Source organism: Parahaliea maris (assembly GCF_008064665.1).
In the GTDB taxonomy this organism is placed as follows: Bacteria; Pseudomonadota; Gammaproteobacteria; order Pseudomonadales; family Halieaceae; genus Parahaliea; species Parahaliea maris.
On the sequence record NZ_VRZA01000002.1, the window covers coordinates 632,730 to 690,400 of the forward strand.

The following is a 57,671-nucleotide window of genomic DNA, read 5'->3' on the forward strand; positions in this document are numbered from 1 at the left end:
AGGTGCCGGTTTCGGTAGAGCCGGTGAACATGACCGCCTTGATGCGGGTGTCAGGCACCAGTTTTTCGCCGACCCGGGGGCCCGGGGCCACCAGCAGTTGCAGGGCATCCTCCGGCAGGCCGCATTCCCGCGCCAGTTCAATGGTGCGACAGGCGATGAGGCTGGTCTGCTCCGCCGGTTTGGCAATGACGGTATTGCCGGTGACCAGCGCGGCGCTGACCTGGCCGAGGAAAATGGCCAGGGGGAAGTTCCAGGGGCTGATGCAGAGCACCACGCCCCGGGCGCTCAGGCCCTCGGCGGCGAAGTCGGCCTGTTCCGCGCGGGCGGCGTAGTAGCGGCAGAAGTCCACCGCTTCGCGCACTTCGGCAATGCCGTCAGGCAGTGATTTACCGGCCTCCTTGCAGCACAGGGCGATGAGTTCGTGACTGTTGGCTTCCAGTGCGTCAGCGAGGCGGCGCAGGATATCGGCCCGGTCACCGACGGGGCGCGCCGACCAGTTGGCGAACGCGGCATGGGTGCTGTCCAGGGCAGTTTCGATCTGTCGGTCATCGGCGAAGCTGACCTTGCCGACCAGTTCGCTGTGATCGGCGGGGTTGCGAATCTCCACCACTTCGCCACCTTCGCGACCTTCGCTATAGTCCAGGGGCAACGTGTCCAGCCACTGATTCATCGCCACCCGGGCGGGCTCCAGCTCCAGCGGGTCGGTGAGGTCCATGCCCTCGGAGTTGGGGCGCTCTTCGCCGTAAAGGGCAAGCGGCAGGGGAATGTGGGGGTTGCGTTTGTCCTGCCACTGCCGCACCTGCTCCACCGGGTCTTCCAGCAGGGATTCCACCGGGATGTCCTCGTCCACGATGTTGTTGACGAAGGAGGAGTTGGCGCCGTTTTCCAGCAGGCGGCGCACCAGGTAAGCCAGCAGGTCGGCGTGTACGCCAACCGGCGCGTAGACCCGGCAGGGGACACCCTCACCCTCCACGACCTGGTCGTAGAGGGCATCGCCCATGCCGTGCAGGCGCTGGAACTCGTAACCACTGCGGTCCTGGCTCATCTCCAGAATGGTGGCCACCGTGTAGGCGTTGTGGGTGGCAAACTGCGGGTAGATGGTATCGCGGTACTCCAGCAGCTTCGCGGCGCAGGCCTGGTAGGAGACGTCGGTAGACGGCTTGCGACTGAACACCGGGAAGTCGTGCTCGCCCTCGACCTGGGCCAGCTTGATCTCGGTGTCCCAGTACGCGCCCTTGACCAGGCGCACCATCATCCGGCGGCCGACTCGCTGGGTCAGGGCCCGCAGCCATTCGATAACAAAAATGCCGCGTTTCTGGTAAGCCTGCACCGCGATGCCGAAGCCGTCCCAGTTGTCCAGTTCCGGGTCGGCGAACACCGCCTCGATGACATCCAGGGAAATGTCCAGCCGGTCCGCCTCCTCGGCGTCGACAGTGAAGCCGATGTCGTGTCGGCGGGCGGCGAGGGCCAGGGTCTTCAGCTTGGGTACCAGTTCGGTCATCACCCGGTCGCGCTGGGCGAATTCGTAGCGGGGGTGAATGGCGGAGAGCTTCACCGAGATGCCGGGGCTGTTGACCGGGCCGCGCCCGTTGGCCGCCTTGCCGATGACCTCAATGGCGTTCATGTAACTGTTGAAGTAGCGCTCGGCGTCAGCCATGGTGCGGGCGCCCTCGCCGAGCATGTCGTAGGAGTAGCGATAGCCCTTGGCTTCCTCCTCTTTGGCGCGCTCCACAGCATTGTCGATGGTGGTGCCCATCACGAACTGGGTGCCCATGATCTGCATGGCGTAGCGCACCGAAGCGCGGATCACCGGTTCGCCCATGCGCCCCATGGTCTTTTTCAGCAGGCCGAACTGTTCGCTCTTGTCCTCGTCGTTGTAGTTGACCATCTTGCCGGTCAGCAGCAGACCCCATGCAGAGGCGTTAACGAACAGGGATTCGGAGTTCCCCAGGTGGGCGCTCCAGTTGCCGTCGGCCAGCTTGTCGCGAATCAGGCGATCGATGGTGTGCCGGTCGGGGACCCGCAGCAGGGCCTCGGCCAGGCACATCAGGACCACCCCTTCCTCAGTGGACAGGGCATACTCCTGGAGCAGGGCGTCCACGCCACCCTTACCGCTCTGCTCGGCGCGAATCTGCAGCACCAGTTTACGGGCGCGCTCCCAGGCGCGGCTGCGGGCGGCGTTGCTGATATCTGCCAGCGGCAGCAGGTGTTCGAGCACCGCGTTTTCGTCCTTGCGGTAAAACTCGCGCATTTCAGCGCGGATGGCGTCGGGAGCGGCCAGGGAGCCTTCCAGCAGCATGGGGAGTCCTCTCGGATATCGGGTTTGAGATGCGGGAAGTGTAGTCAGTCAGCCGCAGAATGAGCTGGCTTTTTTGGGGTTTAAAGCGTACGAAATATGGCTAAAATGGAAAATTGCCGAATAAAGTTCTGGAGTGGTAAGTGGTAAAGGCCAAAGCGCGAGGTATGACGCCCATTGACCGCACAGATACGCGGATCCTGGCTATCCTGCAGGCGGAAGGGCGTATCTCCAATGTGGAACTGGCGCGACGCGTCAACCTGTCTCCCAGCCCCTGCCTCGAGCGGGTGCGGCGGCTGGAGGGCGCGGGCCTGATCCGCAGCTACGGCGCCAAGCTGGACGCCGCTGCATTGGGCTATGGCACGTCGGCCTTTATTCAGGTCACCCTGGACCGCACGACCGCCGATGTCTTCGATCGCTTTCGCGACGCGGTGGTGCTGATCGACGCCGTGGCGGAGTGCCACATGGTGGCCGGTGGTTTCGACTATTTGTTGAAACTGCTTCTCGCCGACATGGAGGCCTATCGGGAAGTACTGGCCACGATTGTCGATTTACCCGGCGTCGCCCAGACCCACACCTACGTCGTGATCGAGGCCATCAAACAGGACAGTGGCGTTCCCCTCTAGGTCTTGAAAACGTTCACGCGGCTGGCAAGCGGCGGAGGCGGGCGCTATCCTTCGCGCTTTGCCCCGGGAGAAACCATGGCCAGTGCCGGCGCCGACCTGACTCAACTGCCTCTTATCCAGAGCGACGCTGTAACCCTCGGTCTGCTGGCCCTGTGCCTGGGCCTGGTGTTCTACACCGAGAACAGCAAGCATCCCGCCTGTGTGCGCTTCTACCGCTACGTGCCCTCGCTGCTGATCTGCTACCTGCTGCCCTCCATTCTCAATACCGCCGGCATCATCAGTGGAGAGCACTCCAGTATCTACTACGTCACCTCGCGCTTCCTGCTCCCGGCAGCGCTGGTATTGCTGACCCTGTCCATCGATCTCAACCGCATCATTGCCCTGGGCCCCAAGGCCATCATCATGTTCCTCACCGGAACCGTGGGGATCGTCATCGGCGGCCCTATCGCCATCCTGCTGGTATCCATGGTCAGCCCGGAGACGGTCGGCGGGGCTGCACCCGACGAGATCTGGCGGGGCCTGTCCACCATCGCCGGCAGCTGGATCGGCGGCGGTGCCAACCAGACCGCCATGTACGAGATGTGGCAGGTCTCGGACGAGATTTTCCCCTCGATGATCGCGGTGGACATTATCGTCGCCAACATCTGGATGGCGATTCTGCTGATCATGGCGAGCCGCGCCGAGGAACTGGATGAGAAGCGCGGGGCCAATACGTCAGCGATATACGAAGTGCGCGAGGCGGTCGAACATTTCCACCGTCACCACGCGCGCATGCCGCACCTGCCGGACTTCATGCTGATGCTGGCGGTGGGCCTTGGCGTGATGGGCTTTTCTCACCTGCTGGCCGACGCCATCGCCCCCTGGATCAGCAGCCACTATCCCGCCCTCGACAAGTTCAGCCTGGGCAGCCAGTTTTTCTGGCTGGTGGTCATCGCTACCACCATCGGCCTGGGCCTGTCCTTCACACCGGTACGCAAGCTGGAGGCGGCCGGGGCATCGCGCATCGGCTCGGTGTTCATCTATTTCCTGGTGGCCTCGATTGGCATGAAGATGGATATCAAGGCGATCGTGAATTACCCGGGTATTTTTGTGGTCGGGCTGATCTGGATTTCGATCCACGCGGGCCTGCTGTTGCTGGTGGCGCGGGTGATCAAGGCGCCGACGTTCTTTATCGCGGTGGGGAGCCAGGCCAATGTGGGCGGTGCGGCCTCGGCACCGGTGGTCGCGGCGGCGTTCCACCCGTCGCTGGCGCCGGTCGGGGTGCTGCTGGCGGTGCTGGGGTATGCGCTGGGGACGTATGCGGCGTGGCTGTGTGCGGTGTTGATGCAGTTGGTGGCGCCGGTTGGGTAGCTCTTTCTCCGGGTTTCGTCACTAGTGGCTGGCGTAGTTCGGTCAATGGTGACACTTCGTTCAGGTCATGAGGCGGCTGCCGTACGCGAGGGCCGCTACGCGACACGCTACAAGCACGTCCATGTGCGCTCGACAGCGGCCATCCATGGCCGCTGACGGTCTCTCCGCGGCCCTCCCGTACGGCAGCCTTGGATTCTGATATCGAACTTCGTTACTGGTTACGTGCCGTTGCCCGGAACGAAGTGGGAAAGGGCAGTTGAAGGGGTGAGCGGTGGGAGTGCATTTCCGGACCGTATGAGCCATGGATGGCGATTACGAGCGTACATGGATGTACTTGCAGCGAGTCCGGAAATGCACTCCCATCGATCACGCCGCCACTGAGCTCGAAAGCTTCCCCCCAAACTAATAGCCGACGACTCAAATAGCCTCAAACCGATTCGCATCGAGGTTCTTCACCACCCGATCCGCATCAAACACCTGCCCGTTCATCGCAATGTAGACTCCCGGCGGCTTGCTCTGCACCGCGCCGATCGCGCAGCCGATATTGAATACCGCGTCGCTTTCCGCGAAAGCGGCCGGTTGCAGGGCGCCAGTGAGGACAATGCGCTTGCCCGGGATGCCGGCGAGGGCCTTGGCCGTGGCCACCATACCGTCGGTGCCGTGGGTGATCAGGACGCATTCCTCCGTGCAGCGCTCCGCCAGCGTACGGATCTTCGCGCGGTCGGCGTCGTCCATGTCCAGGCTGTCCTTGCGCATGGCCGACTCCACCGTGAAGGCAAAACCCACACCCATCCGTTCCAGCAGCTCGCCGATGACCGGATCGCCTACCTGGTAGTCGCTCTTGGCGTCAAAATAGATCTTGTCGATGGTGCCGCCGGTGGTGATGATGTGGAGCTTCATGGGCCTGTGTGCCTTTGCTTACGGGATCGCCGAAGGGGCGAAGAGGGCGCATTATAGCGAGGGCCCTCCGGCCGGGGCCACCCTCTGGTCCGCACTAGTCGAGAGCCGCTTCCAGCCGCTCGCACAAGGTGCTGAGAATCTGGATACGGGCGTAGTACTTGTCGTTACCCGCCACCAGCGTCCAGGGGGCGTCGGCGGTACTGGTGTGGGCGACCATATCCTCCACTGCGAGTTCGTAGTCGCGCCACTTCTCGCGATTGCGCCAGTCCTCTTCGGTGATCTTGTACTGCTTGTGGGGGGTAGCTTCGCGCTCCTTGAAGCGTGCCAGCTGTTCCTCGGGGCTGATGTGAAGCCAGAACTTGCATAGCACGATGTCGTGCTCCACCAGTTGTTCCTCGAACTGGTTGATTTCGTTGTAGGCCCGCTGCCACTGCTCGTGGCTGGCAAAGCCCTCCACCCGCTCCACCAGTACCCGGCCATACCAGGAGCGGTCGAAGAGGGTGGCACGGCCGTTACGCTGCAGGTTGCGCCAGAAGCGCCAGAGGTAGTGGTGGTCGCGTTCTTCGTCGGTGGGGGCGGCGTACTGTACGAGGTGGTAGAGGCGCGGGTCGATGGCGCCGGTTACCCGGCGGATGGCAGAGCCCTTGCCGGCGGCGTCCCAGCCCTCAAACACGGCGACGAAGGAGCGCTGTTGGCGGTGGGCCTTCCAGGCCAGGTCCTGCAGCCGGTTCTGGTAGTCGGCGAGCTGTTCCCGGTACTCTTTCTTGCCGAGGCGGGCTTGCGTGTCCACGGTATCCAGCACCGTTGGCTGGCCGCGGCTGATATTGGTTGGCACGGGAGGGGAAGGGGGGCTGTCCCGCCGCTCCGAGCGGGTTGCCATGGCGTCCAGCAGCAGTTCCCCCACAGCGATATCCCGGTAGCGCCGGTCCTCCGCTTCCACCAGGTGCCAGGGCGCGTTGCCGGTGTCGGTCTCGAGGAGCGCTTTTTGGGCATACTTGAGCACGGCCGGGTAGGCTTTCCACCAGGCCTTGGCGTCCGCCCCGACCCGGGGGTTCTGCTGCTGGATGGGCGCTTCCTCGGAGAGTTGCAGGCGCTGGGTTTCGCGGGTTACGTGGAGCCAGAACTTGACGATGAGGTAGCCGTCCGCGGTGAGCAGGCGCTCGAAGTCATTGATCTGGGTCAGGCGGTGGGCCTGCCGGGCCCGGTCCGGCTTGTCTTCCAGTGCCACCCGCAGCAGGCGGCTGTACCAGGAGCCGAGGAAAATCCCGATTTCCCCCCGGCGCGGCAGTGCGCGCCAGTAGCGCCAGTAGTGGGGACGCGATTCCTCCTCGTCGGAATGCATCCACAGGGCGTTGGTCTCGATACCCCGAGGGTCCATCCAGGTGTTGAGCTGGTGCACCACGCTGCCCTTGCCGGCGCCGTCGACGCCCGCCATGACAACGATGACCGGTACCTGCTGCTGGGCCAGTTCGAACTGGTACTGGAGCAGCTGGTCCCGCAGAACCTGCTCGCGCTCGTCATAGCTGTCCTTGTCGAGGAACTTGCCTGTTTCCAGGGCTTCAAACATAGCGGTACTCCATCACATCGCTCTCATCATAGCGTAGGCCGATAGCTGCCGGCTGGCTATAATCCACTGCCCGTGACAGGATTGTTTCTGTGAGCCCAGCCCGAACACCGCATTGTCCTGCCATTTTCCCCGGCCGCGCCGGGAGCCGCTCCGCTTGTCACGTGCCCACTGTCGTCCTGCGGTGTTTGCTGTGGCTGCTCTTCCTCGCCGGTTTCTTGCTGCTACCCGGCGTGGTGCTGGCGGCGAACCTCGAGTACCGCATCGAGGGCCTGGATAAAACCCAGCGCAACAATGTCAGGGCCTGGCTGGGGGAGGCGCCGAACTCGGTGGCCGAGCGCAGTGCCTTTGTCACCACCGTCCGCGACCGGGTTGAAAAGGGGCTGCAGGCACTCGGTTACTACGATCCCGATATCGACTTTACCCTCGACAAGTCGGTCGAGCCCTGGCAGCTGACGATAACTGCGACCGCGGGAGAGCCGGTCCACCTGGACGATTACGACCTGCAACTGCTCGGCGACGCCGCCGCGGACCCTGCTTTCACAGACTATCTGGCCAAGGCCCCCCTGCAGCCCGGCGATCAGCTGAACCACGATAGTTACGAGGCCATGAAGAAGGCGCTGCTGGATATGGCCCAGCGGCGCGGCTACTTCGATGCGCGCCTCACCCGCAAGCGGGTCGAGGTGGAAGTGGCGGCCAATTCGGCCCGTCTGATCCTGCATTTCGACAGCGGCCCGCGCTATCGATTCGGCCGCCTCCTGCACGATGGCCAGTACCTCACCGATGAGCAGTTGGCTGCGCTGCAAACCTTCAATCGCGGGGACCCTTTCGAGCTCGCCAGGTTGCAGGAGTTCCAGTCGCAGTTGCAACGCACGGGCTACTTCAGCGGCGTACTGGTCCGGCCGCAAATCGACGCCGTCGAGGGGCTGGAAATTCCCCTGGCCCTCGATCTTTCGTCTGCCAAGCGGCACAGCTTCGAAGTGGGCGTGGGTTACAGTACAGATACCCGGGAGCGGGTATCGCTGGTGTGGCGAACGCCCCACGTCAACCGCTGGGGGCACAGCCAGGAGACCCGGCTGGAATACTCCAAGATCAATCCCAGCGGGCGGGTGACCTACAACATCCCCCTGACGCATCCCCTGGATGATGTCCTGCAATTGCGTGCGCGCCTCGAGCAGAACGAGTATGGCGACATCGACAGCCACCAGACAGAGTTCGGTGTGCGCCGGGAGTTACGCCGTGACAACTGGATCTATGGTATTTCCCTGCGACAGCTGAATGAGCGTTGGGATGTGGCCAGCCTCAGTCAGGATGACGACTACCTGCTGCCCGGTATCAGTCTGGCCCACAAGTACCGGGTGGGCCCGCTGGTGAATCCCAGTCGCGGTCTCAGCCAGTTCTATCAACTGGAAGGGGGCAGCGACCAGGCCGGATCGGATATCGATCTGGTGCGGGCCTACAGCAAACTGGTGTATGTGCATGCCCTGGCTGGCACTCCGCACCGGCTGGTCGGTCGCCTGGAGGCGGGGGTGGTGTTTGTCTCCGACAGCCAACGTGATCAGCTGGCGCCATCCTTGAGTTTCTTCGCCGGTGGGTCCCAGAGCCTGCGCGGCTACAGTTACCAGAGCGTTGGCGAGGAAGTAAAGGTGACGCGCAATGACGGCACCACCAATACGCTCACGGTGGGGGGGGACCGCCTGCTGGTGGGTAGCCTGGAATACCAGTATCGCTTCCTGCCGGACTGGCGGGCCGCCGTGTTTGTCGACGCCGGTGATGCCTTTAACGCCGAGGATTTTTCACCCAACTACGGGGTGGGGGCGGGCGTCCACTACCTGACCCCGGTGGGGGCGGTCAAACTGGAAGTGGCCAATAGCGTCAGCGAGGATGACCCCAGCTGGCGGGTGCATATCAACATCGGGGCGGAGTTTTGAAGCGCCTGCTGACCTGGTTGCCGATGATGCTGGTGCTGGTGATCGGCCTGTTCTCGACGCTGCCGTTCACCCAGAGCGGCAGCCGGGCCGTGGTCCAGCTTGTCGACAGTTACACCCCGCTGGACATCGAGTTTACCAGCGGGCGGCTGTTCGGTACGTTCGCCCTGGGCTCGGTGCGGCTGGCTAGCGAAGGGCTCACCCTGGAACTCGAGGGGGTCGAGGCAGCGCTGCGACCGGTCTGCCTGGTGCAGGCCCAGCTCTGCTTTGACGGTCTCTCGGTAGCCGCATTGCGAGTGACAGCGGCGGCCTCTGGCGAGGCCGGCGATGACGCCGACGAGGACGTGGATACCACGCCGCTGGTGTTCCCGCTGCGCGTGCTGGCGCCAGAGCTTCAGGTGGCCAACACCAGGATTGAGTGGGACGGCGGCAGCTGGTCCCAGGGTCGGACCCTGCTGGGAGTTGTGGTGGAAACCACCGGTATCTACATCACCCGGGGTCGTGTACGGGAGGCTCGGCTTGCGCTGGAGTCCGGTTCGGAGGCTGACGCCGGGCGCACCGAACTGCCCGCCCTGTGGTTGCCGTTCGAGCTCGCGGTCGATCAGCTGGAACTGGTCAGGCCCGGTTGGAGCCTGGCGGGACAGGCGGGCAGCCTGGACCGTATCAGCCTGCGCGGCCGCTGGCAGCAGGATCGCCTGGAGGTGGAACAGGCCACGGCCGCGAGGGCAGCATGGGGACAGCTGGAACTTGGCGGTGAACTGCAGTTTGCCGGTAACTGGCCGCTGGAGGCCCGGCTCAGTGCGGTCCCGGATGCCGAACTGCCGGGTATCGCAGCGCTGCAGCCGGGCCCGCTGTCGCTGTCCGCCGGGGGCGACCTGGCGGCGCTGAAATTGAGCCTGAACAGTGCCGGCCCGCGCCGGCTACAGGTCCGCGGGACCCTGGATACCCTCGCGGGCGACCTGCCTTTCGATGCCCAGGCCCGGCTCGAGTGGGATGGCGAACTGACTCTGGGCAGCCTGCTCGAGCTGCCCCCTGAGCTGGGTCCGGTTCAGCTACAGGCGCCGCTGTCTGTCTCGGCCAAAGGCAACCTGGACCGGGTTGATCTGCTGCTGGCGGGCGTAGCGACTGGACTGGGTTACCAGGACCTCGCGCTGATTCTGGAAGGCCAGTGGCAAGAGGACTTGCTACGGGTCGACTCCCTGAGTGCGCGGGAACCCGGTGAGCAGGGCAGTACCTTGCTGGCGACAGGCAGTCTGGGGCTCGGGGCGGAAACGGCCCTGGATCTTCACCTCGCTACCCCGGGCCTCACACTGCCCAACCTGAGTGAATACCTCTTTGGCCGCGTTGACGGCGAGCTGGCGCTCTCCGGGCGTTTTTCAGACCAGGGCTGGGCCGTCGATCTGCAGAATGTCGAACTGAGCGGAGAAGTAAACGGGCTTCCAGCATCGGCAGCTGGCCACGTCCAGCTCGACAGTGAACAGTACCTCGCTGGCGGCCAGCTGGCGTTTGCCATCAATGACGCCCTGGGCACCCTGGAACCTGTGCCCGGTTCCCAGGACAGCCGTTTGCACCTGCGGGTGGGGGACCTGGGGCGCTGGCAGCCGGGGAGTCGCGGTGCCCTGGACCTGGTTGCCCGGCTGCAGTCCAGGGCCCAGCGCGGCAGCTTCGAACTCTCCGCGGAGGAACTCGGGTGGCAGGACCTGAGGCTCGAGCAGGGAACCGCCAGCGGTCGCTTTGACCTGGAGCAGGGGGGCAGTGTTGTCGCCGATATCGCGCTGCAGGAGATCCAGCAGGGAGAACTGACCATCTATCGCAGCGATCTCGCCCTGACTGCCAGCAGCTCCAGGATGACCCTCGACTGGCAAAGCAGCGGCGACCTTGAGGGACTGCTGTCGCTTCAGGTCGCGCGAGAGGGGGATGCATGGCGCGGTAGTCTCGCCGCGACGGAGCTCCAGACTCCCGTTGGAGCCTGGACGCTGGCCGACAGCGCCGGGTTCACCTGGAAAGATGATACCCTGACGGTCGACGCCCACTGCTGGCAGGCGAAGGCGACAGAACTTTGCTTGCGGGCCGGACGGTTCGGCAAGACTGGCGAGTTTTCCCTTGCCCTGGCGGGGGATGCGGGCCTGTTGGCGCGGTTCGCTGCAGAGGGAGTCCAGGTGGAAGGTGACCTGAACGGGGATATTCGTGCCAACTGGACTGAGACAACACCGCTGCAGGTGGAGGCGGTGTTCAATCTCGAACACGGCCTGCTCAGCCAGCGGATCGAAGACACCATGGCCAGCTGGTCCTGGGACCTGTTGCGGGTAGAGGCCCGCAGTGCCCAGGGGAACACGGCAATTGATGCGATTTTGCAGCGCGATCAGCGCGACGTGTTGGCACTGCAGGCGACACTGGACGGGAACCAGGGCAGTACACTCAGCGGCCGTCTGCAGCTGCATCAGCTGGACCTGGCGGCCCTGCGGCCCTTTGTTCCCCAGCTGGTCCGACTGGAAGGCAGCCTGGATGGTGAACTGGAGCTGGCGGGTAGCGCCACCGCCCCCGAGGGCCGCGGCAGCCTGTGGTGGCGGCAGGGGGCCCTGCAGTTACTGGAAAACCCGACCGCTGTGGAAGACCTCAATCTGCGCCTGGATGTGCTCGGCGACCGTGTGCTGGTGGACGGTCGTGGCCTGCTGGGCGGTGGTGAGCTAGCCGTGAATGGTACGCTCCGCGGCCTGCCAGACTGGTCGCTGGAGCTGGCCATCGAGGGCCGCAAGAACCGCCTGGTCTATCCCCCCAGCCTGGAAGTGGTGGTGAGTCCCGAGCTGCAGGTCAGCGCGCGCGCTGACCTGGTCTCCCTCAGCGGGCGGATTGCGGTGGAGGAGGGGTTGCTGGAGCAGGACCAGCTGCCAGAGGGCAGCGTGGAGCTGTCGCCCGATGTGGTCCGGGTGGACTACGCCGGCAACGTACTCGAGGACCAGCAGCCCTTCGACACCAGTATCGACCTACGCTTGGCAATTGCCGACAAATTCCGTGTGCTCGGCAGCGGTCTCGACGCCACCGTCGGGGGCGATCTCGAGGTGCGCCAGCGTCCGGGCAGCCCGCTGCAACTCTACGGCAATCTCAATGTGGTGGGCGGCGAGTTCCGCGCCTACGGCCAGCACCTGAAAATTCGCCAGGGCAGGGTGTCCTTTGCCGGGGTACCGGACAATCCGGAGCTGGACCTGCGCGCCGAACGGGAGATTTCCCTGGAACAGGTCACCGCAGGGGTGCGGGTGTCGGGCACCCTGGATGAACCGGCGCTCCAGGTCTATACCGACCCAGCGATGTCCCAGGCCGAGGCGCTGTCCTACCTGGTCAGGGGGCGCGGCCTGGATTCCGGTGCCGACGCGGACGGCACCGCGCTGGCCTTGTCACTGGGCACCGGCATCGTCAACCGCAGTGCGCTGGTGGAGGGCCTGAACAATCTGCCGGGGCTCAACCAGGTGGAGTTTGGCGCCGAGGGCGGCGCGGAAGACACGGCTGCCACCGTCAGTGGCTACATCGGGGAGAGGATCTACCTGTCCTACGGGGTCGGGCTTTACGAACCGATCAATGTGCTGACCGCACGCCTGTACCTCTACACCCGCTTGTGGCTGGAGGTGGTGAGTCGCCTGGAAAGTTCGGTCGACCTGTATTACAGCTGGGATATTGATTGAGCGGGGGCGCCGGGTGGCGCCCCTCTGGTAGTGAGTAAGAACGGTGCGTCAGATCGCCTTGGGCAGGATGTATAGCTCGACCCGGCGGTTCTGGGAGCGGCCGGCGTCGGTGCCGTTGTCTGCAATGGGTTGGTCGGGGCCCATACCGTCGACCAGCATGCGCGAACGCCCGACGCTCCGGGTGACCAGGTAATCCGCCACGGAACCGGCGCGGCGTTCCGACAGGGTCTGGTTATAGGAGCGAGCGCCGGTGCTGTCGGTGTGGCCGGTGACGCGCAGGGTGGTGTCGGCGTACTTCGCCAGCACCGTCCCCACCGAATTGAGCACCGGGTAAAAATCCGAACGCAGGTTGTAGGAATCGGTCTGGAAAGTGATGTTGCCGGGCATGATCAGGCGCAGGTTGTCGCCTTCGCGCTGGACCTGTACCCCGGTGCCCTGCAATTGCTCTTTCAGCTTGGCTTCCTGCACATCCATGTAGGCGCCGACACCGGCACCCGCCAGGCCGCAACCCAGGGCGGCATTGCGGGCGTGCTTGCTGGATTCGATGGCGCCTACCAGGGCGCAGACGGCGGCGGCACCCGCGCCGTAGGTCGCAGCCTTGCTGGCCTGCTGTTCACCGGTGTAGGGGTTGGTGGTACAGGCGCTGAGCGCCAGCATGCCGGCCGCGGCCAGGGCAGTGTTTCTGAGAGTTCCCATTGGTCTTGACTCCTTGTGACTTGTTGCGCAGCGGGCACAGCCCGCTGCGACCCGTTATCGCCGGGTTGAGGTGTTGGACAAGGGGCGTGACCAAAGGTTCGAACCCCTGATGAATTGCTCACGTAAAGTAGCGCCTTTGCGCCGCGTTTTGTAGTTTAATCCCCTGTTGTGACTAAATCACGGGCGACGCCCGGGACAAGGAGTGGATTAAGGATGAGCGAACAGACCACCATCGACGGTATCGACTACGGCCCCCTGGCCGCCCTGCTGGGTATCTGGGAGGGAGACAAGGGGGTGGACCGCGCCCCGGAGCCGGATGGCGAGGAGCGCAATCCCTACTACGAGACCCTGACCTTTGTGGCCGCCGGTGATGTCACCAATTGCGAGGACCAGGTGCTGGCCGTGGTGCGCTTTCACCAGGTAGTCAGTCGCAAGTCCAACAACAAGGTGTTCCACGACCAGGTCGGGTTCTGGATGTGGGACGCGGCGACCGACACCCTCATGGAGACGTTCACCATTCCCCGCGGAGTGGCGGTGGTGGCCAGCGGAACCCTGGCGTCTCCGGCCAGCCTGGACGATGAACTCGTGTTCACGGTCGCCTGTGATGTCGAGGGCACCGGGATTGCCCAGTCCGATTACATGTTCCAGAACGGCCGCACCACGGCCTTCACCCACACGATTACAGTCAAGGGCGACCAGATGCGCTACACAGAGTCCACCGTGCTGGATATCTACGAAAAGCGCAGTTATGACCACAAGGACGTGAATACCCTGAAACGGGTGAGTTAGTGGACCCGCTGAGCCAGGGTGTACTCGGCGCGGCGCTGCCCCAGGCGAGTGCGCGCCGGCGCGAGGCGGCGACGGCCGGGTTGCTCGGCTTCCTGGCGGGCATGGCGCCGGATCTCGACGTCCTGATCCGTTCCAGCGAGGACCCGCTGCTGTTCCTCGAATACCACCGGCAGTTCACCCATTCCCTGCTGTTCATCCCGCTCGGGGGGCTGCTCTGTGCCCTGGTGTTGCACGGGGTGATCGGTAAACGGCGGGGCTTCGGCTTCGGGCGTACCCTGGCGTTCTGCACCCTCGGTTATGCCACCCATGCCCTGCTGGATGTGTGCACGACCTACGGCACCATGTTGTTCTGGCCCTTCAGCGATATGCGCATCGCCTGGAATACCGTGTCGATCATCGACCCGCTGTTCACGGTGCCGATCCTGTTGCTGGTGGTCATGGGGGGATTGCGCAAACAACCGGTGCTGGCCCGCTACGCCCTGGTGTGGGCGCTGGCCTATCTCGGCATGGGCCTGTGGCAGCGCAACGAGGCGATAGCCATCGGTGAGCAACTGGCGGCCTCCCGGGGGCATGAGCCGGTTCGGCTGGAGGCCAAACCCAGCTTCGGTAATATCCTGGTGTGGAAGGTGGTCTACCAGACCGAAAGTGAGTTCTACGTGGATGCGGTGCGCACCGGTTTCTCGCCCCGTATCTACCCCGGGGATTCGGTACCCGTACTGAATCCCGCTCGGGACCTGCCGTGGCTGGAGCCGGGATCACAGCAGGCTGCGGACGTGGACCGGTTCAGCTGGTTCAGCAATGGTTATGTGGCCCTCGATCCGCGGCATGCGGACCGGGTTATCGATATTCGGTACTCGTTGCTGCCCAATGAGATCGCACCGCTGTGGAGCATCCAACTCGATCCGGCGGCGGGTGATGCATCCCACGTGGGCTATATCACCCACCGGGACGGCGGGGGGCGGCAGGGCAACGCCCTGTGGGCCATGCTGAGTGGCAACCCCGAGCTGGGCGATCCCCTGTCGGCGCTCGCGGACCGGCGTATCTCAGCCGGCCAGGACGGCCTTGGCAGCGGGCAGGGCCGCGCCAGTGCGGATGGCGGCACCCTGGCTCCCCAGGACTGACTCCAGTGCGGTGAGGCAGCTCACCAGGTTGCGCTCGCGGCTGCTGTGACCCATGAGGCCGACCCGCCAGGTCTTGCCGGCGAGGGCGCCCAGGCCGGCACCGATCTCCAGGTCGAACTCGTTGAGCAGGGCGCTGCGCACCGCGGCGTCGTCCACACCTTCCGGAATGTTGACGGCATTCAGCTGGGGCAGGCGATGGGCTTCGGCCACTGCCATCGACAGCCCCATGGCTTCGAGGCCGGCCACCAGGGCAGCGTGGTTGCGGGCATGACGGGCCCAGGCGGCTTCCAGGCCTTCTTCCTGCAGCATCACCAGTGATTCGTGCAGGGCGTACATCGCATTGACCGGGGCCGTGTGGTGGTAGGCCCGTTTGGTGTTGGCGCCCCAGTAACCCATCACCAGTTGCATATCCAGGAACCAGCTCTGGACTTTGTGTTCCCGCCCGTTGATCCGCTCCACTGCCCGCGGGCTGAAGGTGACCGGGGAAATACCCGGCACACAGGACAGGCATTTCTGGGTGCCGGAGTAGACCGCGTCGGCACCCCAGCCGTCCACGTCCAGCTCGATACCGCCCAGGGAGGTGACGGTATCGACGATGCTGAGGGCACCGTGCTCACGGGCCAGGGCACAGAGGGCGGCCGCGTCGGAGCGCACACCGGTGGAGGTTTCCGCGTGGACAAAGGCCAGCAGGCTGGCGTCGGGGTGCTCGGCAAAGGCCTCGGCCACCTTGTCGATACTGACCGGCTGGCCCCAATCGTCCTCGACCATGACCGCCGTGGCGCCACAGCGCTCGACATTTTCCTGCATGCGTCCGCCAAACACACCATTGCGACAGACGATGACCTTGTCGCCGGGGGATACCAGGTTGACGAAGCAGGCCTCCATCCCCGCGGAGCCGGGAGCGGAAACGGGCAGGGTGAGTGCATTATCCGTGCGGAAAGCGTACTGCAGCAGGGCCTTGATATCGTCCATCAGGCCCACGAACAGGGGATCCAGGTGGCCGAGCGTGGGGCGGGCCAGGGCGCCGAGTACGCGGGCGGGAACGTCGGAGGGGCCTGGACCCATCAGGGTGCGCTGGGGGGGATAGAAGCTCTGGCTCATGGTGTGACTCTGTTGAACAAGTTGGGGGACGGCAACCCTAGCAGGTTTTTGATAGCGACTTAAGCGCGCGCCCTTTATAGTCCCTATCCATGACAGTGATTTCAGCAGATAACGACCTTGCGCTCATGGCGGCGCTGTTTGCCATTGCCGGCCTGGCGTTTCGGCTGGAACGTACCCGTGTCGGGAGCCACCTCACCGGTACCGTAATCGCCATTCTGCTGGCCATCGCCGCGGCCAATCTCCGCCTTATCCCGCACAGTGCAAATGCCTACGATTTCGTGTTCCGCTACATGGTGCCGGTGCTGCTGCCGCTGTTCCTGTTCCAGGCGGACTTGCGTCGCATCCTGTTTGAATCCACCCGTACCACCATCGCTTTCCTGCTGGCCAGTGTCGGTACGGTGGCGGGGGTGACCGTGGCGGCGCTGGCGCTGGACCTCTCGGCCCTGGGCGCGGCCGCCGATCTTCCCGCCCACACCCGCGAGCCGGCGATTGCCGGGCTGTTCACCTCCACCTACATCGGCGGCTCTGTCAATTACGCGGCCCTCGGCGAGGTCACCGGGCTGAATGCCGATGCCTCGTTCTTTTCTGCGGCGACGGCCGCAGACAACCTGTTCAGCGCGGTCTATCTCGGGGTGCTTGCGCTGTTGCCGGGCTGGGCCTGGCTGGCGCGGCGTTTCCGGGCGCACGACGAAACCGGGGACTCAAAGGGGAGTGGCCGGCAGGAGGTAGTCACCGCGATGTCCCTGACCCAGTCTCTGGCGGTGGCGCTGGTGATCGTGGCGCTGGGCGACGCCATCGTGGCGGCACTCGGGTGGCAGGATTGGCGGTACGTGATCATCACGGTGCTGTCGCTGGCGTTTGCCACCGGCATGTCCGGCACGGCGAGCCGCCTGGCCGGGAGTTTCGAGCTGGGCGTGGGCTTCTCGTTCGTATTTTTTGCCGCCATTGCCGCCGGTGCCAACCTGGTGGCCATGGTCTCCGTGGCGCCGCTGTTGATCGCCCTGGTGCTGATCCTGCTCTCGGTGCATGCGCTGGTGACCCTGTTGCTCGGGCGCCTGTTCGGCCTCAGCCTGCCGGAACTGATCACCGCATCCAACGCCGCCGTACTGGGTGCCACCACCGCACCCGCCCTCGCTGCCGCCAAGGGCTGGAACAACCTGGTGACCCCCGGGGTACTGGCGGGCGTGCTGGGCTATGCCCTGGGTACCTTCATCGGTACCCTGGTATTCAAATACTGGGGAATACTGCTGAACTAGGGCCGATCACTTGACCGGCGGTGCGCTGGAAAACATCACCAGCAGGGTCATGTCCTCATCGATCTCGAAGAAACTGTGCTCGGTGGTGGCGCCGACATAGAGTACCGAACCCGGGCCCACCGCTTTCTCGCGATCACCGAGGCGCATGCGGGCCTTCCCTTCCAGCACCATATAGACCTCGTCATCGTCGTGGTGGGACTGCATATCCTTGCTCCCGGCGGGCAGGAAATACAGGCCGCAACTCATGGCCGGTACCTTGAGAAATTCAAGGTATTGAACGGCTTCGCCACTGATCTTTTGTTTTACTTCGGCGAGGTCGAATACCTGCCACTGCTCCGACGTCATGCTGGGCTCCTTCTGCGATGGGCGCCCGGAAGGGCGCAGCCGTCAGTATCCCCGAGCCGGACAAGTGACGCAATGCGCGTCACTTGATGCAGGTCAATGCAGTATGCCCTAACGGTCCAGTTCGCGCTTGACCTTGGCCTGCGCCGCCGCGATCCGCGCCACCGGTACCCGGAACGGGCTGCAGGAGACGTAGTCCAGGCCCAGGTCGTGGCAGAACTGGATGGAGCGGGGGTCACCGCCGTGCTCGCCGCAGATGCCGTACTTGATGCCCGGTTTGCGGGCCCGGCTCTCGCTCACGGCCATTTCCATCAGGCGGCCGACGGCACGCTGGTCCAGTGACACAAAGGGGTCGGCCTCGATCAGTTTCTTCTCCAGGTACTGGGGAATGAACTTGCCGGCGTCGTCGCGGGAGAAACCGTAGGTCATCTGGGTGAGGTCGTTGGTGCCAAAGCTCATGAACTCGACTTCGCCCGCCAGGCGATCCGCACCCAGGGTGGCGCGCGGTGTTTCCATCATGGTGCCGATCTTGTAGGGCACGGAGATCTGCTTTTCCTTCAGTACCGCCTGGATGCCGCGGTCGATGATGGCCGAGATCAGGCGGATCTCGCGCACGTTCACCACCAGCGGGATCATGATTTCCGGCAGCGGCTTGTAGCCTTCCTCGATGGCTTGCACCGCGGCGCTGATGATTGCCTTCACCTGCATCTCGGTAATTTCCGGATACACCACCGACAGGCGGCAGCCGCGGAAACCGAGCATCGGGTTGACTTCGGCCAGGTCCTTCACAATGTCGCGAATCTTGTCGGCGCTCTTGCCGATGCGCTGGGACAGTGCTTCGATTTCAGCGTCGTCGTGGGGCAGGAACTCGTGCAGCGGCGGGTCCAGCAGGCGCACGGTGACGGGCAGGCCGTTCATGACCTTGAACAGCGCGAGCATGTCGTCGTGCTGGAAGTTCAGCAACTGGTCGATGTAACCCTGGCGCTCTTCTTTGGTTTCCGAGAGGATCATGGCGCGCATGATGTCGATGCGATCGGCTTCGAAGAACATGTGCTCGGTGCGGCACAGGCCGATGCCCTCGGCCCCGAGTTCCCGGGCCTTGGCCGCATCCTCTGGGGTTTCCGCATTGGCGCGTACCTTCAGGCGACGGTGCTTGTCGGCCCAGGACAGCAGCACCTGGAAGTCATCCGAGGAACTGGCTTCGGTTTTGGGAATATCGCCGAGCATGACATCGCCGGCGGTACCGTCGAGGGTAATGACATCGCCGCGCTTGATCACCACGCCCTGGGCGGTAGTGGCGGTGCCTTCGGCGTAATTGATCTTCAGGCTGCCACAGCCGGTGATGGCGCAGACGCCCATGCCTCGGGCGACCACGGCGGCGTGGGAGGTCATGCCGCCGAGTTCCGTGAGAATGCCCTCGGCCACCTTCATACCGTGAATGTCTTCCGGGGTGGTTTCCCGGCGCACCAGGACCACTTTGTCACCGCCGGCAGCCACCTGGACCGCCTCATCGGCGGAGAACACCACCTTGCCGGTGGCGCCTCCCGGACTGGCGGGCAGGCCGGTGGCTACGATGTCGGTTTTGGCTTGCGGGTCTATCATCGGGTGCAGAAAAGCCTCGACGTGTTCGGGTGAAACCCGCATAAGGGCTTCACTCTCGCTGATCAGGCCTTCCTTCACCATGTCCACGGCGATCTTCACCGAGGCGCGGCCGGTACGCTTGCCGCTGCGGGTCTGCAGCATGTAGAAGCGACCTTCCTGTACGGTGAACTCCAGGTCCTGCATGTCGCGGTAGTGCTTTTCCAGCAGGGCCTGGGTCTTGTACAACTCGTCATAGACGGTGGGCAGCTTGTCTTTCAGCGCCTCCAGCGGTTGCGGGGTACGGGTACCGGCCACCACATCTTCACCGGCGGCGTTGAACAGGAATTCACCGAAGAATTCGTGCTCGCCGTTGGAGGGGTTGCGGGTGAAGGCCACACCGGAGCCGGAGGTGTCGCCAAAGTTGCCGTACACCATCGCCTGCACATTGACCGCGGTGCCGAGGGTCTCGGGAATGTTGTTCATTTCCCGGTAAACGTAGGCCCGGGGCGTGTGCCAGGACAGGAACACGGCTTCCACGGCCATTTTCAGCTGGACGAAGGGATCCTCGGGGAAATCCACCAGGCCCTTGAAGGTGGCGATAATGGCCTGCCAGTCCTCGGCCTCCATGTCGGTGTCGAGGGGCTTGTTGTGCTGTTCCTTGTACTGTTCGATGGCGTGCTCGAACTGCTCGCCATCCGCTTCCAGTACCACGTTGGCGAACATCTGGATGAAACGGCGATAGCAGTCGTAGGCGAAGCGGGGGTTGTCGGTTTTTTTCGCCAGACCCTCGGCGATATCGTCGTTCAGACCGAGGTTGAGAATGGTGTCCATCATACCCGGCATGGACACGGGGGCGCCCGAGCGTACCGAGAACAGCAGGGGGTTTTCCGGGTCGCCAAAACGGGCGCCCATCTTCTTTTCCACCAGGTCCAGGGCAACCCGGTATTCCTGCTCCAGCAGCGACGGCAGTTTGTTGCCGCCCTCAAAGAACTCCCGGCAGGTGGGCGTGGTGATGATGAAGCCATAGGGCACCGGCAGGCCGAGGGTGGTCATCTCGCAAAGGTTGGCGCCCTTGCCACCGAGCAGGTCGCGATCGTCCTTGCTGCCTTCGTTGAACAGGTAGACTCGTTTGGCCATGAAAACTCCGGGTATTAACTGGCGATGGTAAGTGAGGGCGCGAGTATAAAGCCTCCGGGGGCGCTACGGGAGCGAACTGCTATAAAAAATTGTTTCAATATCAACAACTTGTAGTCAAACTACAAGCATGGCCGGTCACTGCCCCCTTAACCGCTCCATCTTGTAGATTTACTACAGTCTAGACGAGTGTCGCTCGCTGTAGCAGGTCGGTTGGAGCGGCTGCCATGCGAGCCGGGTTGCGTGGGCCGCTGGTCAGCGGATGGCCCGGGCCAGCCTTCGAAGGCATAATCAGATCCAATTCCCAGACCACAGGAGAGTGAGGCCGGATGAGCAGCAGGCGGCGCGATCGGGCACTTGGGCTGGACCGGCCCATGACCCGGCGGGACTTTATCAACGGCTCCCTTTCCGGTAGCGCCCTGTTGCTGTCGGGAATGACCGGCAGTCACAGCGCCGCCAGCGAGACCGTGGCAAGCCCGGGCGGTACGGTGGGCGCCAGCGGCAGTGATCCCTGGACCGGCTACGGTGGGGTGGGCGATTACGCCGGCGCCAACGGTAATACCTTCGGAGTGATGTCTGCCGCGCACCGGGTGCGCGACAAGACCTGGTCGCAACTGCCCACCGTCGATAGCCGTGAACACTATGACCTGATCGTCGTGGGCGGCGGTCCCGCAGGCCTGTTAGCGGCCTGGAAGTTTCAGCAACTCACCGGGGGAGATAAGCGCTGCCTGCTACTCGAGAACCACAGTATTTTTGGCGGCGCATCGCGACAGAATGACTTTCTGGTAGACGGCGTACACCTCAGCGGCGCCCAGGCTTCCAATGACTTTGCCGTGCCGGAGCCCGGTAGCGGAAGCCAGATGGACCGCCTGTTCAAGGAACTCGAACTACCGCGCGAATACAGCTTCGTCCAGGCCAGCGGTATCCGTCTGGCCACCGACAATTACACCAACATGGACGGTATCGGCGAGAACCTGGTCGATGTCGCCTACTATTTTTCCGATGACGGCAAGACACCTGTTTTTCATCGCAACATCTGGCAGGAGAACCTGCACGACACACCTTTCGGTCCCCGGGCGCGCCGCGATCTACTCGCCTGGCGCAGTCGTCCCGGTGATCGCCACGGTCTTGATGATCTCGCCCTGGACAACATGAGCTACCGCCACTTCCTGCAGGAGGTGAAAGGTTATGACAGTGCTGTGGTGGATATGGCCAGGCCGCTGGTCGGACTGCTGACAGGGCTCAGTCCCGAGGCGGCGTCCGCCCGGGAGTCGAGCCATTTCGTGATGCAGCGCAGCGAAGGCATTCCTTCTTTTCCCGGCGGCAACAGCGCTTTCTCCCGTGCGGTTGTGCGCCAGCTGCTTCCCGGGGCTATCGGTGGGGCGGGTGAATTCGCCAGCCTGCTGGGCGGACCGGTCCGGTTCGACCAGCTCGACAGGGCAGGCCAGCCTACCCGGATTCGCCTGTCTTCCACCGTGGTCGAGGTGGCTCACCGCGGGGGCGGCTACGAGGGGCCGGTCGACGTGCGTTATGAGCGCGGCGGTCTGTTGCACCGTGCCACCGCCGGGCAGGTGATCATGGCCAGCGGCGGCTGGATCAACCGTCACCTGCTGGTGGACATGCCGCCGGAAATGTCTGCCGCCTACGGCGAGTTCCTGCACGCACCGGCGCTGGTGATCAATGTGGCCCTGCGTAACTGGCGGTTTCTCGAGCGACTGGGGGCCGGTGCCGTGCGCTGGTTTGACGATCACCGCCGGCTGGGCTTCTGCGGCAATATCCGGGCCCCGATGCAGGTTCCGGGTGACACCCCCCCTGTTGACCCGGGTCGGCCGGCGCTGTTCACCCTTTACATGGGGCTGTACCAGTGGGGCGGCTCGGATCCACGAACCCAGACCAGCGCCGGGCGCGCGCAGTTGTTCGCTACCAGCTATGCCGATTACGAGCGACTGGTGCGGGAGCAGATGAACGAGATGTTTGGACCACTCGGCTTTGATGCACGCCGCGATATAGCCGGTATTGTCCTCAACCGCTGGGGGCACGCGCGGCTTGCCCGGCCTCCGGGCTTTATGCTGCGCAGGGACGGTTCCGGGAACCCGCTGGACATCGTGAAGCGGGGCTATGGCCGCGTGCTGATCGCCCACTCGGAGTTGAACGGTGCCCAGAATGTCGCCGGGGCATTTGCCCACGGCGAACGGGCAGCGCGGCAGGCCGCGGAGCGGGCGGCCTTCGATAGCCCGCCGGCATCGGCACGTTAGCGTCGGGCCAGCAAGTCGCTGAGGCGATCGATCTCGCTGAGGTCCGCCGTCGCCGGGACCAGGAACACCTCCTCACAACCCGCAGCCTCGGCATTGTCGAGGGCTTCGCGGACGGCGTCGGCGTTGTGGCGGTGGACCGACTCCGCCATCGCCCTGGCGATCTCCGGCCCGGCAATATCCAGGTAGTCATAGACATAATCGTGCAGGCGTTGCGCGCCGTTGTCCGCCAGCGAGTACCAGAAACCCCCGAGCCGATAGGGCCTGCGTTCGCGCCCGGCCTCGGCCCAGGCCGTCTCGGCGACGGCGAAGGCATTGGCCAGTTCGGCCTGCTCCCCGTTGCCCGACCAGGCGTAGAGCCCGTCGGCCCACCTGGCGCAGCGGGCGATGCTCTTGGGGCCGAGGGCGCCTACCAGCAATTGAGGTCCGCCGGTGCGTGTAGGGGAGGGGCCGATGGGGCCGGCGCCCTCGATGATTTCTTCGCCGGCCCACACCCGGCGCATATCCTCGACTTGGCGATCCATGCGCTGGTAGCGGCCGCGCATGGTCTGGTGCAGGGCGGCGTAGTCCTGGGCCCGGCCGCCGTAACCGAGACACACCTGTTCAAAGCGTCCACCGGAGAGAATATCCATGGTGGCGATTTCCTTGGCGACGGCCACGGCAGGGTGCATGGGCAGGACGTAGAGGGTCGGGGTAATTTTCACCCGTTGGGTGGCCACGGCAGCGGCGGCGAGCAGCACCCGCATGTCATAGGTCGGGCCGTGGACCCGCTCGCCACAGGACAGGCTGTGGAAGGGACCGTCGTCGACGCGTTGAAACCAGGCCAGGTAATCGTCGCGGGAGAGGCCGTCTTTCATGTAGGGCAGGCAGATGCCGATTTTCATGGGTGTTCCCCTTGTTATCTTTGGCGGCATTATCGCGCGGCGGGGTCGTCAGGCGCGTTCAGCATGGTAAACCAGCCGGCTCCCGGTAGCGGGAATACCTCCCCTTTCCGGTCTCCTGCGACGGTCCTGCTGGGCGGCTGGCGGCCGCTGGGGTAACGTCGGTGCAAAAGATCACCGCGCAGGACGCCCGCCATGAAGATCGATGGCCCTCTGTATAGCCAACTGGAGAATGTGGCTGCCGAAGCGGCCCGCATGGCCGATCTCGGCTACGATGGCCTGTATACCCTGGAGGGCAGCAGCGACCCCTTCCTGCCCCTGGTGCTGGCGGCGCAACAGGCTCCCGGGCTGGATATCGCCACCGGCATCGCCGTGGCGTTTCCCCGCAATCCCCTGCACCTGGCCTACCAGGCCTGGGACCTGCAGCGCTACAGCGGTGGCCATTTCCTGCTCGGGCTGGGGTCCCAGGTGCGTGCCCATATCGAGAAGCGCTTCGGCGTGGACTTCGACCCACCGGCGCCGCGCATGCGCGACTACATCCTCGCGCTCAGGGCGATTTTCAGGTGTTGGCAGCACGCTGCGCCGCTCGATTACCAGGGGCGCTTCTTCCGCCACACCCTCATGACGCCCATGTTCAACCCGGGGCCCAATCCCCACGGGATGCCGCCGGTGCTGTTGGGGGCGCTGGGCCCCAGGATGACCGAAGTGGCGGGCGAGGTGGCAGACGGCCTGATTGTGCATCCCTTCAACAACCCGCCCTTCCTGGAACAGCAGGCACTGCCGGCAGTGGCCAGGGGGCTCGAGCGGACTCGGCGCCACAGGGAGGATTTTATCCTCCAGATCAATGCCGTGGTGATTACCGGAGACTCCGACGCGGCAATACGCGCCGCCCGGGACAGCGTGCGGGGCCTGTTAGGATTCTATGCTTCGACGCCGGCCTACCGCCCGCCGATGGATGCCATCGGCAAGGGCCACCTGCAACCCGAGCTCAACCGCCTGAGCAAGGCCGGCGAGTGGGATGCACTGGCGGAATATATCGATGATGAATTCCTGGCCGCCTTTGCGGTGGAGGGCCCTCCCGAGTCCATCGCGGGGCAATTGATCGAACGCTATGGTGGCATGGCGGATCGATTGGCGCTGTATATACCCTATCAGGCGCCGGATAATGTCTGGCGGCGAATCATCACCGACCTCAAGCACGCAGGATCCGGAGGCGATCGAATTTGCCATAAACGGTGACCGTTTCACGGCACTGGATTCCCCGATCCGGGAGCTACACTGTCCAACGACAATAAAAATTGGTGGGACAGCGATGAAAATCCAGTTCACCCCTGAACAAATCGCCCTGCGAGATGAGTTGCGTGCCTACTTCAGGGAACTGATGACCCCGGAGTTGCAGGCGGAGTGCGAACGCGACATGGGGGAGGGCGGCGGCCCCTTGTGGCGTGAGGCGTTGCGGCGGATGGGGCGCGACGGCTGGATCGGGCTTGGCTGGCCGGAGTCCCTTGGTGGCCGGGGCCTGACGCCGCTGGAGCAGTTTATCTTTGTCGAGGAAGTCATGCGGGCAGGGTATCCCTTCCCCTTCCTGACGACCGAATCGGTGGGGCCGATTCTCGCCGAGCACGGCAACTCCTGGATCCAGCGCGAGATCGTGCCAAAGATCCTGGCCGGCGAACTGCTCATCGCCATTGGCTACTCGGAACCGGGGGCGGGTACCGACCTCGCCAGTCTCAGGACCCGGGCCGAGCGTGACGGCGACGAGTGGGTGATCGACGGCCAGAAGATGTGGACCTCCCTCGCCCATTTCTGCGACTACACCTGGCTGGCGGTACGAACCGACCCGCAAGCGCCGAAAAAGCACAAGGGCATTTCCATGTTCCTGGTGCCGAACTCGGATCCCGGCTGGAGCGCGTCGCCCGTGCACACCCTGGGCGGCGTGCGCACCAACGCCACGTATTACGACAATATCCGGGTTTCCGACGACCACCGGGTGGGTGAGTTGCACGGAGGCTGGAAGTTGATCACCAGCCAACTCAACCGGGAGCGCCTCAGCCTGATCAATTTCGGCCCTTCCGCCGAGCTCTTCAATGCCACGGTGCGCTGGGCCCGGGAGGCCGAGCGGCCCGGGGGCGGGAAGGTCATCGATACGTCCTGGGTGCAGCTGAACCTGGCCCGCTGTCGCGCCGCCATCGAGTGCATGAAGCTGATCGTCTACAAGCAGTCCTGGGCCATGACGGAGGGCAACCTCGACATGGCCGATGCCTCCGCCGCCAAGGTGTTCGGCTCGGAGGCCTTTATCGAACTCTATCGCGCACTGGGCGAGGTTGTGGGCCATGCGGGGCTGCTGCGGGATGGCGACGGCTGTGACAGCGCCCGCCGCCTGGAGCGGCTCTACCGGACCGCATCGATCATTACCTTCGGGGGTGGCACCAACGAAATCCAGCGCGACATCATATCGGCCGCGGGGCTGTGGATGCCCCGCGCCAGTCGCTAGCGGAGGAGGCCGGCATGGACTTTGGTTTCAGCGACGAACAGCGCGACATTCGCGAGCTGGCGCGGCAGATTTTCAGTGAACAGGTGACTGCGGACCGGCTGCGCGCCTACGACGAGTACGCCGAGCCACGCTTTGATCGTGATCTGTGGCAGATTCTGGTGGACGCGGGGCTGCCCGCCCTGGCGGTGGAGGAGCGTTACGGTGGCGGCGGCTTCGGCCTGATGGAACTGGGCTTGCTGCTCGAGGAGGCGGGGCGCAGCATCGCTCCGCTGCCCCTGGTGAGTCACTGCGTTGGCGGATTGCTGCCACTGCAACGCTTCGGCAGCGACGCGCAAAAAGAGCGCTGGCTCGCGCCGGCGGCACGCGGGGATGTCCTGTTGACTGCCGCGCTGGTGGAAGGTGGCAGTGGCGCTCATTGCCTGCCCGAGTTGACTACCGCCACCCGGGAAGGTGAAGAGCTGGTCCTGACAGGGCGCAAGTTGGCTGTGCCTTATGCATCCCAGGCGGATCGTATCCTCCTGGCGGCCCGGTGTGACAATGAGGTGGCATTGTGCTGGCTCGACCCGTCGAGCAGTGGGGTGCGACTGGAGCCCTGCCAGGCGACCAGCTTCGAACCCCAGGCCCGCCTGGAACTGGAATCGGTGCGCATACCAGCGGCCGACGTACTCGCCTGGCAGGGAGGGGCGTCGCTGCTGGAATGGCTGGTCCAGCGGATGACCGTTGCACTGTGCTGTCACCAACTCGGCGTGGCAGACGCGGCGATGCGGATGGCGGCCAGCTACACCGCAGAACGGCAACAGTTCGGCGTGCCGGTCGCTACCTTCCAGGCCGTGGGGCACCGCATGGCCAACTGCTATATCGATGTCGAATGCCTGCGACTGGCAGGCTACCAGGCCTGTTCCCTGCTGGCCGAAGAGCAGCCCGCCACGCTGGAGACCCGGATCGCCAAAGTGTGGGCCGGGGACGTTGGTCACCGGGTCAGCTACGCCACCCAGCACGTGCACGGGGGCATGGGCATCGATCGGGACTACCCCCTGTGGCGCTACTGCCTGTGGTTGCGTCACAACGAGATGACCCTCGGTGGCAGCAGCGCCCAGCTGGCGGCCATCGGTGCGGGGCTTGCCGCCGGAGAAGGACTGTTTGCCTGAGGCGAGGCAGGCACAACGCCGGCTATTCAAATAGTGTGAACAGGCCCTGGCACTGCTTACCGTGGACGGAGGGCTGGGGTACACTAGCCGTCCATGATGTCGCCCCCCACAGAATCCTATATCACAGCGCTGTTGCTGGCGCTGACGCTGGCGCTCGCCGGCTGCACCAGCACCGAGCCGAGCCTGAGCGGCAGCAGTCGCCAGCCGGTGGATTTTTCCGGCCACTGGGAGATGAATTACGCCCAGAGTGACAATATCCAGGCGCGTCTGAATTCCCTGGTACGGGAGCTGCGCAAGCAGAGCGAGCGGCGCGGCGCTGCCCACGGCGAGGTCGGCGGGCCGGCGATCTCCATTGGCGGCACCAACAACGGGGCATCGGTCATCGGCCTGGCCCAGATGGCGGACATGATTACCCAGTCTGCGGTGGTTATCATCGACCAGGACGACGAGGGCATCCAGGTCAAGCGCGAGGGCAACTTCGCCCTGGACTGCCAGTTTGCCGGCCCCGACGCCTACCGGGTCGATTCACCCCTGGGCCGGGAGCTGTGCGGCTGGGACGGCCACCAGCTGGTGTTTACCCTGCTGTTGCCCGACGGCCTGAGTATCCGCCATCGCCTGACCCGCAGTGAGGACGGTCAGCAGTTGAACATCGCCACCACCGTGGTGTCCGACCAGGTGTCCTATCCCTTTACCCTGAACCGGGTGTTTACCCGTTTCGAGCCCGGCTCAGCCGGGTACCGCTGCGAGATGACGGTGACCCGTGGTCGGGTCTGTACCACGGAGGCTGAATGAAACCCCTGCTGTACCTGTGGCTGGCGATGCTGGCGGCCTGCGCCAGCCCGACCCCGGAAGTGAAGGGGCCGGATCCGCTTCCGGCACAGAGCGAATCCTGGCCGCCGCCCGTTGGCGCGGTGGTGTTGGACAGGGTCCCGGTGTCCGATGAAGAAGCGCTGGATGTCGGCCTGTCCGTGTTCGATCCCGGGCTGGCCGAGGATGTGACCTCCCATGGGACGCGCGGTATTTTTCCCGATATCCGGCGCGCCGAGGTGCGTTACCTGCCGGTCCTATTGCGACAGGCTCTGGTGGAGTCGGGCGCCTGGGGCGTGGTTCGTGTGCTGCCGGAGGCGGATCCAACTGCGGAGGTACAGGTGGGAGCCACCATCCTCCATTCAGACGGCGAACGGCTGGTGCTGAGGGTGACGGCCAGGGATGCCGCCGGACGGGTGTGGCTGGACGGTATCTATACCGATGTGGCTACGGCCGCCGATTACCCGGTCGCCGCCGGGGGCGATCCTTTCGCCGACCTCTACCGCCAGGTGGCCAACGACCTGCTGGCTGCACGCGGGGCACTTCCCGCCAGCGAGTTGCGCCAGCTCGGCACCGTCAGTGAGCTGCGCTACGCCGCCAGTCTGGCACCGGAGGCTTTCAGCGCTTATGTCGCCACTGACAGCGACGGGATTTACCAGGTACAACGCCTGCCGGCGGACAACGACCCCATGTTGCTCCGCATAGGCCGCCTGCGGGAGCAGGAGTACCGTTTCATCGATACGGTCGACGAGCAGTACCTCGACCTGCTGGAGAACATGCGCCCCACCTACGACCTGTGGCGCCAGTACGGCCGCGAGCAGGCTGAATACATCGCCGACTATCACCGGCGCCTGCAGGACCGGGACAGCGCGGGCCGGCGCGGTTCCTACGCGGCGCTGGAGCAGACCTACAACACCTTCCGCTGGAGCAAGATCCAGCAACAGGACCTGCAGGAACTGGCAGAGGGTTTCGATAACGAGGTGACGCCCACGGTGATGGACGTCAGTGGACGGGTGTTCCGCCTCAGCGGCAACCTGGGTGCCCAGTATCAGGAGTGGCGCGATATTCTGCGCCAGATATTTGCCCTCGAAACGGGCCTTCCGGTCGGGGACGGCGGCGGGTGAGGCTGGCTATACTGGGAGTTCCGTTCACAGCCCCGAGACCCTGTCCATGAGTGACGACAAGCCAGCCGGCCAGGAAAGCGCTTCCCTTATCGAGTCCCTGTTACGCCTCAGCGGCCAGGTGGCTGGTGGTACCCTGGAGCTGGCTCGCAGCACCGCCACCCTGACCGCCATGTTCGGTGAGTCCTGGCTGCGACAGGCGCTCAATGCCAGCCTTGAGCCCGAGCGCCTGGAGGCCATGGCCGAAGCCGGCCACTTCCTGCGCGACGCGCGGGAAACGGCCGGTATGACCCTCAAGGACCTGGCCGACAGCCTGGGCGTGTCGGACAAGCGTATTCTCGAGGATGTGGAAAGCGGTGAGCGCATCATGCCCCTGGAACTGGTATTGCGTTCCGCGTCGCTGCTGGCGCGGCACGACCCCATTCCCTTCCTCCTGAAGTTCATGCGCACCTACAATCCGGAACTGGAAAAGACCCTCGAGAGCTGGGGAGTCATGGCCCTGCCGCGCCAGTACGAGCGGGAGCGTCGCTTCATCAATCTCTACCGCAAGCACGATATCCTGCGTTCGTTTACCGACGCCGAGTTCCAGCGCTATCTCGAGTACATGGAAAGCTCGTCCAACCTGGTGCTGGAATTGATGGCGCGAGAGAAAGAGGCGAATACCCCTCGCTCGCGCAAGTCCGCAGGCCGCAAGGCCACGACTGCAAAGGCCGGTGGTGGCAAGACGAAGTCTGCAAAGGGCTCTCCGAGCGGGGCCAAATCACGAAAAAGCACTCCGCGGGAGGCCGCTCCGAAAAAGGCTGCCCCGCGGGCCAGCCGGTCCGGCACCGGGCGTAGCGAGGAGAATTGAATTTGAGTACCAACGGCCGTTCTGAGCAAGGCCGCTCCAGCAGCCATTTCGCCTGGTTTGCCACCTGCCCGAAGGGTATCGAGGCGTTACTGGCCCATGAACTCGACACCCTGGGTGCAACGGCCGTCCGCGAAACCGTGGCGGGTGTTCACTTCGAGGGGCCGCTGGCGGCGGGCTACCGGGCCTGCCTCTGGTCGCGCCTGGCCAATCGGGTACTGCTGCCCCTGGCCACGGTGGACGCAGGGGATGCGGACCAGCTCTATGCCGGCCTGAAGTCACTGGACTGGCGGGAGTGGCTGGAAGTTCGCCAGACCTTCGCCATCGACTTCAGCGGACAGAACCGCGCCATCCGCAACACCCAGTTTGGCGCCCAGCGCAGCAAGGATGCCGTGGTTGACTGGTTTCAGGAACGTCTCGGCCGGCGGCCGTCGGTGGAGAAGCGCGACCCGGACCTGCGCTTCAACATTCGCCTGGCGAAGGATCGCGCCATGGTGGCCCTGGATATGGTGGGTGGCAGCCTGCACCGGCGCGGCTACCGCAGCGAGGCGGGCGCGGCGCCGCTCAAGGAAAACCTGGCCGCGGCCATCCTGTTACGTGCCGACTGGCCCGGTATGGCGGCACGGGGCGGGGCATTGATCGACCCCATGTGCGGGTCCGGGACCCTGCTGCTCGAAGGGGCAATGATGGCGGCAGATATCGCACCGGCGCTGGAGCGGCGGCGCTTCGGTTTTGAAGCCTGGCGGGGCCACAACGCGCCCCAGTGGCAGGCGATTCTCAGCGACGCCCGGGGCCGGGCGGAGCGGGGCAGGGCCCGCCAGTTGCCGGAGATTCGCGGCTATGATGCCGACGGCCGGGTTGTACGCCGGGCCCAGGAAAACATCGCCCGGCTGGGGCTGGAACGCAGTGTGCGGGTGGTGCGCAAGTCCCTCGCCGAGTTGCGCCGGCCGACGCACCTGCCCATTCCCGAGGGGCTGATTGTCTGCAACCCGCCCTACGGTGAGCGGCTCGGCGAAAAGGAGAGCCTGCGCTACCTGTACCGGGAACTCGGGGAGGCCATGAAGCGCGAGTTCGGCGAGTGGCAGGCCGCGATATTCACCTCTGACATCGAGCTGGGCCGGGCCATCGGTTTGCGCAGTCACCGCCAGTACAAACTGTTCAACGGCGCCTTGCCCTCGAGCCTGCTGCTCTTCGAGCTCAGGGACAATCGCCTGACTGACCAGGCGCCCGCCTCCGCTGGTGCTGCGCAACCGGAAAACGCTTCGGGCAGTGAGCCGGCGGCCCCAGTCGCGCTGACAGAGGGGGCAACCATGTTTGCCAACCGCCTGCGCAAGAACCGGCGTCGCCTGAATGCCTGGGTCAAGCGCGAGGGCATCGAGTGCTATCGCCTCTACGACGCCGACATGCCAGAGTACGCGGTTGCGGTTGATCTCTACGGCTCCCGGGTGCACGTGGCTGAATACCGTGCGCCCGCCGGTGTCGACCCGGACGCTGCCAGCCGCAGGCTGGATGAGGTGTTATCGGCTCTGCCGGAGGCGCTCGGCGTTGCTTCTGCCGATATTGCCTGCAAGGTTCGACAGCGTCAGCGGGGCAGTGAGCAGTACACCCGCCAGGGTAGCCGGGGCGAGTATCTCAGTGTGCGGGAAGGGCAGGTGAAGTTGCTGGTGAACCTGCACGATTATCTCGACACCGGCCTGTTCCTCGATCACCGGCCGCTGCGCCAGCGCATAGCCGCTGAAGCCCGCGGCCGCGATTTCCTGAACCTGTTCTGCTATACCGGTGCAGCAACGGTGCACGCCGCCGTGGGTGGCGCGCGTTCCACCACCAGTGTGGACCTGTCCAACACCTACCTTGGCTGGTTGCGCAAAAACCTCGCGCACAATGGTCTGGCGGAGAACCGCAACCATATCGTGCGCAGCGACTGCCTCGCCTGGCTGCAGCAGGGCGGGGATGATTTCGACCTGATCATGCTGGACCCCCCTTCGTTCTCCAATTCGCGCGCCGTGAAGGACAGCTTCGACGTGCAGCGCGATCACGACACGCTGGTCCGGGCGGCAATGTCCCGCTTGCGACCGGGGGGGCAATTGTACTTTTCCAATAACCGCCGGGGCTTCCGCCTCACCCCGGAACTGGCGGAGGAATTTGACTGCCAGGACATCACCCGGGAGACCCTCGATCCGGACTTTGTCCGCAACCCGAAAATTCATGTCTGCTTCAGCCTGCGGCACCGTGGCGGCGGCCCGCAATGACCGCCACGCTTGTTTGACACAAAACTGACATCCGCGACAGGTAAGGGCTTTCGGGTAAGTGTCTACAAACCCAGGTGCGTCGACTATCCACATCGTGGCAACGCACTGCCACGAAAAAGGCTAATGACTAGTAGCTTGTGAAGTTCCGAATTTAACTTACTGAAAATTAACAGGAAAAAACTCGGCTCAGGCACTGGGGCCGGGAAGGTGCCGCTGTCAGGGTTCCAGTTTGGTTTCCGCCAGAATCCCGCTGTCCCCAAAGTTATCCACAGGCAGTCCTGTGGATAACCCGGGTTATTGCGGGCGGGTGGATCGCTTCAGGTGGGGGCGGCGAGTTTTAGCAACTGCTTGCCCTGGTTGCGCCCATCAAACAGCCTCAGCAGGGTGTCGGGAATCCGTTCAAAGCCCTCCTGGATGTCTTCCCGCCAGGCAATTTCACCGGCCGCAACCCACGCTCCGAGGTCGGCGTAGGCGGCTTCGGCTTCCGCCAGGAAATCAATCACAATGAAACCCTGCATGCGGATCCGGCGGGTCACCAGTTTCATCAGATTGTGAGGCCCGGGTGCAGGGTGCTCGTCGTTGTAGCCGGCAATAGCACCACAGAGCACGATGCGGCCGAAGTCGGCCATTTGCTCGATGCCGGCTTCGAGCGTCTCGCCACCCACGTTGTCGAAGAATACGTCGATCCCCATCGGACAGCGGCTGGCCAGCTCCGCCGCCACGTCCTGGTGGCGGTAGTCGATGACCTCCTCGATCCGGCATTGCTCTCGCAACCACCGGCATTTGTCCTCGCCACCGGCAATGCCGATGACCCGGCAGCCCTTGATGCGCGCGATCTGGGCGACCACCGAGCCAGTGGCCCCGGCGGCACCTGACACCAGCACCGTTTCACCGGCCTTTGGCTGGCCGACCTTCAGCAGGCCGAAATAGGCCGTCAAACTGGTGGCACCGAAGACGCTCAGGGCCATCGCGGGGGGAGTGCCGTCGGGCAGGACCCGGGGCGGCATGGGCGAGGCGGGGTCACCGATACTGTACTCCTGCCAGTTGAGAATGCCCTGTACCAGGGCGCCCACCGGAATATCCGGATTTTCTGACGCGATAACCTGGCCGACGCCACTGGCGCGCATGGGCTCCCCCAGCGGGACCGGAGGGAGATAGGAGGGTTCGTCTTCCACCCACCCGCGCATGGCGGGGTCGAAACTGAGCATGAGCGTCCTGATCAGTACCTGGCCGGCGGCCAGGTCGGGGCTTGGGAGAGGGGAGCTGACCAGTTCGAAATGCTCCGGACCGATCATCCCCTCCGGCCGCGCTTTCAGCAGCCACTGTCGGTTGCTCTGACTCATCAAGGCCCTTCCTTTTTTTACTTGTTGGCAGCGGGGGCAGGGCGCCCCGGGAGAGGGTGGCATTACAGCACTGGACTGGTGGCACCGCCAGCGCGGGAATGACAGATTGCCTCCGGCTGTGTTGAAATCGGGGCTTTGGTCACAAAAATCGAACCGGTTCCGCTGCGTTGAAAACACTGTTGATCGTGTACCACAGCCAGAGCGGCGCCAGTGCCCGACTGGCCCGGGCACTGTGGCGCGGCGCCTGCGCCGAGGCTGTCGGCGACAGCAATCTGGTCGTTGTGCTGCGCCGGGCCTGCGACAGTGGCAGCGCCGAATTGCTGGAGGCCAGTGCCCTGGTGCTGGTGGGCGCGGAGAATTCCGGGGCCCTGAGTGGCGGCATCAAGGACTATCTCGACCGGGTGTTCTACCCCCTGATAGCCCACTCGCGGGTGCTGCCCTACGGTCTGGTGTTGTCGGCGGGAAACGATGGCCGCAATGCCCTGCGGCAGGCGCGGCGGATACTGTCGGGTATCCCGTTTACGGAGGCGACCGAACCCCTCATCTGTCGCGGGCCGGTGACCGGGGAACATCTTGGGGAATGCGAAGCGCTGGGTGAGGCACTGGTGGCCGGCCTGGCAATGGGGATATTTTGATGGAGGAACGTGAAGGTGAGCAGCGAACAGCACGAAGCAGGGCCGGTACCCGAGGGCTTTGAACGGATGCCGACGGGCTTTGGTTACACTGACACCCTGCAGCCGTTCTATCGCCACGTCACTGCTGAAGAAGTGGCCTTTGGCCTCCACGTCTGTTCGCAACACGCCAACTCGATGGGTATCTGCCATGGCGGTGTTCTGATGACCATGGCGGATATTGCCGCGGCCTCAGGCGTCAATCACGCTCGAGGTGAACTGGGCGGCAGCCCGACCATCAATCTGTCGCTGGATTTCATCTCCGCCGGCAAGCTGGGGGACTGGCTGGAAGCCCGGATCAGTGAGGTGACCGTCAAGCGCCGGTTCGGCTTCTGTAACGGTCTTATCTCGAACGAGCGCGGCATCGTGGCGCGCTTCAACGGCACTTTTTACCTCCCGGATCACGAGGGCATGTGGAAGGGTGAAAAGCGTCTGGGTGCACTCAGCCCCGCCGCGGACTAGGCGGCTTCGTTCGCCAGTTCCTCGATAAAGGCGCGCGCCGCCCGCGACAGGCTGCGCCCCCGGTGATAGACCACGCCCAGGGTACGTTGGATACGAATTCCCTCCACTTCCAGAGGTACCAGGGTGTGGTCGCACATGCTGCGCGGCAGCACGGTCCAGCCGAGACCGACCGTGGCCATCATGCGGATGGTTTCCAGGTAATTAGTGGCCATGGAAACCTGCAGCTTCAGCCCGTGGGTATCAAACAGCTTCTTCACAATCTGGCCGGTGTAGGTATTCAGCCCGGGGAGCACCGCGGGGTGTCGGGCCAGCTCTTCCAGCGGGCAGGATGTCAGCCGGGCCAGGGGGTGATCCCGGGCGACCATGACGTCGAGTGGGTCGGGCCACACCGGTTGGGTGATGACGCTGGCATCGGTGTCCGGGGCGAGCGTCACTACCGCGAGTTCCGACTTGCCGTGGAGGATGAGGTCGTAGGCCTGCTCTGAGTCCATGAAGTCGATGTCGATCTGGACCTGGGGGAAGCCCTTGCTGAAACGACTGAGAATGGGGGGCAGGCGGTGCAGGCCGATGTGGTGACTGGTGGCCAGTCGCAGTTCCCCCCCGACCTGCCCGGACAGGTCCCGCACCGCCTGCCGCGCCAGGTCCAGCTGTTGGATCACGGACTTGGCGTAGGGCATCAGGGCGTGGCCGGCCTCGGTCAGCCCCACCTGCCGGCCGATCCGGTCAAACAGCTGGCAGTCGAGTTGCTGTTCCAGTTGCGCCACGCGTTTACTGACCGCGGGCTGGGTGAGATGGAGTTTCTCGGCGGCATGGGAAAAGGACTGGTCCTCAGCGACCTGGAGAAAGGCCTGCAGATTCTGGGTTTCCATATGTATTCCAATCAGGAATCGAATAGATAAAAATAATAAATTTGTTTTATTAAAGTCTCAAGCGTAACATCGCCGCCAGTTATCGTAGCTGCCCGAGGCATCTGCGCTATTGTGAACCACATCACCCGAGGGAGAACGCCCCGATGGCCGGACAAACCCTGTACGACAAACTCTGGCAACAGCATTTGGTAGAAAGCCGCGACGACGGTACTGGCCTGCTGTACATCGATCGCCACCTGCTGCACGAAGTGACTTCGCCCCAGGCCTTCGAGGGCCTGCGCCTGGCGGGGCGTCAGCCCTGGCGCCTCGATGCCAACCTGGCGGTGCCCGACCACAACGTCCCCACCGAAGCCGCCGAGCGCAGTGGCGGCGTGGCCGGGATCGTGGACCCGATCTCCCGCCTGCAGGTGCAGACCCTCGACGACAACTGTGGCGATTTCAAGATTGTGGAGATCCCGATCAACGATCGCCGCCAGGGCATCGTCCACGTGGTTGGCCCGGAGCAGGGTGCCACCCTGCCGGGAATGACCGTGGTCTGTGGCGATTCCCACACCTCCACCCACGGCGCCCTGGGTGCCCTGGCCCATGGCATCGGTACCTCGGAAGTGGAGCACGTGTTGGCGACCCAGTGCCTGATTACCCGCAAGATGAAAAACATGCGGGTGCAGGTGGACGGAGCGTTGCAGCCAGGTGTCACGGCCAAGGATGTCGCCCTCGCCGTTATTGGCCGCATTGGCACTGCCGGTGGCACCGGCTATGCCATCGAGTTCGCCGGCGAAGTGGTGCGCAACCTCACCATGGAGGGGCGCATGACCCTGTGCAACATGTCGATCGAGGCGGGAGCCCGCGCCGGTATGGTGGCGGTCGACGACGCCACCATCGAGTATGTGCGCGGTCGAACCTACAGCCCCAAAGGCGAGCAGTGGGACCAGGCGGTCGCCGCCTGGCGCGAATTGCATTCTGATCCCGACGCGGTATTCGACGCCGAACTGACCCTGCGCGGCGAGGACATCCAGCCCCAGGTCACCTGGGGTACGTCTCCGGAAATGGTGCTTCCGGTAGACGGTGTGGTGCCGGACCCGGACGCCCAGGAAACCGCGACGGCGAAAGAGGCGGTGCGCCGTGCATTGCAATACATGGGCCTGAAGGCGGGCCAGCCGATCACTGACATCCGCCCGGACCGGGTGTTTATCGGCTCCTGCACCAATTCCCGCATCGAGGACCTGCGCGAGGCTGCTGCGGTGGTACGCGGCAGGAAAATTGCCGCCAGCATCAAGCAGGCACTGGTGGTGCCGGGCTCGGGTGAGGTGAAGGCCCAGGCCGAAGCCGAGGGGCTCGATCTCATCTTTATCGACGCTGGCATGGAGTGGCGCGAGCCCGGTTGTTCCATGTGCCTGGCCATGAACGCCGACAAGCTCGGTGCCGGCGAGCACTGCGCGTCCACCTCCAACCGCAACTTCGAAGGCCGCCAGGGCTTTGGCGGGCGCACTCACCTGGTGAGCCCGGCGATGGCCGCGGCCGCCGCGGTGGCCGGTCACTTTGTCGATGTTCGCAGCTTAACGGAGAACCAGTCATGAACAGCTTTACCGTACACAGCGGGCTTGCCGCGCCGATGGATCGGGCCAATGTGGACACCGACCTGATCATCCCCAAGCAGTTCCTCAAGTCCATCAAGCGCTCGGGCTTTGGCCCCAACCTGTTCGATGAACTGCGCTATCTGGATGAAGGGCAGCCGGGCCAGGATTGCAGCACCCGTCCCCTGAACCCGGACTTTGCGCTGAACCTGCCTCGCTACGCGGGCGCCTCGGTACTGCTGGCGCGGGAGAATTTCGGCTGTGGTTCCAGCCGCGAGCACGCGCCCTGGGCACTGGAGGATTTCGGTATTCGCTGCATTATCGCGCCGAGTTTTGCCGACATCTTCTTTAACAACTGCTTCAAGAACGGCCTGCTGCCGATTGCGCTGCCGGCGGATACCGTGAATCGCCTGTTCGAAGCGATGTACGCCAGCGAAGGCTACACCCTGGAGGTCGACCTCCCGGCGCAGGAGATTCGCACGCCAGACGGCGAGCGTATTCCCTTCAAGGTGGAAGCCTTCCGCAAGCACTGCCTGCTCAATGGTCTCGACGATATCGGCCTGACCCTGGAGAGCGCCGCTGCGATTCGCACCTTTGAGGTGGGCCACCGGGAGCGTTCCCCCTGGCTGTTTGACACCATTGCCTGAAGAGCCCACTGAGACCCAACTGACCTGCGAGACTGTATTGTGAGCAAGAAAATCCTGATTCTCCCCGGCGATCACATCGGCCCGGAAATCATGGCGGAAGCCGTCAAGGTGCTGGAGCGGGTAGACAGCCTCTACTCACTCGACCTGCAACTGGACCACGCGTTGCTGGGCGGCGCTGCCCTGGATGCTACCGGCGTGCCCCTGCCGCCGGAGACCCTGGCCAAGGCCCGTGAGGCCGACGCGATTCTGCTCGGCGCCGTCGGTGGCCCCGAGTGGGACAAGGTCGAGGCCGCGCGGCGCCCGGAGAAAGGCCTGCTGGGGCTGCGCTCGGAGCTGGAACTGTTCGGCAACCTGCGCCCGGCGTTGCTCTATCCGCAGCTGGCGGCCGCTTCCAGTCTCAAACCGGAGCTGGTGGCCGGGCTGGATATCCTGATCGTGCGCGAACTCACCGGTGGTATCTATTTCGGTGAGCCCCGCGGTATCCGCACCCTGGAGAACGGTGAGCGCCAGGGTTACAACACCTACGTGTACAGCGAATCGGAAATCCGCCGTATCGGTCACCTGGCCTTTTCCCTGGCCCGGCAGCGTGACAAGCGCGTGTGCTCGGTGGACAAGTCCAACGTACTGGAAGTGACGGTGCTGTGGCGGGAGATCATGGAAGAGGTCGCCAAAGACTATCCGGACGTCACCCTGTCGCACATGTATGTGGACAACGCCGCCATGCAGCTGGTGCGCGCACCCAAGCAGTTCGACGTGCTGGTGACCGGCAATATGTTTGGCGACATTCTCTCCGATGCCGCCGCCATGCTCACGGGTTCGATCGGCATGCTTCCCTCAGCCTCCCTGGACAAGGACGGGCGGGGAATGTACGAGCCCTGTCACGGCTCGGCGCCGGATATCGCGGGGCAGGGCATCGCCAACCCGCTGGCGACCATCCTCTCTGTTGCCATGATGCTGCGCTACACCCTGGACAAGCCAGAGGCTGCGGCGGCGATCGAGGCCGCTGTGAGCGACGTGCTGGACCAGGGCCTGCGCACCGCCGACATCTGCGCGGAGGGTGATACCAGGGTATCCACCTCGGAGATGGGCGACGCAGTGCTGCGCGCACTGCAGTCCTGATTCATTGCAGATGTATTCACTTTTTCATTCAAGCTAACGGAACAAGACAATGGCAGATTCATACGATGTAGCAGTCGTCGGCGCCACCGGTGCCGTCGGCGAAACCATGATCGAGATCCTCGAGCAGCGGGACTTCCCGGTGCGCAATCTCTATCCCCTGGCTTCCAGCCGCTCGGCGGGTAAGACGATCAAATTCAAGGGCAAGTCGGTGACCGTCACCGACCTGGCGGAATTCGATTTCAGCCAGGTACAGATCGGGCTGTTCTCTGCAGGCGGCAGTATCTCGGCGGAATTTGCCCCCAAGGCCGCCGCCGCGGGCTGTGTGGTGATCGACAACACCTCCCACTTTCGTCGCGACGAGGACATCCCGCTGGTGGTGCCCGAGGTCAACCCCGAGGCGCTGGCCGGCTATACCACGCGCAACATCATCGCCAACCCCAATTGTTCCACCATCCAGATGCTGGTGGCGCTGAAGCCGATCTACGATGCGGTGGGAATCGAGCGCATTAACGTCGCGACCTACCAGGCGGTGTCGGGCACCGGCAAGGAAGCGATCGAGGAGCTGGCGGGGCAGACCGCGCGCCTGCTGAACGGTCAGGAAGCCGAGTGCGAGGTGTACCCGAAGCAGATCGCCTTCAACGCGCTGCCCCACATCGACACTTTCCAGGACAATGGCTACACCCGGGAGGAAATGAAGATGGTCTGGGAAACCCAGAAAATCTTCGGTGACGCCAGCATCCAGGTCAATCCGACCTGTGTGAGGATCCCGGTATTCTTCGGCCATTCCGAGGCAGTGCACATTGAAACGGTCGACAAGATCACCGCCGAGCAGGCGCGTGAGCTGCTGGCCAGCGCCCCCGGGGTGACCCTGGTGGACGAGCGTGCGGACGGCGGTTATCCCACGGCGGTCACGGAGGCCGCGGGCAAGGATCCGGTCTTTGTCGGTCGCATCCGTGAGGACATTTCCCACCCGCGTGGCCTGAACCTGTGGGTAGTGGCCGACAACGTGCGCAAAGGTGCGGCGCTCAATAGTGTGCAAATTGCCGAGAGCTTGATAGAGACCTATCTTGATTAATACAGGGCTTCTCGACATACTTGGTTGAAATCGGGACTCCCGCAGGCGCCGGGAAGCGCCTCACATGGGGGTCCCTTTTGTCTGCTGCAGCGCTCCACGGGGCCTTATTCAGGAGCCGGGGGCATTGCTCCCAAGTTGTAGCAGTTCGCGCCGCAATCGCGGCTTGCATAGGGGAACCGGCTTGGTTAAGCAGGTGCAGAATAATAAGGCTAGGGTATGGCTAGGAAGCGGAAGTTAGCAGCAGTTTTATTCTCCCTGGGTTGTTTACAGGCAGGGTCTGTCTGGGCGCTCGGTCTGGGTGACATCACCCTTCAATCATTTCTCAACGAGCCTCTCAAGGCGAAAGTCGATCTTCTCAACACTGGCGGTCTGCACGAAGACCAGATCAAGGTGAGATTGGCGACCTCGGACGATTTCGATCGAATGGGTGTCGATCGCGCCTATTTTCTGACCGGTATCAAGTTTGAGGTCAAGGTCGGCGCCAACGGTCGCGGCCAGATTATCCTGAGTTCCGAAGATCCGGTGCTCGAGCCTTACCTGGACTTCATCGTCGAGACGCGCTGGCCCTCCGGGCGACTGCTGCGCGAATACACCGTACTGGTCGACCCGCCGGCCTTCGACAACACCACCGATGTGATCTCTGCCAGCGAGCGGGTAGAGGAAGTCGAGGGTATACCCGCTCCGGCAAAAAAAAAGACTGAGCCCGAAGTTACGACCGGTACCCGGGTCGGAGTAGGGCAGAAGTCCGATCTCGCCCCCGGCGAGATGCCGCAGCGCGATTTCAGCTCAGGCACCGCCGCTGCACCGGCGCCCGGTGCGCGCTACATGATTCGCCGTGATGAGAACCTGTGGGCCATCGCCAAGGCGGCGCGGCCTGAGGGCGCCTCGGTGCACCAGACCATGCTGGACATCCAGCGGCTCAATCCCGATGCCTTCATTGATGGCAATATCAACCGGATCAAGGCGGGTTACATTATCTACCTGCCCTCTGCCGAGGACATCAGTTCCGCCGACCTGGAAAAGGCTCTCGCCGAGGTAAAGCAACAGAATGAGGACTGGCGCGCAGGGCGCGCCTCTACCCCGGCTGCATCGTCCTCAGGGCCTTCACTGAAAATCTCCGCCAGCGAACCGGAACCCGGTGACGCTGGTTCTGCGGCGCGCAGTGGCACCGCATCACCCGGAACATCCCCCGGCGCCGATGCCGCAATGGAAAGCCTGGAGCGCTCGGAGCTGGAAAATGCCGAGTTACAGGGCCGTCTCGACGCCATGAGCGATCAGGTCGAGACCCTGGAAAATATTGTATCCGTCAAGGACGAACAGATAGCCGCCCTGCAGAAAGCCCTGCGGGAGGCCAATGTCGACGTCGATGGTGCGGACGGCGGGGTCGCCGGTGATGCTTCCGGCCTCGAAGCCGAGGGTGGCAGTGCTGCCCCTGTGCCGGTAGAAGAAGCGCCCGTGGAGGCCGCGGCCGAGCCGGAACCTGCCCCGGCTGCCAAGCCGGCTCCCAAGCCTGCGCCGCAGCCACCTGCGGATTCCGGCAGCTGGACTGACAACCTCCTGTATCCCGGTATTGCGGTACTGGCCCTGATCGGTGGCCTGCTGCTGTGGCGGCGGCGCAAGTCAGCAGAAGAGGAAGCCGAGGCGGATCGGGATGTGTTCGCCGGGGTGGAGCTCAAGGAGCAGGAGCTCGACGTTGACGATACGCCGGAACCGGCCACCGAAGTGGCGCCGGAACCGGCTCCCGCTGCTCCCGCGACCAACGAGGAGCGAGGGTACGGCCAACGCAAACACGACGAGTACGCATCGGATGTGGATACCGGTGACGCCCTGGCGGAAGCGGATATCTACATCGCCTACGGACGTTACCCCCAGGCGATCGAATTGCTGCGCAACGCGATTGGTGCCGAACCCGGCAACCCGGTGTTCCGCCTGAAGTTGCTGGAGCTCTTTGTGCGTACGGGACGCGAAGGTGACGCCCGTGAACAGCTGGCGGCCCTGCGCGAAATCGGAGACGACGAAGCCATCGCGAGCGCGGAGGCCGCCCTGGCCGCCGCCGATGACCAGACCGAGTTCGGTTCTGCCGCCACAGCTGCGGAGTCCAGCACCCCTACCGTGGGCAATCCCACTGGCGCCGCGCCATCCAGCTTTGAGGCTGCGCCGGAATTCGAGGAGAACGCCGCTACTGACGACGGTTTCAGCGACCTGGAAATCGAGGATGATTTTTCCGACCTCGACGACGATCTCGACCTCAGCAAGGACTTCGAGTCCAGCGACCCGGATGCAGAAGACGACGACGATGACGACGAACTGGTCTTCGCATCCGAGGGCAATCCTGTCGCCACCAAACTCGATCTGGCGCGCGCCTACATCGATATGGGCGACGAGGCCGGTGCGCGGCAGATTCTGGAAGAAGTCCTGCAGGAAGGCTCGACTGATCAACAGCAGGAAGCGCAGGGGCTGATCGACCGGCTTGACTGAGTTTCTTTCCCCCGACCCGCTGCCACCCGGCGCCCGGGTGGCCTGCCGGGTCGAGTACGACGGCAGCCAATACAACGGCTGGCAATCGCAACCCCACCTCGACGTCACCACGGTACAGCAGACCCTGGAAGCGGCCCTGAGCCAGGTCGCCAGCGCCCCGGTGCGCGTGCATTGCGCGGGTCGAACCGACACCGGCGTGCACGGTTACGGCCAGGTGGTCCACTTTGAGAGCCCGGCAGCGCGCAGCCCGAAGTCCTGGGTGCTGGGCGGTAATGCCAACCTGCCATTCGATGTGCGACTGCACTGGGCGGTGCCAGTGGTAGAAGACTTTCACGCCCGCTTTTCCGCGATCTCACGCCGCTATCGTTACATTATCGCCAATACACCGGTGCGCCCCGCACACCTCAACGGCCAGGTGACGTGGCAGCGTCGCCCGCTGGATGAAGGGCTCATGCAGCGGGAGGCCCAGTACCTGCTGGGCGAGCAGGATTTCAGCGCCTTTCGTGCCGCGGCCTGCCAGTCCACCAGCCCCAATCGCAATGTGCACGCGGTGAGTGTGCTGCGGAGGGGGTCGCTGGTGGTGATTGATATCGAGGCCAACGCCTTTTTGCACCACATGGTGCGCAATATTGCCGGCAGCCTGATGGCGGTGGGCAGCGGCCGCGCCGGGGCTGGCTGGATTGCCAGCCTGCTTGCCGGGCGCGACCGCACCCGGGCGGCGGATACCGCCCCGCCCGATGGTCTCTACCTTGTCGATGTCGGTTACTCCGCTCATTTCGGCTTGCCCGTGACCCCGGAGGGGCCCCTGCTGGTGCAGGGGATGGGACTGGCTCTGTAAAGACAGTCCGGCGCCGGGTCTGCTATCATTCTGCCCCCTGATCGAAGGTGCTTTCCGTGTCCCGAACACGAATCAAGATATGCGGTATTACCTCTGCGGAGGACGCGGTACAGGCCTGTGAAGCTGGCGCCGATGCCCTGGGGTTGGTGTTCTACCCACCCAGCCCGCGTGCAGTGAGTATCGCCAGGGCACGCGAAGTCGCGGCCGCGGTACCGCCTTTTGTACAACTTGTGGGCCTGTTCGTGAATGAGCGCGTAGAAACCATCGAGGAGGTCCTGTCGGAAGTGCCCCTGCATACCCTGCAGTTTCACGGCGACGAAGAGCCGGCGTTCTGCCGCCGCTTCCGTCGCCCCTGGCTCAAGGCGCTGAGGATGCGCGAGGGGGCAGACCCGGTTCAGGCTTGCCTCGCGTACAGCGAAGCCTCGGCCATCCTGCTCGACAGCTGGCAGGAGGGTGTGCCGGGAGGAACGGGCAAGACTTTCGACTGGAGCACGGCGCGTGGGGTTTTTTCCAGGCCAGTTGTACTGGCTGGCGGCCTCAATGCAGATAATGTGGGCAAGGGAATAGCCTTGCTCAAACCCGCGGCAGTGGATGTCAGCGGAGGTGTGGAAAGTGCGCCCGGCCGCAAGGACCCGGCCAGGGTTAAAGCCTTTATTGCGGCGGTACACGCCGCGGATGAGCAACAGGTGTAGTAGCGATGACAACAGAGATCGACAAAACCCTTTTTGACACGGTTCCCGATGCCGAGGGCCGATTCGGTGTGTACGGTGGCAAGTTTGTCGCCGAAACCCTGATGTCGGCCCTGGCCGAACTCGAGAGCCTGTACCGCAAGCTCTCGAACGATCCGGAGTTCCAGCGCGAGCTCGACGAGGATCTGGCCCACTATGTCGGCCGGCCGTCACCGCTGTATTTCGCCCGTCGCTGGTCCGAGCAGATTGGCGGGGCGCGTATCTACCTCAAGCGCGAAGACCTCAACCATACCGGTGCCCACAAGGTGAACAACACCATCGGCCAGGCCCTGCTGGCCAAGCACATGGGCAAGCGCCGGGTGATCGCCGAGACCGGCGCCGGACAACACGGGGTGGCCACTGCCACCATCGCTGCGCGCCTGGGACTCGAGTGCCAGGTGTTCATGGGTGAGGAGGACGTACGCCGCCAGGCGCTCAACGTCTATCGCATGAAATTGCTGGGCGCCGAAGTCATACCCGTCACTTCGGGTTCGAAGACCCTCAAGGACGCGATGAACGAAGCCATGCGCGACTGGGTGACCAACGTCGACGACACCTTCTACATCATCGGTACCGTGGCCGGCCCGCATCCCTACCCGGAAATCGTGCGGGACTTCCAGTGCGTGATCGGCCGCGAGGCGCGGGCCCAGTCGCTGGAGCAGACCGGGCGCCTGCCGGATGCGCTGGTGGCCTGCGTCGGCGGTGGTTCCAACGCCATCGGCCTGTTCCACCCCTTCCTCAAGGATGACGGCGTGGCCATGTACGGGGTCGAGGCGGGAGGTCACGGTGTCGCTACCGGGGAGCATGCGGCGCCGCTGACGGCAGGTACCCCCGGCGTGCTGCACGGCAACCGGACCTACCTGATGCAGGACGAGGACGGCCAGATTCTGCACACCCACTCGGTGTCTGCGGGGCTGGACTACCCCGGTGTCGGTCCCGAGCACAGCTGGTTGAAGGATATCGGCCGCGTCCAGTACGTGGTGGCGGACGACAAGGAGGCACTGGATGCCTTCCACACCCTGACCCGGGTTGAAGGCATCATGCCGGCGCTGGAAAGCAGCCACGCACTCGCCTATGCGGGCAAACTGGCGGCGGGCATGAGCCCCGACCAGCACATCGTGGTCAACCTGTCCGGCCGCGGGGACAAGGACATTCATACCGTTGCCGAAATCGACGGCATTCAGTTTTAAGGGGATAGTGGTGAGTCGTATTGCTGGACGTTTTCAGGAACTGGCCGCCCAGGGCCGCAAGGCGCTGATCCCCTACGTGGTGGCCGGTGACCCGGGGGTCGCCGTGACCGTACCGCTGATGCATGCGCTGGTGGAGGCGGGGGCCGACATTATCGAACTGGGGGTGCCGTTTTCGGATCCCATGTCGGAAGGTCCCACCATCCAGCTCGCTCACGAGCGGGCGTTGGCCAACAAGGTGCGCCTGCGGGATGCCCTGGACATGGTGCGGGCATTTCGCGAGCAGGACAGCACCACCCCCGTGCTGTTGATGGGCTATGCCAACCCTGTCGAGCGGATGGGGTACGCCGCCTTCGCCGACGCCGCCACGGCCGCTGGCGTAGACGCTCTGCTGACCGTTGATATCCCCCCGGAGGAGGTGGCGGGTGTCAACGCCGAGCTGCACCGGGTGGGGATGGACAACATCTTCCTTATTGCACCCACCACTCCGGATGCGCGCATTGCAACGATCACCGGGCAGGCCAGCGGTTTTATCTATTACGTGGCGCTGAAGGGCGTTACCGGCGCTGGACACCTCGATACCGCTGATGTGGCGGCCCATCTGGCCCGTATCCGGGAAACCACGGATCTGCCCCTGGCGGTGGGTTTCGGCATCAAGGACGCGGCTTCGGCGCGCGCGGTGGCGGAGGTGGCCGAAGGCGTTGTCGTGGGCAGTGCTCTGGTCCAGCGTCTGGCTGAATCAGCCGCGGCGGGTGCCAGCAATGAGCAGACGATTGCCCACGCAGTGGAATTACTGAGTGAAATACGTCGCGGAATTGACGGCGCTTCTTTCTAGTTACCAGCCCTGACGTTTATAATTGCCGGCAATAAAGCGGGAGAAGCCATGAGCTGGATAGACAAGATTCTGCCTTCCGGGGTGCGTAAGGAAGAGGGGAGCCGTCGCGCCAATGTGCCGGAGGGGTTGTGGACCAAGTGCGTGAAATGCGAGGCGGTCCTGTACCGGCCGGACCTGGAGCGCAACGGCGACGTCTGCCCCAAGTGCGACCATCACATGCGGATCGGCGCCCGCCGTCGCCTCGACATCTTCCTCGACCAGGAAGGGCGAGAGGAAATCCTCAGTAATGTGGAGCCCGTGGACCGGCTCAAGTTCAAGGACAAGAAACGCTATCGCGATCGCCTCACCGCGGCGCAGAAGTCCACCGGCGAGAAGGATGCCCTGATCGCCATGCGGGGCACGCTGCAGGGTATGCCGCTGGTGACGGTGGCTTTCGAATTCGCCTTCCACGGTGGCTCCATGGGTTACGCGGTGGGCGAGAAGTTCACCCGGGCGGCCCAGATCGCACTGGAGGAGGGCATACCGCTGGTCTGTTTCTCCGCATCCGGTGGTGCCCGCATGCAGGAAGCGCTTATCTCGCTGATGCAGATGGCCAAGACTTCCGCGGTGATCGAGCGCATGAAACTGGCTGGCGTGCCCTATGTCTCGGTCATGACCGACCCGATCTACGGCGGCGTCTCCGCTTCGCTGGCCCTGCTGGGTGACATTAACGTCGCCGAGCCTGATGCCCGCGCCGGGTTTGCCGGTCCCAACATCATCGAGCAGACCATCCGCCAGAAACTGCCGAAAGGGTTCCAGCGCAGTGAATTCCTGCTGGAACACGGCGCCATCGACATGATCGTGCATCGCAATGACATGCGCGACACGCTCGGTCGCCTGCTGGCCAAGTTCACTGCCCGCGAATTGGCGGACAGCGCACCCGTCGAACCGGAAGAGGTGGTCGAAGCGGTACTCGAAGAAGACCTGGAGTCCGCCCCGGACAATGACTGACACCAGCCTCTCAGCCTGGCTGGGCCGGCTGGAGGCACTGCATCCCCGGGAAATCGACCTGGGCCTGGAGCGGGTCGGTGCCGTCGCCAAACGGCTCGGCCTGCTGCCGGTGGAAGTGCCGGTGGTGACCATTGCCGGTACCAATGGCAAGGGCTCGACGGCTGCGGCGCTCGAGGCCCTGTTGCTTGCGGCGGGGCGCAGTCCGGGCGTGTATACCTCCCCGCACCTCCTGCGTTACAACGAACGCATTCGCGTGGCTGGCAACGAGGCTGAAGACGCGGTGATCGTGCGCGCCTTCGAGGCAATCGACCAGGCGCGCGAGTCCATCTCCCTGAGCTATTTCGAATTTGCCACCCTCGCGGCGCTGTGGGTGTTTCGCGACGCCGGGGCAGACGTCCTGGTGCTGGAAGTCGGTCTCGGCGGCCGCCTCGATGCGGTGAACATTGTCGATGCCGATGTGGCGGTCATCACCGCTATCGGACTCGACCACCAGGACTGGCTGGGTGACGACCTCGATACCATCGCGCGCGAGAAAGCCGGCATCCTGAGAGCCGGACGTCCGGCGGTGATCAGTGACAGCGCGCCGCCGGCCGGTCTTGCTGCCGCCGTGGCAGAGAGCGGGGCGACAGGCCTGTTCCTGGGTCGGGACTTTTTTTGTGACCGCTCTGGCAGTTTCTGCGACCTTTCAGACAGTGTCTCCGACCTTCCGGCGGGCTCCTGGCAGGCGCGTTTGCTGGGCGCGGACGGTCAGCACTACCGGCTGCCACCCCTGGAGGAAGGGGCCCTGCTCCCGGCCAATCTCTGCGGGGCTTTGCAGGCCTTGCAGCTACTGGGCCTGGATCCAGCGGCATTGGACGTTCCGGCCGTGTTGTCCGGGGTGCACCCCGTCGGGCGTCGCCAGCAGCGTAAGATAGCCGGACGGGACTACCTGCTGGATGTGGCTCACAACCCCCAGTCGATTCATAAATTAATTGAATATATCGATGCAAGTGATTGTAATGGAAAGACTATTGCAATTTTTTCTGCCATGAAAGACAAGGACTTGCCGGGGATGTTGCGCCCCCTGCACGGTTGTTTCGACGCCTGGTTCCTGGCGGACCAACCCGATAACCCTCGCGCTGCCACAGCCTCCGGGGTGGCAGACTTGCTGCGGGCGCAAGGCGAGTTCATGATCAGTGTCAGCAAGAATCTGCGTCAGGCGCTGCGCCGGGCCCAGAGCGTAACGGAAGCCGGCGACCGGCTGGTGATTTTCGGGTCGTTTTTTACCGTGGCAGCTGTGCTGCCGCTTTTGGACAGGGATGAGGACAGGGGCAGGGCGTGAATAACGTGCTCAAGCAGCGCCTGGTGGGCGCGTTGATCCTGGTGGCACTGGGCGTTGTGTTCTGGCCCATCATCTTCGTCGAACCGGAGTCGGCCCGGCAGGCGCCTGTGGTGCGGATGCCGCCGCCGCCCGCCATCGATACCACGCCCCTGGCCTCGCCCGACAAGGTCGGCCTGAGAGGTTCACCGCCGCTGGATGCCGATGACGGCCTGGCGGAGCCCAATCTGCCCGCCGCCCCCGACGCCAATGCCGTGTCGGTGCTGGTAGCCGACGCGGAACCCGAGGCCCCCGAGGCGGAGCCCGCCCCGGCGATTACTCCCCCCGACGACAAGGCGATTGCAGCGCGCGCCCGGGAGGAGCGTCCGGCCCAGCCGGAGATCGATGACCAGGGCATCCCTGTGGCGTGGACACTGCAAGTGATCAGCGTCAGCCGCAAGGAGGGGGCCGACCAGACCCTGCAGCGGCTCCAGGCGATGGGCCACAAAGCCTATGTCAAAGTCGCCGAGGTCGAGGGGCGCAAGGTGTTCCGGGTCTATGTGGGCCCGAAATTCGAACGCGCCCGCCTCGACGACATCAAGGCCGATGTCGATCGCCAGTTCGGCGTCAAATCCATGGTCAGGCGCTACTACCCTTGAGCCGGCGATCGCGCCATTGTTACCTTCACCGGGTCCCGGAAGCGGAATTGTCCCGGTGTTTTGGCGGCGGGTGCTCTGGTAGAATGCGCCCGCAACGGGACGGGTGGAACCCTTGGAATTGACGCAACTGACCTGGGTCGACTGGGCCATTCTGAGTATCGTCGGGTTGTCCACGCTGGTCAGCCTGTGGCGCGGCTTCACGCGCGAGGCCCTGTCGCTGCTGGGCTGGGTGGTGGCCTTTGTCGTCGCCAACCTGTTTGCCAGTGAGCTGGCTACCAGCCTCACCGGCTACATCAGCAATATCACCGCTCGCTACATTGCCGCCTGGCTGTTGCTGTTCATTGCCGTGCTGGTGGTGTTCGGCATTGTCAGCATGGTCATGTCGCAGCTGGTCAAGGCGACCGGACTCGGCGCCACCGACCGCCTGCTGGGTACGATATTCGGTTTTACCCGTGGGGTGGTGATTGTCATGGTGCTGGTGTTCCTGATCCGCGAGCTGCTGCCGCCCAGGGATCAGGTCTGGCTCCACCAGGCCCATTTGATGCCCCAGGTGGACGCCCTGATGGACTGGGCCCGGGGCACCCTGTCACGCTTTGATACCGACAGTCTCTCGGCGCTCACGCCGGGTCAGTCGGTGTAGGTTGGAACCCGCGGCGTACGCGCCGCAATGAGGAAGTGAAACATGTGTGGTCTGGTTGGACTGGTCGGGCACGGCAACGTCGCCCCGGATATCTACGACGCCCTGACGGTTCTGCAGCACCGCGGGCAGGACGCAGCGGGTATCATGACCTGCAGCGCCGGGCGCTTTCACCAGCGCAAGCGTGAAGGCCTGGTGCGGGACGTGTTCCAGCAGCACCACATGCAGCGCCTGCAGGGCCCGATCGGTATCGGTCATGTCCGCTACCCCACCGCCGGTAGCTCCGGCACTGCGCTGGCGCAGCCGTTTTATGTGAATTCCCCCTACGGTATTGCCCTGGCCCACAACGGCAATCTGACCAACGCCGAGCAACTGGCAAAGGAACTGTTCCAGGACGACCTGCGACACCTCAATACCGATTCGGACTCCGAGGTCCTGCTGAACGTGTTCGCCCACGAGATGCAGACCCTGGGCAAACTGAGCCCCAGCCCCGATGACATTTTCAAGGCCGTGGAGGCCGTCCACCGGCGTTGCCGCGGCGGCTATGCCGCAGTGGCCATGCTGGTCGATTACGGTGTGGTCGGTTTCCGCGACCCCAACGGCATCCGCCCCCTGGTGGTGGGTAAACGCGAGAGCGCCAATGGCGAGGAGTACATGGTGGCCTCCGAGAGTGTCGCCCTCGACGTGCTCGGCTACCAGTTGATCGACGACGTCGCCCCGGGTGAGGCCGTCTTTATCGATAGCGAGGGCCGTCTGCACCGGCGCCAGTGCGCCGCGGAGCACGAACTCAAACCCTGCATTTTCGAACATGTCTACTTCGCCCGTCCCGACTCCCTGATGGACGGTATCTCGGTGTACAAGACCCGGATGCGCCAGGGCGAGGCACTGGCGCGCAAGATCCTGCGCGAGCGTCCCGACCACGATATCGACGTGGTGATCCCGATCCCGGATACCAGTCGCATTGCCGCCCAGTCCATGGCCCACGAACTGGGGCTCAAGTTCCGCGAAGGCTTCATGAAGAACCGGTATATCGGCCGCACCTTCATCATGCCCGGGCAGAGCCAGCGCAAGAAATCGGTGCGTCAGAAACTCAACCCGGTACCGCTGGAATTCGAGGGCAAGAACGTGATGCTGGTGGATGATTCCATCGTGCGCGGCACCACCTGTCGGCAGATTATCCAGATGGCCCGGGACGCCGGTGCGAAAAATGTGTATTTCGCTTCCGCCGCACCACCGGTGCGCTATCCCAACGTCTATGGCATCGATATGCCATCCGCCACCGAACTGATTGCCCACGACCGCAGTGTCGAGGAAGTCGGGGAGCTGATTGGCGCCGACTGGCTGGTATTCCAGGACCTCGAGGACCTGGTGGAATGCTCCCGTGAGGGCAACGAGGCCGTGGACGGTTTCGACTGTTCCGTGTTTAACGGGCAGTATATAACCGGTGATGTCGACCAGAACTACCTGAACCGGATCGAATCGCTGCGTAACGACGAGGCCCAGAGTGCCAGCCGTGCCCGCCTGCAGGAAGAGGGGGCGGTCGTCGGCCTGCACAACGACGCCAGCTGAGAACAGAGATGACAGACCAGCACGACAACGACCCCCTCGCGGGGGCCCATATTGAGACCCTGGCGGTACGCTCGGGTATCTCCCGCTCCCCGGAGGGCGAACACAGCGAGCCGATCTACACCACCTCGAGCTACGTGTTTGACTCCGCCGCCGAGGCCGCTGCGCGGTTTGCCGGCGAGCAACCGGGCAATGTCTATTCCCGCTACACCAATCCCAGTGTGCGCGGCTTTGAAGAGCGCATGGCCGCCCTCGAAGGTGGTGAGGCCGCGGTAGGTTGCGCCTCCGGCATGGCGGCGATCCTGGCCACCGCCATGTCTCTGCTGAGCGCGGGCGATCACGTGATCTGCTCGCGTGATGTGTTTGGCACTACCACCAACCTGTTCAGCAAGTACCTGGGGCGGTTCGGCGTGGAGGTGGACTTTGTGCCGCTGCTGGATAACGCCGCCTGGCAGGCGGCGGTGAAACCCAATACCGCGATGCTGTTCCTGGAGACCCCCTCGAACCCGCTCAACGAGGTGGCCGACATCGCCTGGTTTGCCCAGCTGGCCAAAGACAGCGGCGCGCTGCTGGTGGTGGACAACACCTTCTGTACCCCGGCACTGCAGCAGCCGCTGGCCCTGGGTGCGGATATCGTGCTGCATTCGGGTACCAAGTTTCTCGATGGCCAGGGCCGCACCATGGGTGGGGTCGTGGTCGGCAACAAGGCGCACATGACCGAGGTCATGACCTTCCTCCGCACCTGTGGCCCCAGCCTCAGCCCGTTCAATGCCTGGGTGCTGTTCAAGGGCCTGGAAACCCTGGGCCTGCGCATGGCCGCCCACTGCCGTTCGGCGCTGGAGCTGGCGCGCTGGCTGCAACAGCAACCCGCGGTGGAAAAGGTGTACTACGCGGGGCTGGAAGACCATCCCGGCCACGCCCTGGCAGCGAGACAGCAGAGTGCCTTTGGCGGCGTGCTGGCCTTCGAGGTTGGCGGTGGCCGCGAGGGCGCCTGGCGCTGTATTGACGCTACCCGTGTGCTGTCGCTCACGGCAAACCTGGGGGATGCCAAATCCACCATCGTGCACCCGGCCACCACCACCCACGGGCGCCTGACGCCGGAACAGCGGGCGGACGCGGGCATCCGCGACGGCCTGATCCGTGTCGCAGTAGGCCTCGAACACGTCGACGACCTCAAGGCCGACCTGCAGCGGGGACTCGATGCCCTTGCCTGAAGATCGGGCCTGAACATCGGGCCTGAACGCCACTGACCGCCCCACAACAGGAGACAGGATGCAGATCCAGGGATTGATCGACACGGCCGTGGCGGAAGTAGGGCAGGTCCTGTTGGGCAAGGAGGCGCAGATTCGCCTTGCCCTGTGCTGCCTGTTTGCCCGTGGCCACCTGTTGATCGAAGACCTGCCCGGCATGGGCAAGACCACCCTGTCCCATGCGCTGGCCGACGTGCTGGGCCTGTCCTACAAGCGGGTCCAGTTCACCTCGGACCTGTTGCCGGCGGATATCCTGGGCGTATCCATCTACAACCGCAGCGACGCCACGTTTACCTTCCACCCGGGCCCCATCTTCACCCAGCTGCTGCTGGCGGACGAGATCAATCGCACCACGCCGCGCACCCAGAGCGCGCTGCTGGAGGCGATGGCGGAGGGCCAGGTGACGGTGGAGGGGGAAACCCGGACACTGCCCGATCCTTTCTTTGTCATCGCCACCCAGAACCCGATTCACCAGTCCGGCACCTACCCCTTGCCCGAATCGCAGCTCGATCGCTTCCTCATGCGCCTCGACCTCGGGTATCCGCACCCCAAGGCCGAGCGCGAGATGTTCGAGCGCCAGGGCCTGCCCGGCACGGAAACCCGCCGCCTCGAGCAACGCATCCGTGAGGATCAACTGGCCCAGATCCGCGAGGCGGTCGCCGGCGTGCACGCCTCCGACAGCCTGCTCGACTACCTGCAGCGGCTGGTGGCCTATACCCGTGAGGCGCCGGAGTTTGCGGTGGGGCTGTCGCCTCGCGGCGCGTTGGCCCTGCTGGACTGTGCCCGCACCTGGGCGGTCATGCACAACCGGGGGCACGTGGTCCCGGAGGACCTGCAGATGGTACTGCCCGCAGTGGTGGCTCACCGCCTGGTGCCCAGTGGTGACTTCGCCGGGGATGGCATGGCCCTGGTGATGCAGATGCAGCGCAGGGTGGATGTCATACGCTCCTGAGCAGGCGGCACCGGCCGCGGCAATTTCCTGGCGCGCGCGCCTGCAGCGGCGGTTCCGGGAGTGGGTGAATCGGCGTATTCCGCCGGCCCGCAGCGTCACCCTCGACCAGAAGCGTATCTTTATCTTTCCCTCGCGGGTCGGTTTCTTTTTCCTGCTCTGCCTGACCGTGATGCTGCTCACGGCCATCAACTACGAGAACAACATGAGCTATGGCCTCACCTTCCTGCTCACCACGTTGTTTATCATTGCCATCCTCCACACCTACGCCAACCTGTCCGGGCTGTCGATTCACGCGGTTCAGGCCCGGCCGGCCTTTCCGGGGCAGCAGACGGAGTTTGACCTGCGCCTGGAACGGGGCGGTTCGCGGCCGCGGTTCGACCTGCGCCTGGGGTGGCCCGATAGCACAGAGCAGCGGGTCAGCCTGGTGGAGTCCGGCAGCGATACCCTGCGGTTCTACTGCCCGGTGGGCGAGCGCGGCTGGTACCACCCCGGCCGCCTGCTGATTGAATCCACCTATCCTCTGGGGCTGCTGCGCTGCTGGACCTGGGTGGACCTGGACCTGCGCGCCGTGGTCTACCCCCGGCCGCTGGCCTCGCCGGACCTGCCGGGTCATGCGGCGGCAGATGCCGGCGGCAGTGCAATCCCGGTTGCCGGTTCCGATGATTTCGACGGATTTCGCGATTACCGTACCGGCGACTCCCTGCGCCACGTGCACTGGAAGGGGCTGGCCCGGGGCCACAGCCTGCAGAGTAAACTCTACGCAGCCTACGCCGAGAGCGACTGCTGGCTGGACTGGGACGCCTTCGCCGGCCTGCCGGTGGAACAGCGTCTGTCGCACCTGTGCTACTGGGCGCTGGAGTTCGAGCGCCGCCAGGAGGACTACGGATTGCGGTTGCCAGGGGTGCGTATCGAGCCCGGGCGGGGTGATGCCCACCGCGAGCAGGTGCTCAGTGCGCTGGCCCTGTACGGCCTGGGGGGCGGGGCGTGAAGGAAATCGAGCAGGTCCCCCGCAGTGCACTGATCTGGATCCTGCTGGGGATGGCCGCGCTGCTGGCGCCCCACGCCGGGCGCCTGCCGGTGTGGGTGCTGGCGGTCTACGGCGCCTGCGCATTCTGGCGCCTGCAGATTTTTCGCGGGCGCTGGCGCTATCCCGGCCGGCTGGTGAAGTTCGGCCTGATCGGGCTGGCCTGTACCGGGATCTGGTTCAGCTACGGCAGTCTGCTGGGCCTGGAGCCGACTGTCGCCCTGCTGCTGACCGCCTACGCCATGAAACTGCTGGAGCTGGCCCGGCGACAGGATGCCTACGTGCTGTTGTTCCTCGGGTATTTCATTTGTATCACCGAGTTCCTGTTCACCCAGGATCTGCTGATCGTGCTGTATTCGCTGATCACTGTGTGGCTGGTGACGACCGCCCTGGTCGCGCTGCACCAGGGCCAGCAACGTTTCGGCACCACCAGCCTGCGCCAGGCCGGGGTGATGCTGGCCCAGGCCTTTCCCCTGATGCTGGTGCTGTTTTTCCTGTTTCCCCGCATCGGCCCCCTGTGGACGGTACCGGTCAAAAGTCACGCGGCGCGTACCGGGGTGTCGGATTTCATGCGTCCCGGGGATATCTCCAACCTCAGCAAATCCGACGAGGTGGCCTTCCGGGTGAGCTTCGAGGGCGATATCCCGGCCCGGTCCAGCCTCTACTGGCGCGGCCTGGTGATGAGTCGGCTGCAGGAGGGTGCCTGGTCCTCCCTCGGCTACTACGAAGTGCCGCCCGCCGAGCGCCGTGCCCCCGAGGTCGCCACTGCGGGAGACGCCATCGACTACAGTGTCCTGATGATGCCCACCCAGCAGCGCTGGTTGTACAGCCTGCGCTATGCCGAGTCTTCCCAGGGCGGCGTCATGGAGGCGCCGGATTTCCGCCTGTTCCGGCCGGTGGAGATCGAGGAGCAGTACCGTTACGAAGTCCGCTCCTGGCCGGCGACCACCCTGCAGCCAGCGCTGAGTGAGTGGCGCCGCGAAACCGAACTGCGCCTCCCCGAAGGGGACAATCCCCGTACTGTAGCGCTGGCCAGGTCGTTGCGCGAAGCGGCGGCCAGCGACGAGGCCTTCGTGGACACGGTACTCGCCCGCTTTACCAACGAGCCCTATGTGTACACCCTGCAGCCACCGCTGTTGGGAGAGAACCCCACCGACGGCTTCCTGTTCGATACCCGGCGTGGATTTTGCGAGCACTACGCCGCCGCTTTCGTCACCCTGATGCGCGCCGGCGGCGTGCCCGCCAGGGTCGTCGCGGGTTACCAGGGAGGGGAGGTGAATCCGGTCAATCGCACGGTGATCGTGCACCAGTTCGATGCCCACGCCTGGGCCGAGGTGTGGCTGGAGGGAGAGGGCTGGCGGCGGGTGGACCCGACCGCGGCGGTGTCTCCCCTGCGGGTCGAGCAGGGGCTGGAACAGGCGCTGGCCGGAGAGGGCAGCTTCCTCGCCGACTCCCCGCTGTCACCGCTGCGCTACCGGGGGATCAACTGGATCAACAGCATGCGCCTGCAGTACGACGCCCTGACCTATCGCTGGCAGTCCTGGGTGGTCGGTTTCAACAGTGAAAACCAGTTCAGTATCCTGCAGGAGTACCTGGGCGAGCTGAACGGACGCAAGTTCGTCACCATTCTGCTGGGCAGCTGGGTGTTGGTGTTAGTCCCGGTTGGCTTCTGGTTGCTGCGGCGACGCAGTCCGGCGGCGCTGGATGCCATCAGCCGTGAGTACCTGGCTTTCTGCCAGCGGCTGGCGCGTCTGGGGGTCGAGCGGGCGCCGGGAGAACCCCCCGGCGCCTTCGCCGAGCGCGCTGTGGTGGCGCTACCCCAGTCTGCCAGCGCAGTGCGAGAAGTAACCGCCCTGTACGAGCGCGCCCGCTACGCCGGGGGCGACAGCACACCGGCGGATACCCTGCGTTCCATGCGCAGGGCGGCCCGCGGGGTGGGCCGCCAGAACCGCCTCGGGTGAGTTGAGCGATTCAACCGCGAGCGAAGCAGGCGGGTGACAAGGTCGCGCGATTTGAATCTATACTGCAGCACTATGACCCTTTCCGCGCGTGCATTACCAGCCCGGCTCGATGCCCTGCAGAGCGTCAGCGGCCTGCTGCTGGCCCTGTTCATGTGGGCCCATATGCTGCTGGTGTCGTCGATCCTGATCAGCGAGGAGGCCATGTACCGGGTGGCCCGGATGTTCGAGGGCTATTACCTGTTCGGCCGCGCCCATCCCTGGCTGGTGTCGGTGGTAGTGGCCCTGGTGCTGCTGCTGATGATGCTGCACGCGGCCCTGGCCCTGCGCAAGTTTCCCCACAGTGCGGGGCAGTACGGGGCCTTCCGGGTGCACCAGCGGCGCATGCGCCACGGTGACACCACCCTCTGGTGGTGGCAGGTCGCCACGGGGTTTCTGCTGTTCTTCCTGGCGCCGATGCACCTGTTCGGCATGTTCTCCCAGCCGGACCAGATCGGCCCCTATGCCTCGGCTGCCCGCGTTTACCACACCCACTGGCCGCTGTACCTGGTGCTGTTGTTCGCGGTCGAGCTGCACGGTGCCATCGGCCTGTACCGTCTCGCCCTGAAGTGGGTTGTGCTGCCCGGCCGGCCACCGCAGCAGCTGCGCCACCGACTGAACCTGCTGAAATGGGGCCTGAGTGTGTTTTTTATTACCCTCGGCCTGTGCACCCTGCTGGCTTACTTCCGCCTTGGGGAGCAAATCAGTGATCGGCCGGGCCTGCGCTACCCACCCGCCATCGAGGTGAATCCGTGAAAGTACTGCACTCGGATGTACTGGTCATCGGGGGCGGTCTGGCGGGCCTGCGCACCGCGATCGGCGCACGGCGGCGGGGCATGGAAGTGTCCATCCTGTCACTGGTACCGCCCAAGCGTTCCCACTCGGCTGCCGCCCAGGGTGGCATGCAGGCCAGTCTGGCCAACAGTATCAAGGGCTTTGGCGACAGCGAGGATGTGCATTTCGCCGACACGGTACGCGGCAGCGACTGGGGCGCCGACCAGGCGGTGGTGCGTATGTTCGTGCACATGGCCCCCAAGGCAGTGCGGGAACTGGCCCACTGGGGGGTTCCCTGGAACCGGGTGAAGGCAGGGCCGCACCCGGTGGTCATCAACGGTGAACCGGTCACGCTGCAGGAACCGCCATCGGCCCACGGTCTGATTACCGCCCGCAACTTCGGCGGTACCGCCAAATGGCGCACCTGCTATGTCTCCGACGGCACCGGACACTCCATGCTCTACAACGTGAGTGACCAGGCCATTGCCGCGAATATTCCCGTACACGAACGCATGGAGGCCGTGGCACTGATTCACGAC

General features: G+C 64.4%; 47 protein-coding genes (2 of these 47 cut by a window edge). 37 read left to right on the forward strand and 10 right to left on the reverse strand.

Translation table 11 applies throughout. The features are described 5' to 3' along the window. Positions 1–2,299 carry the 5' portion of a bifunctional proline dehydrogenase/L-glutamate gamma-semialdehyde dehydrogenase PutA gene (gene putA, locus FV139_RS07230; protein ID WP_148067567.1) on the reverse strand. 1,469 nt of this gene lie to the left of the window's left edge, so only the first 2,299 of its 3,768 coding nucleotides appear in the window; it begins with the start codon at positions 2,297–2,299; the stop codon falls past the left edge of the window. Positions 2,300–2,439: 140 nt separating this feature from the next. Here putA and FV139_RS07235 point away from each other — a divergent pair, with 140 nt between their 5' ends. Further along, positions 2,440–2,922 (forward strand): winged helix-turn-helix transcriptional regulator, encoded by a 483-nt coding sequence (locus FV139_RS07235; protein WP_456238454.1) that lies wholly within the window; start codon positions 2,440–2,442, stop codon positions 2,920–2,922. Between the two features lie 75 nt (positions 2,923–2,997). Next, positions 2,998–4,272 (forward strand): DUF819 family protein, encoded by a 1,275-nt coding sequence (locus tag FV139_RS07240; protein WP_213004046.1) that lies wholly within the window; start codon positions 2,998–3,000, stop codon positions 4,270–4,272. A 417-nt stretch (positions 4,273–4,689) separates the two neighbouring features. Here the strand turns inward: FV139_RS07240 and FV139_RS07245 are convergent, their stop codons facing one another. Both FV139_RS07245 and pap read right to left on the reverse strand, forming a co-directional pair. Then, positions 4,690–5,172: an asparaginase domain-containing protein gene (locus FV139_RS07245; RefSeq protein WP_148067568.1), complete on the reverse strand. Its 483-nt coding sequence runs from the start codon at positions 5,170–5,172 to the stop codon at positions 4,690–4,692. Between the two features lie 94 nt (positions 5,173–5,266). Continuing rightward, positions 5,267–6,739, reverse strand: coding sequence for a polyphosphate:AMP phosphotransferase (gene pap / locus FV139_RS07250; protein WP_148067569.1), 1,473 nt, complete (start codon positions 6,737–6,739; stop codon positions 5,267–5,269). 161 nt (positions 6,740–6,900) lie between these two features. On the opposite strand from pap, the gene FV139_RS07255 reads away from it, so the two are divergent. Together FV139_RS07255 and FV139_RS07260 are read left to right on the forward strand one after the other, a co-directional pair. After that, a complete protein-coding gene (locus FV139_RS07255) occupies positions 6,901–8,667 on the forward strand; it encodes an autotransporter assembly complex protein TamA (RefSeq protein WP_148067570.1) in 1,767 nt (588 codons plus the stop codon). Beyond that, positions 8,664–12,341 carry a translocation/assembly module TamB domain-containing protein gene (locus FV139_RS07260; RefSeq protein WP_148067572.1) on the forward strand — a complete coding sequence of 1,226 codons (3,678 nt, stop codon included), beginning with the start codon at positions 8,664–8,666 and terminating at the stop codon, positions 12,339–12,341. Before FV139_RS07255 ends, FV139_RS07260 begins: the two co-directional genes overlap by 4 nt. A 48-nt stretch (positions 12,342–12,389) precedes the next feature. On the opposite strand, the gene FV139_RS07265 is transcribed toward FV139_RS07260, so the two are convergent. Next, positions 12,390–13,037, reverse strand: a complete 648-nt coding sequence (locus tag FV139_RS07265; protein WP_148067574.1) for an OmpA family protein — start codon at positions 13,035–13,037, stop codon at positions 12,390–12,392. Positions 13,038–13,250: 213 nt separating this feature from the next. Here FV139_RS07265 and FV139_RS07270 point away from each other — a divergent pair, with 213 nt between their 5' ends. Further along, positions 13,251–13,826, forward strand: a complete 576-nt coding sequence (locus tag FV139_RS07270) for a heme-binding beta-barrel domain-containing protein (RefSeq protein ID WP_148067576.1) — start codon at positions 13,251–13,253, stop codon at positions 13,824–13,826. Next, complete coding sequence (locus FV139_RS07275; RefSeq protein WP_148067578.1) at positions 13,826–14,947, forward strand: metal-dependent hydrolase; 1,122 nt, start codon at positions 13,826–13,828, stop codon at positions 14,945–14,947. The genes FV139_RS07270 and FV139_RS07275 overlap by 1 nt, the downstream gene beginning before the upstream one ends. Here FV139_RS07275 and FV139_RS07280 read toward each other — a convergent pair. Beyond that, positions 14,870–16,048 (reverse strand): pyridoxal-phosphate-dependent aminotransferase family protein, encoded by a 1,179-nt coding sequence (locus tag FV139_RS07280; RefSeq protein WP_148067580.1) that lies wholly within the window; start codon positions 16,046–16,048, stop codon positions 14,870–14,872. The two genes, FV139_RS07275 and FV139_RS07280, sit on opposite strands and share 78 nt — an antisense overlap. Positions 16,049–16,137: 89 nt before the next feature. On the opposite strand from FV139_RS07280, the gene FV139_RS07285 reads away from it, so the two are divergent. Beyond that, complete coding sequence (locus FV139_RS07285; RefSeq protein ID WP_148067581.1) at positions 16,138–17,304, forward strand: DUF819 family protein; 1,167 nt, start codon at positions 16,138–16,140, stop codon at positions 17,302–17,304. A gap of 6 nt (positions 17,305–17,310) precedes the next feature. Here the strand turns inward: FV139_RS07285 and FV139_RS07290 are convergent, their stop codons facing one another. Further along, complete coding sequence (locus tag FV139_RS07290) at positions 17,311–17,649, reverse strand: cupin domain-containing protein (RefSeq protein ID WP_148067583.1); 339 nt, start codon at positions 17,647–17,649, stop codon at positions 17,311–17,313. Positions 17,650–17,757: 108 nt separating this feature from the next. Further along, entirely contained in the window at positions 17,758–20,364 is a 2,607-nt protein-coding gene (gene ppdK / locus FV139_RS07295) for a pyruvate, phosphate dikinase (RefSeq protein ID WP_148067585.1), read from the reverse strand. A gap of 326 nt (positions 20,365–20,690) precedes the next feature. On the opposite strand from ppdK, the gene FV139_RS07300 reads away from it, so the two are divergent. Continuing rightward, entirely contained in the window at positions 20,691–22,616 is a 1,926-nt protein-coding gene (locus FV139_RS07300) for an NAD(P)/FAD-dependent oxidoreductase (protein ID WP_148067587.1), read from the forward strand. On the opposite strand, the gene FV139_RS07305 is transcribed toward FV139_RS07300, so the two are convergent. Then, entirely contained in the window at positions 22,613–23,497 is an 885-nt protein-coding gene (locus tag FV139_RS07305) for an LLM class flavin-dependent oxidoreductase (RefSeq protein ID WP_148067589.1), read from the reverse strand. The genes FV139_RS07300 and FV139_RS07305 overlap by 4 nt on opposite strands. A 192-nt stretch (positions 23,498–23,689) precedes the next feature. Between FV139_RS07305 and FV139_RS07310 the strand changes: the two genes are divergently transcribed. The 7 genes from FV139_RS07310 to rlmKL all read left to right on the forward strand — a co-directional run bounded on the left by FV139_RS07310 (position 23,690) and on the right by rlmKL (position 32,160). Further along, a complete protein-coding gene (locus FV139_RS07310; RefSeq protein ID WP_148067591.1) occupies positions 23,690–24,733 on the forward strand; it encodes a TIGR03617 family F420-dependent LLM class oxidoreductase in 1,044 nt (347 codons plus the stop codon). A 73-nt stretch (positions 24,734–24,806) separates the two neighbouring features. Beyond that, positions 24,807–25,988, forward strand: coding sequence for an acyl-CoA dehydrogenase family protein (locus FV139_RS07315; protein WP_148067593.1), 1,182 nt, complete (start codon positions 24,807–24,809; stop codon positions 25,986–25,988). Positions 25,989–26,002: 14 nt separating this feature from the next. Then, positions 26,003–27,136, forward strand: coding sequence for an acyl-CoA dehydrogenase family protein (locus tag FV139_RS07320; RefSeq protein ID WP_148067595.1), 1,134 nt, complete (start codon positions 26,003–26,005; stop codon positions 27,134–27,136). Between the two features lie 93 nt (positions 27,137–27,229). Then, positions 27,230–27,928 (forward strand): hypothetical protein, encoded by a 699-nt coding sequence (locus FV139_RS07325; protein WP_148067597.1) that lies wholly within the window; start codon positions 27,230–27,232, stop codon positions 27,926–27,928. After that, complete coding sequence (locus FV139_RS07330; protein WP_148067599.1) at positions 27,925–29,067, forward strand: hypothetical protein; 1,143 nt, start codon at positions 27,925–27,927, stop codon at positions 29,065–29,067. Before FV139_RS07325 ends, FV139_RS07330 begins: the two co-directional genes overlap by 4 nt. Positions 29,068–29,113: 46 nt before the next feature. Continuing rightward, positions 29,114–29,914 (forward strand): helix-turn-helix domain-containing protein, encoded by an 801-nt coding sequence (locus tag FV139_RS07335; protein WP_148067601.1) that lies wholly within the window; start codon positions 29,114–29,116, stop codon positions 29,912–29,914. Positions 29,915–29,916: 2 nt separating this feature from the next. Further along, positions 29,917–32,160, forward strand: a complete 2,244-nt coding sequence (gene rlmKL, locus FV139_RS07340; RefSeq protein WP_148067603.1) for a bifunctional 23S rRNA (guanine(2069)-N(7))-methyltransferase RlmK/23S rRNA (guanine(2445)-N(2))-methyltransferase RlmL — start codon at positions 29,917–29,919, stop codon at positions 32,158–32,160. Between the two features lie 317 nt (positions 32,161–32,477). Here the strand turns inward: rlmKL and FV139_RS07345 are convergent, their stop codons facing one another. Then, on the reverse strand, positions 32,478–33,503 hold the full coding sequence (locus FV139_RS07345) for an NADP-dependent oxidoreductase (protein WP_148067605.1): 1,026 nt from the start codon (positions 33,501–33,503) through the stop codon (positions 32,478–32,480). A gap of 167 nt (positions 33,504–33,670) precedes the next feature. Here FV139_RS07345 and FV139_RS07350 point away from each other — a divergent pair, with 167 nt between their 5' ends. Beyond that, entirely contained in the window at positions 33,671–34,138 is a 468-nt protein-coding gene (locus FV139_RS07350) for a flavodoxin (protein ID WP_148067606.1), read from the forward strand. Positions 34,139–34,153: 15 nt separating this feature from the next. After that, positions 34,154–34,636: a PaaI family thioesterase gene (locus FV139_RS07355; RefSeq protein WP_235898575.1), complete on the forward strand. Its 483-nt coding sequence runs from the start codon at positions 34,154–34,156 to the stop codon at positions 34,634–34,636. Here the strand turns inward: FV139_RS07355 and FV139_RS07360 are convergent. Next, positions 34,633–35,505 (reverse strand): LysR family transcriptional regulator, encoded by an 873-nt coding sequence (locus tag FV139_RS07360; RefSeq protein ID WP_148067608.1) that lies wholly within the window; start codon positions 35,503–35,505, stop codon positions 34,633–34,635. The two genes, FV139_RS07355 and FV139_RS07360, sit on opposite strands and share 4 nt — an antisense overlap. A gap of 143 nt (positions 35,506–35,648) precedes the next feature. On the opposite strand from FV139_RS07360, the gene leuC reads away from it, so the two are divergent. From leuC to FV139_RS07460, 20 genes are all read left to right on the forward strand, one after another. Beyond that, on the forward strand, positions 35,649–37,082 hold the full coding sequence (gene leuC, locus FV139_RS07365; protein ID WP_148067610.1) for a 3-isopropylmalate dehydratase large subunit: 1,434 nt from the start codon (positions 35,649–35,651) through the stop codon (positions 37,080–37,082). After that, a complete protein-coding gene (gene leuD, locus FV139_RS07370; RefSeq protein ID WP_148067612.1) occupies positions 37,079–37,726 on the forward strand; it encodes a 3-isopropylmalate dehydratase small subunit in 648 nt (215 codons plus the stop codon). Before leuC ends, leuD begins: the two co-directional genes overlap by 4 nt. 39 nt (positions 37,727–37,765) lie before the next feature. Then, positions 37,766–38,845, forward strand: a complete 1,080-nt coding sequence (leuB, locus tag FV139_RS07375) for a 3-isopropylmalate dehydrogenase (protein ID WP_148067613.1) — start codon at positions 37,766–37,768, stop codon at positions 38,843–38,845. Positions 38,846–38,894: 49 nt separating this feature from the next. Then, positions 38,895–39,920, forward strand: coding sequence for an aspartate-semialdehyde dehydrogenase (locus FV139_RS07380; protein WP_148067614.1), 1,026 nt, complete (start codon positions 38,895–38,897; stop codon positions 39,918–39,920). Between the two features lie 216 nt (positions 39,921–40,136). Further along, on the forward strand, positions 40,137–42,398 hold the full coding sequence (locus FV139_RS07385; protein ID WP_148067616.1) for a FimV/HubP family polar landmark protein: 2,262 nt from the start codon (positions 40,137–40,139) through the stop codon (positions 42,396–42,398). Beyond that, the gene (truA, locus tag FV139_RS07390) at positions 42,391–43,236 is read left to right on the forward strand and encodes a tRNA pseudouridine(38-40) synthase TruA (protein WP_148067618.1); all 846 of its coding nucleotides are present in this window, start codon (positions 42,391–42,393) and stop codon (positions 43,234–43,236) included. The genes FV139_RS07385 and truA overlap by 8 nt, the downstream gene beginning before the upstream one ends. Positions 43,237–43,292: 56 nt before the next feature. Continuing rightward, positions 43,293–43,928 carry a phosphoribosylanthranilate isomerase gene (locus FV139_RS07395; RefSeq protein ID WP_148067620.1) on the forward strand — a complete coding sequence of 212 codons (636 nt, stop codon included), beginning with the start codon at positions 43,293–43,295 and terminating at the stop codon, positions 43,926–43,928. A gap of 5 nt (positions 43,929–43,933) precedes the next feature. Continuing rightward, positions 43,934–45,154 (forward strand): tryptophan synthase subunit beta, encoded by a 1,221-nt coding sequence (trpB, locus tag FV139_RS07400; protein WP_148067622.1) that lies wholly within the window; start codon positions 43,934–43,936, stop codon positions 45,152–45,154. Positions 45,155–45,164: 10 nt separating this feature from the next. Further along, positions 45,165–45,986: a tryptophan synthase subunit alpha gene (gene trpA, locus FV139_RS07405; protein ID WP_148067624.1), complete on the forward strand. Its 822-nt coding sequence runs from the start codon at positions 45,165–45,167 to the stop codon at positions 45,984–45,986. A 48-nt stretch (positions 45,987–46,034) separates the two neighbouring features. Beyond that, positions 46,035–46,976 (forward strand): acetyl-CoA carboxylase, carboxyltransferase subunit beta, encoded by a 942-nt coding sequence (accD, locus tag FV139_RS07410; RefSeq protein WP_148067626.1) that lies wholly within the window; start codon positions 46,035–46,037, stop codon positions 46,974–46,976. Continuing rightward, positions 46,969–48,297, forward strand: a complete 1,329-nt coding sequence (locus FV139_RS07415) for a bifunctional folylpolyglutamate synthase/dihydrofolate synthase (protein WP_148067628.1) — start codon at positions 46,969–46,971, stop codon at positions 48,295–48,297. Before accD ends, FV139_RS07415 begins: the two co-directional genes overlap by 8 nt. Then, positions 48,294–48,932 carry an SPOR domain-containing protein gene (locus FV139_RS07420; protein WP_148067630.1) on the forward strand — a complete coding sequence of 213 codons (639 nt, stop codon included), beginning with the start codon at positions 48,294–48,296 and terminating at the stop codon, positions 48,930–48,932. The genes FV139_RS07415 and FV139_RS07420 overlap by 4 nt, the downstream gene beginning before the upstream one ends. 118 nt (positions 48,933–49,050) lie before the next feature. Beyond that, positions 49,051–49,572, forward strand: a complete 522-nt coding sequence (locus tag FV139_RS07425) for a CvpA family protein (protein ID WP_235898576.1) — start codon at positions 49,051–49,053, stop codon at positions 49,570–49,572. Positions 49,573–49,614: 42 nt separating this feature from the next. Then, a complete protein-coding gene (purF, locus tag FV139_RS07430) occupies positions 49,615–51,138 on the forward strand; it encodes an amidophosphoribosyltransferase (RefSeq protein ID WP_148067634.1) in 1,524 nt (507 codons plus the stop codon). Positions 51,139–51,146: 8 nt separating this feature from the next. Beyond that, positions 51,147–52,349, forward strand: a complete 1,203-nt coding sequence (locus FV139_RS07435; RefSeq protein WP_148067636.1) for an O-succinylhomoserine sulfhydrylase — start codon at positions 51,147–51,149, stop codon at positions 52,347–52,349. A 58-nt stretch (positions 52,350–52,407) separates the two neighbouring features. Next, positions 52,408–53,337 carry an AAA family ATPase gene (locus tag FV139_RS07440; RefSeq protein WP_148067638.1) on the forward strand — a complete coding sequence of 310 codons (930 nt, stop codon included), beginning with the start codon at positions 52,408–52,410 and terminating at the stop codon, positions 53,335–53,337. Further along, positions 53,321–54,325, forward strand: a complete 1,005-nt coding sequence (locus tag FV139_RS07445; protein ID WP_148067640.1) for a DUF58 domain-containing protein — start codon at positions 53,321–53,323, stop codon at positions 54,323–54,325. Before FV139_RS07440 ends, FV139_RS07445 begins: the two co-directional genes overlap by 17 nt. Further along, positions 54,322–56,322, forward strand: a complete 2,001-nt coding sequence (locus tag FV139_RS07450) for a transglutaminase TgpA family protein (RefSeq protein WP_148067642.1) — start codon at positions 54,322–54,324, stop codon at positions 56,320–56,322. The genes FV139_RS07445 and FV139_RS07450 overlap by 4 nt, the downstream gene beginning before the upstream one ends. 72 nt (positions 56,323–56,394) lie before the next feature. Continuing rightward, positions 56,395–57,114 carry a fumarate reductase cytochrome b subunit gene (locus FV139_RS07455; RefSeq protein WP_148067643.1) on the forward strand — a complete coding sequence of 240 codons (720 nt, stop codon included), beginning with the start codon at positions 56,395–56,397 and terminating at the stop codon, positions 57,112–57,114. Continuing rightward, positions 57,111–57,671, forward strand: the beginning of a protein-coding gene (locus FV139_RS07460; RefSeq protein ID WP_148067645.1) for a fumarate reductase flavoprotein subunit. The gene runs 1,422 nt beyond the window's last position; 561 of the gene's 1,983 nt are visible here — the first part of the coding sequence; its start codon is at positions 57,111–57,113; the stop codon falls past the right edge of the window. Before FV139_RS07455 ends, FV139_RS07460 begins: the two co-directional genes overlap by 4 nt.

Excerpts from the sequence above, each read along its gene's own strand:
- purF (WP_148067634.1), top strand. The coding sequence starts at position 49,615 with ATGTGTGGTCTGGTTGGACTGGTCGGGCACGGCAACGTCGCCCCGGAT.
- FV139_RS07385 (WP_148067616.1), top strand. The coding sequence starts at position 40,137 with ATGGCTAGGAAGCGGAAGTTAGCAGCAGTTTTATTCTCCCTGGGTTGT.
- FV139_RS07360 (WP_148067608.1), bottom strand. The coding sequence starts at position 35,505 with ATGGAAACCCAGAATCTGCAGGCCTTTCTCCAGGTCGCTGAGGACCAG.
- accD (WP_148067626.1), top strand. The coding sequence starts at position 46,035 with ATGAGCTGGATAGACAAGATTCTGCCTTCCGGGGTGCGTAAGGAAGAG.
- FV139_RS07325 (WP_148067597.1), top strand. The coding sequence starts at position 27,230 with ATGATGTCGCCCCCCACAGAATCCTATATCACAGCGCTGTTGCTGGCG.
- FV139_RS07440 (WP_148067638.1), top strand. The coding sequence starts at position 52,408 with ATGCAGATCCAGGGATTGATCGACACGGCCGTGGCGGAAGTAGGGCAG.
- FV139_RS07445 (WP_148067640.1), top strand. The coding sequence starts at position 53,321 with ATGTCATACGCTCCTGAGCAGGCGGCACCGGCCGCGGCAATTTCCTGG.
- FV139_RS07310 (WP_148067591.1), top strand. The coding sequence starts at position 23,690 with ATGAAGATCGATGGCCCTCTGTATAGCCAACTGGAGAATGTGGCTGCC.
- FV139_RS07435 (WP_148067636.1), top strand. The coding sequence starts at position 51,147 with ATGACAGACCAGCACGACAACGACCCCCTCGCGGGGGCCCATATTGAG.
- FV139_RS07240 (WP_213004046.1), top strand. The coding sequence starts at position 2,998 with ATGGCCAGTGCCGGCGCCGACCTGACTCAACTGCCTCTTATCCAGAGC.
- leuD (WP_148067612.1), top strand. The coding sequence starts at position 37,079 with ATGAACAGCTTTACCGTACACAGCGGGCTTGCCGCGCCGATGGATCGG.
- leuC (WP_148067610.1), top strand. The coding sequence starts at position 35,649 with ATGGCCGGACAAACCCTGTACGACAAACTCTGGCAACAGCATTTGGTA.
- FV139_RS07330 (WP_148067599.1), top strand. The coding sequence starts at position 27,925 with ATGAAACCCCTGCTGTACCTGTGGCTGGCGATGCTGGCGGCCTGCGCC.
- FV139_RS07245 (WP_148067568.1), bottom strand. The coding sequence starts at position 5,172 with ATGAAGCTCCACATCATCACCACCGGCGGCACCATCGACAAGATCTAT.
- FV139_RS07290 (WP_148067583.1), bottom strand. The coding sequence starts at position 17,649 with ATGACGTCGGAGCAGTGGCAGGTATTCGACCTCGCCGAAGTAAAACAA.
- FV139_RS07305 (WP_148067589.1), bottom strand. The coding sequence starts at position 23,497 with ATGAAAATCGGCATCTGCCTGCCCTACATGAAAGACGGCCTCTCCCGC.
- FV139_RS07265 (WP_148067574.1), bottom strand. The coding sequence starts at position 13,037 with ATGGGAACTCTCAGAAACACTGCCCTGGCCGCGGCCGGCATGCTGGCG.
- trpB (WP_148067622.1), top strand. The coding sequence starts at position 43,934 with ATGACAACAGAGATCGACAAAACCCTTTTTGACACGGTTCCCGATGCC.
- FV139_RS07345 (WP_148067605.1), bottom strand. The coding sequence starts at position 33,503 with ATGAGTCAGAGCAACCGACAGTGGCTGCTGAAAGCGCGGCCGGAGGGG.
- pap (WP_148067569.1), bottom strand. The coding sequence starts at position 6,739 with ATGTTTGAAGCCCTGGAAACAGGCAAGTTCCTCGACAAGGACAGCTAT.
- ppdK (WP_148067585.1), bottom strand. The coding sequence starts at position 20,364 with ATGGCCAAACGAGTCTACCTGTTCAACGAAGGCAGCAAGGACGATCGC.
- FV139_RS07320 (WP_148067595.1), top strand. The coding sequence starts at position 26,003 with ATGGACTTTGGTTTCAGCGACGAACAGCGCGACATTCGCGAGCTGGCG.
- FV139_RS07300 (WP_148067587.1), top strand. The coding sequence starts at position 20,691 with ATGAGCAGCAGGCGGCGCGATCGGGCACTTGGGCTGGACCGGCCCATG.
- FV139_RS07285 (WP_148067581.1), top strand. The coding sequence starts at position 16,138 with ATGACAGTGATTTCAGCAGATAACGACCTTGCGCTCATGGCGGCGCTG.
- FV139_RS07455 (WP_148067643.1), top strand. The coding sequence starts at position 56,395 with ATGACCCTTTCCGCGCGTGCATTACCAGCCCGGCTCGATGCCCTGCAG.
- FV139_RS07335 (WP_148067601.1), top strand. The coding sequence starts at position 29,114 with ATGAGTGACGACAAGCCAGCCGGCCAGGAAAGCGCTTCCCTTATCGAG.
- FV139_RS07380 (WP_148067614.1), top strand. The coding sequence starts at position 38,895 with ATGGCAGATTCATACGATGTAGCAGTCGTCGGCGCCACCGGTGCCGTC.
- FV139_RS07415 (WP_148067628.1), top strand. The coding sequence starts at position 46,969 with ATGACTGACACCAGCCTCTCAGCCTGGCTGGGCCGGCTGGAGGCACTG.
- FV139_RS07315 (WP_148067593.1), top strand. The coding sequence starts at position 24,807 with ATGAAAATCCAGTTCACCCCTGAACAAATCGCCCTGCGAGATGAGTTG.
- FV139_RS07280 (WP_148067580.1), bottom strand. The coding sequence starts at position 16,048 with ATGAGCCAGAGCTTCTATCCCCCCCAGCGCACCCTGATGGGTCCAGGC.
- FV139_RS07270 (WP_148067576.1), top strand. The coding sequence starts at position 13,251 with ATGAGCGAACAGACCACCATCGACGGTATCGACTACGGCCCCCTGGCC.